Annotated in this window: 55 protein-coding genes and 1 pseudogene (2 of these 56 only partly in view); 26 read left to right on the top strand and 30 right to left on the bottom strand. The window is 62.9% G+C overall.

Translation table 11 applies throughout. The annotated features are described in order from the left end of the window. Positions 1 to 1,093, bottom strand: the 5' portion of a protein-coding gene (locus NKJ57_RS11440; protein ID WP_352510688.1) for a GtrA family protein. It extends 707 nt beyond the left edge of the window; the window shows 1,093 of its 1,800 coding nt (coding positions 1-1,093); the start codon lies at positions 1,091 to 1,093; its stop codon lies off the left edge, out of view. 124 nt (positions 1,094 to 1,217) lie between these two features. Between NKJ57_RS11440 and NKJ57_RS11445 the strand changes: the two genes are divergently transcribed. From NKJ57_RS11445 to gshB, 3 genes are all read left to right on the top strand, one after another. Next, entirely contained in the window at positions 1,218 to 2,222 is a 1,005-nt protein-coding gene (locus NKJ57_RS11445) for a glycosyltransferase (protein ID WP_352510689.1), read from the top strand. Positions 2,223 to 2,225: 3 nt separating this feature from the next. Beyond that, on the top strand, positions 2,226 to 2,600 hold the full coding sequence (locus NKJ57_RS11450; RefSeq protein ID WP_352510690.1) for a GtrA family protein: 375 nt from the start codon (positions 2,226 to 2,228) through the stop codon (positions 2,598 to 2,600). A gap of 80 nt (positions 2,601 to 2,680) precedes the next feature. Next, positions 2,681 to 3,634, top strand: a complete 954-nt coding sequence (gene gshB / locus NKJ57_RS11455) for a glutathione synthase (RefSeq protein ID WP_352510691.1) — start codon at positions 2,681 to 2,683, stop codon at positions 3,632 to 3,634. 91 nt (positions 3,635 to 3,725) lie between these two features. Here gshB and NKJ57_RS11460 read toward each other — a convergent pair whose 3' ends face one another. Continuing rightward, positions 3,726 to 4,910, bottom strand: a complete 1,185-nt coding sequence (locus NKJ57_RS11460; protein WP_352510692.1) for a glycosyltransferase family 2 protein — start codon at positions 4,908 to 4,910, stop codon at positions 3,726 to 3,728. A gap of 72 nt (positions 4,911 to 4,982) precedes the next feature. On the opposite strand from NKJ57_RS11460, the gene NKJ57_RS11465 reads away from it, so the two are divergent. Continuing rightward, a complete protein-coding gene (locus NKJ57_RS11465) occupies positions 4,983 to 6,047 on the top strand; it encodes a glycosyltransferase (protein ID WP_155924238.1) in 1,065 nt (354 codons plus the stop codon). Between the two features lie 250 nt (positions 6,048 to 6,297). Beyond that, a complete protein-coding gene (locus NKJ57_RS11470; RefSeq protein WP_023825821.1) occupies positions 6,298 to 7,830 on the top strand; it encodes a YifB family Mg chelatase-like AAA ATPase in 1,533 nt (510 codons plus the stop codon). Positions 7,831 to 7,914: 84 nt separating this feature from the next. On the opposite strand, the gene NKJ57_RS11475 is transcribed toward NKJ57_RS11470, so the two are convergent. The 3 genes from NKJ57_RS11475 to NKJ57_RS11485 all read right to left on the bottom strand — a co-directional run bounded on the left by NKJ57_RS11475 (position 7,915) and on the right by NKJ57_RS11485 (position 13,047). Next, on the bottom strand, positions 7,915 to 8,550 hold the full coding sequence (locus NKJ57_RS11475) for an outer membrane protein (RefSeq protein WP_023825822.1): 636 nt from the start codon (positions 8,548 to 8,550) through the stop codon (positions 7,915 to 7,917). A gap of 185 nt (positions 8,551 to 8,735) precedes the next feature. Next, positions 8,736 to 10,904 carry a malate synthase G gene (locus tag NKJ57_RS11480; RefSeq protein WP_352510693.1) on the bottom strand — a complete coding sequence of 723 codons (2,169 nt, stop codon included), beginning with the start codon at positions 10,902 to 10,904 and terminating at the stop codon, positions 8,736 to 8,738. Positions 10,905 to 11,025: 121 nt separating this feature from the next. Then, entirely contained in the window at positions 11,026 to 13,047 is a 2,022-nt protein-coding gene (locus tag NKJ57_RS11485; RefSeq protein WP_352510694.1) for a hydantoinase/oxoprolinase N-terminal domain-containing protein, read from the bottom strand. A gap of 195 nt (positions 13,048 to 13,242) precedes the next feature. Here NKJ57_RS11485 and NKJ57_RS11490 point away from each other — a divergent pair, with 195 nt between their 5' ends. From NKJ57_RS11490 to NKJ57_RS11500, 3 genes and pseudogenes are all read left to right on the top strand, one after another. Then, positions 13,243 to 14,220: a threonine ammonia-lyase gene (locus tag NKJ57_RS11490; protein WP_352510695.1), complete on the top strand. Its 978-nt coding sequence runs from the start codon at positions 13,243 to 13,245 to the stop codon at positions 14,218 to 14,220. A gap of 8 nt (positions 14,221 to 14,228) precedes the next feature. Then, a pseudogene (locus NKJ57_RS11495) lies at positions 14,229 to 14,609 on the top strand (nuclear transport factor 2 family protein). Positions 14,610 to 14,626: 17 nt separating this feature from the next. Beyond that, complete coding sequence (locus NKJ57_RS11500) at positions 14,627 to 15,226, top strand: DNA-3-methyladenine glycosylase (protein WP_023728790.1); 600 nt, start codon at positions 14,627 to 14,629, stop codon at positions 15,224 to 15,226. Positions 15,227 to 15,230: 4 nt separating this feature from the next. On the opposite strand, the gene NKJ57_RS11505 is transcribed toward NKJ57_RS11500, so the two are convergent. The 4 genes from NKJ57_RS11505 to NKJ57_RS11520 are packed head-to-tail and all read right to left on the bottom strand — an operon-like array spanning position 15,231 to position 18,935. Further along, a complete protein-coding gene (locus tag NKJ57_RS11505) occupies positions 15,231 to 16,367 on the bottom strand; it encodes an ABC transporter permease (RefSeq protein WP_352510696.1) in 1,137 nt (378 codons plus the stop codon). Then, positions 16,364 to 17,284, bottom strand: a complete 921-nt coding sequence (locus NKJ57_RS11510; protein ID WP_352510697.1) for an ABC transporter ATP-binding protein — start codon at positions 17,282 to 17,284, stop codon at positions 16,364 to 16,366. The genes NKJ57_RS11505 and NKJ57_RS11510 overlap by 4 nt, the downstream gene beginning before the upstream one ends. Then, positions 17,281 to 18,234 (bottom strand): HlyD family secretion protein, encoded by a 954-nt coding sequence (locus NKJ57_RS11515; protein ID WP_352510698.1) that lies wholly within the window; start codon positions 18,232 to 18,234, stop codon positions 17,281 to 17,283. Before NKJ57_RS11515 ends, NKJ57_RS11510 begins: the two co-directional genes overlap by 4 nt. Next, positions 18,231 to 18,935: a CerR family C-terminal domain-containing protein gene (locus NKJ57_RS11520; protein WP_352510699.1), complete on the bottom strand. Its 705-nt coding sequence runs from the start codon at positions 18,933 to 18,935 to the stop codon at positions 18,231 to 18,233. Before NKJ57_RS11520 ends, NKJ57_RS11515 begins: the two co-directional genes overlap by 4 nt. A 92-nt stretch (positions 18,936 to 19,027) precedes the next feature. On the opposite strand from NKJ57_RS11520, the gene NKJ57_RS11525 reads away from it, so the two are divergent. The 3 genes from NKJ57_RS11525 to NKJ57_RS11535 all read left to right on the top strand — a co-directional run bounded on the left by NKJ57_RS11525 (position 19,028) and on the right by NKJ57_RS11535 (position 21,392). Continuing rightward, positions 19,028 to 19,525, top strand: coding sequence for a CYTH domain-containing protein (locus NKJ57_RS11525; RefSeq protein ID WP_023681278.1), 498 nt, complete (start codon positions 19,028 to 19,030; stop codon positions 19,523 to 19,525). A gap of 86 nt (positions 19,526 to 19,611) precedes the next feature. Next, entirely contained in the window at positions 19,612 to 20,550 is a 939-nt protein-coding gene (locus NKJ57_RS11530; RefSeq protein WP_352510700.1) for a CHAD domain-containing protein, read from the top strand. A 41-nt stretch (positions 20,551 to 20,591) separates the two neighbouring features. Next, the gene (locus NKJ57_RS11535) at positions 20,592 to 21,392 is read left to right on the top strand and encodes a C40 family peptidase (protein WP_352510701.1); all 801 of its coding nucleotides are present in this window, start codon (positions 20,592 to 20,594) and stop codon (positions 21,390 to 21,392) included. A gap of 7 nt (positions 21,393 to 21,399) precedes the next feature. On the opposite strand, the gene NKJ57_RS11540 is transcribed toward NKJ57_RS11535, so the two are convergent. Further along, positions 21,400 to 21,990, bottom strand: a complete 591-nt coding sequence (locus tag NKJ57_RS11540; protein ID WP_023673283.1) for a TetR/AcrR family transcriptional regulator — start codon at positions 21,988 to 21,990, stop codon at positions 21,400 to 21,402. Between the two features lie 123 nt (positions 21,991 to 22,113). Between NKJ57_RS11540 and NKJ57_RS11545 the strand changes: the two genes are divergently transcribed. Both NKJ57_RS11545 and NKJ57_RS11550 read left to right on the top strand, forming a co-directional pair. Continuing rightward, on the top strand, positions 22,114 to 22,941 hold the full coding sequence (locus tag NKJ57_RS11545; protein ID WP_352510702.1) for an oxidoreductase: 828 nt from the start codon (positions 22,114 to 22,116) through the stop codon (positions 22,939 to 22,941). Between the two features lie 64 nt (positions 22,942 to 23,005). Then, on the top strand, positions 23,006 to 23,302 hold the full coding sequence (locus tag NKJ57_RS11550; RefSeq protein WP_023703852.1) for a YciI family protein: 297 nt from the start codon (positions 23,006 to 23,008) through the stop codon (positions 23,300 to 23,302). A 142-nt stretch (positions 23,303 to 23,444) separates the two neighbouring features. On the opposite strand, the gene NKJ57_RS11555 is transcribed toward NKJ57_RS11550, so the two are convergent. Both NKJ57_RS11555 and NKJ57_RS11560 read right to left on the bottom strand, forming a co-directional pair. Beyond that, positions 23,445 to 24,821 (bottom strand): adenylate/guanylate cyclase domain-containing protein, encoded by a 1,377-nt coding sequence (locus NKJ57_RS11555; RefSeq protein ID WP_352573702.1) that lies wholly within the window; start codon positions 24,819 to 24,821, stop codon positions 23,445 to 23,447. Positions 24,822 to 24,937: 116 nt separating this feature from the next. Continuing rightward, the gene (locus NKJ57_RS11560; protein ID WP_023739823.1) at positions 24,938 to 25,738 is read right to left on the bottom strand and encodes a helix-turn-helix domain-containing protein; all 801 of its coding nucleotides are present in this window, start codon (positions 25,736 to 25,738) and stop codon (positions 24,938 to 24,940) included. 116 nt (positions 25,739 to 25,854) lie between these two features. On the opposite strand from NKJ57_RS11560, the gene NKJ57_RS11565 reads away from it, so the two are divergent. Continuing rightward, positions 25,855 to 26,712 (top strand): SMP-30/gluconolactonase/LRE family protein, encoded by an 858-nt coding sequence (locus NKJ57_RS11565; protein ID WP_023814552.1) that lies wholly within the window; start codon positions 25,855 to 25,857, stop codon positions 26,710 to 26,712. 18 nt (positions 26,713 to 26,730) lie between these two features. On the opposite strand, the gene NKJ57_RS11570 is transcribed toward NKJ57_RS11565, so the two are convergent. Together NKJ57_RS11570 and NKJ57_RS11575 are read right to left on the bottom strand one after the other, a co-directional pair. Continuing rightward, entirely contained in the window at positions 26,731 to 28,452 is a 1,722-nt protein-coding gene (locus NKJ57_RS11570; protein WP_023805827.1) for a SulP family inorganic anion transporter, read from the bottom strand. A 79-nt stretch (positions 28,453 to 28,531) separates the two neighbouring features. Then, positions 28,532 to 28,801 (bottom strand): helix-turn-helix domain-containing protein, encoded by a 270-nt coding sequence (locus NKJ57_RS11575; RefSeq protein WP_023673276.1) that lies wholly within the window; start codon positions 28,799 to 28,801, stop codon positions 28,532 to 28,534. Positions 28,802 to 28,880: 79 nt separating this feature from the next. Here NKJ57_RS11575 and NKJ57_RS11580 point away from each other — a divergent pair, with 79 nt between their 5' ends. Continuing rightward, positions 28,881 to 29,072, top strand: a complete 192-nt coding sequence (locus NKJ57_RS11580) for a hypothetical protein (RefSeq protein ID WP_155923589.1) — start codon at positions 28,881 to 28,883, stop codon at positions 29,070 to 29,072. A 16-nt stretch (positions 29,073 to 29,088) separates the two neighbouring features. On the opposite strand, the gene NKJ57_RS11585 is transcribed toward NKJ57_RS11580, so the two are convergent. Both NKJ57_RS11585 and NKJ57_RS11590 read right to left on the bottom strand, forming a co-directional pair. Then, on the bottom strand, positions 29,089 to 29,799 hold the full coding sequence (locus NKJ57_RS11585; protein ID WP_023701943.1) for a phosphatase PAP2 family protein: 711 nt from the start codon (positions 29,797 to 29,799) through the stop codon (positions 29,089 to 29,091). A 4-nt stretch (positions 29,800 to 29,803) separates the two neighbouring features. Then, positions 29,804 to 30,145, bottom strand: a complete 342-nt coding sequence (locus tag NKJ57_RS11590) for a hypothetical protein (protein WP_023673273.1) — start codon at positions 30,143 to 30,145, stop codon at positions 29,804 to 29,806. A 240-nt stretch (positions 30,146 to 30,385) separates the two neighbouring features. Between NKJ57_RS11590 and NKJ57_RS11595 the strand changes: the two genes are divergently transcribed. Then, positions 30,386 to 30,610 carry a hypothetical protein gene (locus tag NKJ57_RS11595; RefSeq protein WP_352510703.1) on the top strand — a complete coding sequence of 75 codons (225 nt, stop codon included), beginning with the start codon at positions 30,386 to 30,388 and terminating at the stop codon, positions 30,608 to 30,610. Between the two features lie 118 nt (positions 30,611 to 30,728). On the opposite strand, the gene NKJ57_RS11600 is transcribed toward NKJ57_RS11595, so the two are convergent. From NKJ57_RS11600 to NKJ57_RS11610, 3 genes are all read right to left on the bottom strand, one after another. Beyond that, positions 30,729 to 31,409: a GNAT family N-acetyltransferase gene (locus NKJ57_RS11600; RefSeq protein ID WP_023703859.1), complete on the bottom strand. Its 681-nt coding sequence runs from the start codon at positions 31,407 to 31,409 to the stop codon at positions 30,729 to 30,731. Beyond that, on the bottom strand, positions 31,406 to 31,891 hold the full coding sequence (locus NKJ57_RS11605) for a MarR family winged helix-turn-helix transcriptional regulator (protein ID WP_023703860.1): 486 nt from the start codon (positions 31,889 to 31,891) through the stop codon (positions 31,406 to 31,408). Before NKJ57_RS11605 ends, NKJ57_RS11600 begins: the two co-directional genes overlap by 4 nt. 394 nt (positions 31,892 to 32,285) lie before the next feature. Continuing rightward, positions 32,286 to 33,434 (bottom strand): flavin-containing monooxygenase, encoded by a 1,149-nt coding sequence (locus tag NKJ57_RS11610; protein WP_352510704.1) that lies wholly within the window; start codon positions 33,432 to 33,434, stop codon positions 32,286 to 32,288. Positions 33,435 to 33,619: 185 nt separating this feature from the next. Between NKJ57_RS11610 and NKJ57_RS11615 the strand changes: the two genes are divergently transcribed. Continuing rightward, entirely contained in the window at positions 33,620 to 34,651 is a 1,032-nt protein-coding gene (locus tag NKJ57_RS11615) for a phosphatidylglycerol lysyltransferase domain-containing protein (protein ID WP_023814554.1), read from the top strand. A gap of 193 nt (positions 34,652 to 34,844) precedes the next feature. Here NKJ57_RS11615 and NKJ57_RS11620 read toward each other — a convergent pair whose 3' ends face one another. Further along, positions 34,845 to 35,606, bottom strand: a complete 762-nt coding sequence (locus NKJ57_RS11620; RefSeq protein WP_023681263.1) for an ABC transporter permease — start codon at positions 35,604 to 35,606, stop codon at positions 34,845 to 34,847. Next, positions 35,603 to 36,529, bottom strand: coding sequence for an ABC transporter ATP-binding protein (locus tag NKJ57_RS11625; protein WP_023814556.1), 927 nt, complete (start codon positions 36,527 to 36,529; stop codon positions 35,603 to 35,605). Before NKJ57_RS11625 ends, NKJ57_RS11620 begins: the two co-directional genes overlap by 4 nt. Positions 36,530 to 36,799: 270 nt before the next feature. Here NKJ57_RS11625 and NKJ57_RS11630 point away from each other — a divergent pair, with 270 nt between their 5' ends. After that, on the top strand, positions 36,800 to 38,161 hold the full coding sequence (locus NKJ57_RS11630; protein ID WP_352510705.1) for a cytochrome ubiquinol oxidase subunit I: 1,362 nt from the start codon (positions 36,800 to 36,802) through the stop codon (positions 38,159 to 38,161). 108 nt (positions 38,162 to 38,269) lie between these two features. Continuing rightward, on the top strand, positions 38,270 to 39,274 hold the full coding sequence (locus tag NKJ57_RS11635) for a cytochrome d ubiquinol oxidase subunit II (protein ID WP_352510706.1): 1,005 nt from the start codon (positions 38,270 to 38,272) through the stop codon (positions 39,272 to 39,274). 165 nt (positions 39,275 to 39,439) lie between these two features. Here NKJ57_RS11635 and msrA read toward each other — a convergent pair whose 3' ends face one another. The 3 genes from msrA to NKJ57_RS11650 all read right to left on the bottom strand — a co-directional run bounded on the left by msrA (position 39,440) and on the right by NKJ57_RS11650 (position 41,344). Further along, complete coding sequence (msrA, locus tag NKJ57_RS11640) at positions 39,440 to 40,165, bottom strand: peptide-methionine (S)-S-oxide reductase MsrA (protein WP_352510707.1); 726 nt, start codon at positions 40,163 to 40,165, stop codon at positions 39,440 to 39,442. Positions 40,166 to 40,276: 111 nt separating this feature from the next. Further along, positions 40,277 to 40,561, bottom strand: coding sequence for a hypothetical protein (locus NKJ57_RS11645; protein WP_023824047.1), 285 nt, complete (start codon positions 40,559 to 40,561; stop codon positions 40,277 to 40,279). Positions 40,562 to 40,642: 81 nt separating this feature from the next. Then, on the bottom strand, positions 40,643 to 41,344 hold the full coding sequence (locus tag NKJ57_RS11650; RefSeq protein ID WP_023748236.1) for a DUF1223 domain-containing protein: 702 nt from the start codon (positions 41,342 to 41,344) through the stop codon (positions 40,643 to 40,645). Positions 41,345 to 41,539: 195 nt separating this feature from the next. On the opposite strand from NKJ57_RS11650, the gene NKJ57_RS11655 reads away from it, so the two are divergent. After that, entirely contained in the window at positions 41,540 to 41,911 is a 372-nt protein-coding gene (locus NKJ57_RS11655) for an endonuclease domain-containing protein (protein WP_023681256.1), read from the top strand. Positions 41,912 to 42,052: 141 nt separating this feature from the next. Continuing rightward, positions 42,053 to 43,858, top strand: a complete 1,806-nt coding sequence (gene lepA / locus NKJ57_RS11660; protein WP_023687530.1) for a translation elongation factor 4 — start codon at positions 42,053 to 42,055, stop codon at positions 43,856 to 43,858. Between the two features lie 10 nt (positions 43,859 to 43,868). Here the strand turns inward: lepA and NKJ57_RS11665 are convergent, their stop codons facing one another. After that, positions 43,869 to 46,088 carry an NACHT domain-containing protein gene (locus NKJ57_RS11665; protein WP_352510708.1) on the bottom strand — a complete coding sequence of 740 codons (2,220 nt, stop codon included), beginning with the start codon at positions 46,086 to 46,088 and terminating at the stop codon, positions 43,869 to 43,871. A 420-nt stretch (positions 46,089 to 46,508) separates the two neighbouring features. Here NKJ57_RS11665 and NKJ57_RS11670 point away from each other — a divergent pair, with 420 nt between their 5' ends. From NKJ57_RS11670 to NKJ57_RS11680, 3 genes are all read left to right on the top strand, one after another. Beyond that, positions 46,509 to 46,658 carry a hypothetical protein gene (locus tag NKJ57_RS11670; RefSeq protein ID WP_245260497.1) on the top strand — a complete coding sequence of 50 codons (150 nt, stop codon included), beginning with the start codon at positions 46,509 to 46,511 and terminating at the stop codon, positions 46,656 to 46,658. 294 nt (positions 46,659 to 46,952) lie between these two features. Next, on the top strand, positions 46,953 to 47,300 hold the full coding sequence (locus NKJ57_RS11675; RefSeq protein WP_352510709.1) for a hypothetical protein: 348 nt from the start codon (positions 46,953 to 46,955) through the stop codon (positions 47,298 to 47,300). A gap of 317 nt (positions 47,301 to 47,617) precedes the next feature. Further along, positions 47,618 to 47,989, top strand: coding sequence for a hypothetical protein (locus NKJ57_RS11680; protein ID WP_023692962.1), 372 nt, complete (start codon positions 47,618 to 47,620; stop codon positions 47,987 to 47,989). Positions 47,990 to 48,183: 194 nt separating this feature from the next. On the opposite strand, the gene NKJ57_RS11685 is transcribed toward NKJ57_RS11680, so the two are convergent. Further along, positions 48,184 to 48,504: a hypothetical protein gene (locus tag NKJ57_RS11685; protein WP_023692961.1), complete on the bottom strand. Its 321-nt coding sequence runs from the start codon at positions 48,502 to 48,504 to the stop codon at positions 48,184 to 48,186. A 164-nt stretch (positions 48,505 to 48,668) separates the two neighbouring features. Between NKJ57_RS11685 and mbfA the strand changes: the two genes are divergently transcribed. Continuing rightward, positions 48,669 to 49,652: an iron exporter MbfA gene (gene mbfA / locus NKJ57_RS11690; protein WP_023681248.1), complete on the top strand. Its 984-nt coding sequence runs from the start codon at positions 48,669 to 48,671 to the stop codon at positions 49,650 to 49,652. A 160-nt stretch (positions 49,653 to 49,812) separates the two neighbouring features. Here the strand turns inward: mbfA and NKJ57_RS11695 are convergent, their stop codons facing one another. Both NKJ57_RS11695 and NKJ57_RS11700 read right to left on the bottom strand, forming a co-directional pair. After that, positions 49,813 to 50,157, bottom strand: a complete 345-nt coding sequence (locus tag NKJ57_RS11695) for an antibiotic biosynthesis monooxygenase family protein (protein ID WP_352510710.1) — start codon at positions 50,155 to 50,157, stop codon at positions 49,813 to 49,815. Then, complete coding sequence (locus NKJ57_RS11700) at positions 50,154 to 50,510, bottom strand: NIPSNAP family protein (protein ID WP_023692959.1); 357 nt, start codon at positions 50,508 to 50,510, stop codon at positions 50,154 to 50,156. Before NKJ57_RS11700 ends, NKJ57_RS11695 begins: the two co-directional genes overlap by 4 nt. 357 nt (positions 50,511 to 50,867) lie before the next feature. Between NKJ57_RS11700 and NKJ57_RS11710 the strand changes: the two genes are divergently transcribed. After that, positions 50,868 to 51,587 carry an ArsR/SmtB family transcription factor gene (locus NKJ57_RS11710; protein WP_352510711.1) on the top strand — a complete coding sequence of 240 codons (720 nt, stop codon included), beginning with the start codon at positions 50,868 to 50,870 and terminating at the stop codon, positions 51,585 to 51,587. 109 nt (positions 51,588 to 51,696) lie between these two features. On the opposite strand, the gene ligD is transcribed toward NKJ57_RS11710, so the two are convergent. Together ligD and ku are read right to left on the bottom strand one after the other, a co-directional pair. Next, positions 51,697 to 54,207, bottom strand: a complete 2,511-nt coding sequence (gene ligD, locus NKJ57_RS11715; protein ID WP_352510712.1) for a DNA ligase D — start codon at positions 54,205 to 54,207, stop codon at positions 51,697 to 51,699. Between the two features lie 11 nt (positions 54,208 to 54,218). Further along, positions 54,219 to 54,765 carry the 3' portion of a non-homologous end joining protein Ku gene (ku, locus tag NKJ57_RS11720; protein ID WP_023824060.1) on the bottom strand. It continues 320 nt past the right edge of the window, so only the last 547 of its 867 coding nucleotides appear in the window; the start codon falls outside the window, past its right edge; it ends in the stop codon at positions 54,219 to 54,221.

Consider the following 54,765-nt stretch of genomic DNA (forward strand, 5'->3'; position numbering starts at 1 on the left):
TCGCCACCAGCGGCGTGACATAGCGCGCCGCCAGCGACGCCGGCTCATTGACGGCAATACTGAACAGCGACTGCGCCTCGTCGATGTGATCGAGCCACAATTCCTTGAGGCGCGGATCGAGGTTTGCGTAGGGAGCCGCAAGGCATTGCGGAAACAGCGCCGCGACAACGGCGCCCAGCACAAGCGCGAGCAGGCCGAGCGAAATCAGGCGGCGTCCGGCCGTGCCATTGGACACCGTGAGCGACGTCACGGCGGCAAGCCCCAGTCCGGCGATTGCCGCCACCACGAACTGCACAGCCGAGAAGGCATCGCACTGCGGCTGGCCCATGGCCGATGGCGGGATGGTGGTGACGAAGACGAGGGCTGAAACCCCGGCAAAGCCGAGACCGAAATCCCTGGCGATCCGGCGTTCGCCGCCGGGATCGACGACGAACAGCAAAGCGATGCAGGCGCCGATGGTGGCGACATAGGGCGCGGTTTCCATGCCGACGGCCAGCGTCAGGGCCGCACACAGCCCGGAAATCAGCGCCGCCCAGCGACGCGCCGGCGCCTCGAGCAGCAGGCTGAGGCTGGCCATGGTCAGCGTCAGCTGGACATTGTGATGATCGAGCGCACCCGGCAAGAAAATGCCGATGAAATGCAGCGCCGCCGCGCCGATGACGATAGCGGGCAGCACGGCGCCGACGCCGGCGAAGCTGCGTGCCGCACGGGCTGTAAAAAACACCGCCAGGCAGAACAGCAGCGACGGCCACAGCACCTGTGCGATCGCTTCGGCCATGGCCATGCTGCCGGTCAGCGCCGAGGCGGCGAGGATGATGACGGCGAGCGGTGCGTCGACCAGCCGCGACCAGTGCATGACGAAACCGCCTTCCGGCCCCATCCTGTACTGATGCAGGTCGAACCAGCCCTGGCCGGCCAGCATGTCGCGAACCTCGACCAGCCGCAGCAGGCTGTCATTGTCGCCGCCGGCATTGCTCAATTCGCGAAAGCCCGTGGCGGCATTGACGGCCAGCACCACCAGCATGGCAAGCAGCGCCAGCGTCATATCGGACTTCCAGGAGGAAGCACCCGCCTTGGCTGCGTTCATCATCATGACCTTCGTCGGAAAGACTGCGGCCTTAAACCTAGCCTTAACAGCTTCAATAAATAGTAAAGTCGCCTGAGCGAGGCCGCATATGAGCGCGGCCGGAGGCTCCGCCGGGCGTCGGGAGACGGAAATGCCGCACGAAGTCCGCCATGAGCCGGCCATTGCCGTGCTCCTGCCTTGCTACAATGAGGAACTGACCATCGCCGAGGTGGTGCGGCGCTTTCGCGAGACGCTGCCATCGGCCGAGATCTATGTCTATGACAACAATTCCAGGGATTTGACCGCGCTCAAGGCGCGCGCAGCGGGCGCCATCGTCGTCCGCGAGCCGCGCCAGGGCAAGGGCAATGTCGTGCGGCGCATGTTCGCCGACATCGATGCGGACATCTATCTGATGGCCGATGGCGACGGCACCTATGCGCCGGAAGATGCCTCGCTGCTGATCAACATCCTGCAGACCGAGCGCTGCGACATGGTGGTTGGCACCAGGCGCGGCGTCACCGACGATGCCGGCCGTTCCGGCCATGCCTTCGGCAACCGCATCTTCAATAGCCTCTACAAGCGGCTGTTCGGCGCCGACTTCACCGACATCTTCTCCGGCTACCGCGTCTTCTCGAGGCGCTTCGTCAAGAGCTTTCCCGCCGTTTCCGGCGGCTTCGAGATCGAGACCGAAATGTCGGTGCATGCCTCGCAGCTGAAACTGCCGGTGAGCGAGATCGCGCTCGATTATGGCCGCCGGCCTGAGGGATCGTCGTCGAAGCTGTCGACCTATCGCGACGGCGCCAGGATCCTGTGGATGTTCGCCATGCTGATGAAGGAGACGCAGCCGCTGCGCTTCTTCGGCGCCTTCGCCATTTTCTTCCTGGCATCGAGCCTTACCCTGATGACGCCGGTGCTGATCGAATTCGCCCAGACCGGCCTCGTGCCGCGCATGCCGACCTGGGTGCTGTCGGTCGGCCTGCTGCTGCTCTCGATGCTTGCGATGGTGACCGGATTGATCCTCGATTCGGTATCGCGCGGACGCGCCGAGCAGAAGCGCATTTTTTATCTCTCGGTGCCGTCAGGCCGGGTCGAACGGCGCGAACGCACTGGTGAAATCCCGAAGGCCGAACCGGGCAAGACGCCCCGGGCCGCCTGAGCCGTGAGCCGGCTCGCCCGCTTCGTCCTGGCAGGCGGCGTTGGTTTCGTCGCCGATGCCGCGGCGCTCTGGCTGCTCTTGGCGGTGACGCCGCTCGGTCCCTTCGTCGCCCGTGTCCTGTCGATCGGCTTTGCGCTGTGCGTCACCTGGCAGATCAACCGGCACCTGACCTTTTCGCCGTCGAGCCGCGGCGTCGCGCAGGAGGGCGCGCGCTATGGCGGCGTCGGCATCGCCACCAGCATCGTCAACTATCTCGTCTACTGCGCCATCCTGTTTGCGCTGCCGGCGCTGCCGCCGCTGGCGGCACTTGCCGTCGCCTCGCTGGTCGCCATGGCGCTGTCCTTCCTCGGTTACTCCCGGCTGGTCTTCGACCGTTAAAGGTCTGGGCCAAGCAAGCGCGATTGGCAGAAGCCGCCAAGTTCCGTATATCGGCGACAGAGCCTGCTGGAGACCGGAAGATGCCCCTGAAAATCGCCGTCCAGATGGACCATGTCTCCACCGTCTCGATCGCCGGCGACACGTCGTTTGCGCTGTCGCTGGAGGCGCAGCGGCGCGGGCACCAATTGTTCCACTATACGCCGGACCGGCTGTCGATGCTGGGCGGCAAGGTGTTTGCCCGCATCGAGGAGATGAAGCTCCGCGACGAAAAGGGCAATCATTTTTCGCTGGGCGACAAGGTGCGCACCGACCTGTCGGAGATGGATGTGATCCTGCTGCGCCAGGATCCGCCCTTCGACATGAACTACATCACCACGACGCATATTCTGGAGCGCATCCACCCGAAGACACTGGTCGTCAACGACCCGGCCTGGGTGCGCAACAGTCCGGAAAAGATCTTCGTCACCGAATTCCCCGATCTGATGCCCGAAACGCTGATCACCAAGGATCCCCAGGAGGTCGCCGCCTTCCGCAAGGAGTTCGGCGACATCATCGTCAAGCCGCTCTATGGCAATGGCGGCGCCGGCATCTTCCATCTCAAGGAAGACGATCGCAACCTCGCCTCACTGCTCGAAATGTTCGCCCAGCTGTCACGCGAGCCGTATATCGTCCAGCGCTATCTGAAGGATGTGCGCAAGGGCGACAAGCGCATCATCCTGATCGACGGCGAGGCGGTCGGCGCCATCAACCGCGTGCCGGCCGACCACGATTCTCGCTCCAACATGCATGTCGGCGGCCGCGCCGAAAAGACCGAGCTGACGGAGCGCGAACGCGAGATTTGCGCCCGCATCGGCCCGTCGCTGAAAGAGCGCGGCTTCATCCTGGTCGGCATCGACGTGATCGGCGACTACATGACCGAGATCAACGTGACCTCGCCAACCGGCGTGCGCGAAGTGCAACGCTTTGGTGGCGCGGATATCGCCAGCCTGTTCTGGGACGCGGTGGAGGAAATGCGGCGCAATTCGGCCGCGTAGTGTGCGTTGCTACGGAGGACTTTGGTGGGTCCAGAGAGCATCGAAGGATGCTCTTTATCGGGTAAGACTGCCGAGCAAGCGGCTCATCAAATCAAACTATGTCCCGGAAGCGCCGAGGCCTCAGTTTCGGAGGAAGGAGACCGATAAGTCTGGTCTGCAATTTTCGCTGTGGTGTTGCCCAGTCTTTCAGCAGAAAACCCGCATCGGCGTTCTTTTCCAGCAATGCAAAAGCCGCAGACAGTCCGATCAGGTCGACCAAGGTCCTGCGCATTGAGTGGCGGGAGATTAAATGCTCCAGTCCCGGCGCCACTTCGCACCAACGATTGGCCAGTGCCCGCCGTATCGCTATTTCAGTATCAGGCGACATCCTGCCGAGGCCAACTCCGGTACCCAGGATGCGCCCGTCCGCCCAGCCATTGCCGCCGTGAAGCCGATAACTGCCAAGAGCCCGCCCAATCCTCACGGTTCCGCCGATCATATGGGCGGCACGAGCCATATAACCATCGGCACATATCTTTATTTCGTCCGGATCGGATGGACGCATGATTTCAAGCGGAGCTCGACGAAACATCATCCCCGATGTGGTTGACCAAAACCAACCCACGGTACCCCGATCAATAAATAATAATGTCGGGTCAGCTTCGGTGTCGACATGCAGGTAGCCGCTCATTTTCGGCATCGATCGCGGGTCATTCAGGTGGAATACGGGATGACCGCCCGCAAGCAGGTTGCCGGCCGTATCTATCACCACCTCATCGGAGCTCGACATTGCCGCGATACGGGTTTGGCTGAGATGCGCTCTCACATGGCATTCTATGAAGTCAGGATGCCAAGCATCGTCACCGTCAAGAAAGGAGATCAGGGGCCCGGCTGTCGCGTCAAGCCCGGTCATCATTGCTGTCAACTGCCCGCCATTTTGCAGTCGGGGCAGAAAGCGGAAACGACTGTCGCCAAGCTGGGACAGACACTCTTCAATCCTTCGGCGGGAACCGTCGGTCGAAAAATCATCGACCACCACGCATTCGAACGCAGTGTATGTCTGCGCCGCTACGGATCGGATCGCAGTGTCGATGAATGCCTCTTGATTGAAACAGCCTACGCAAACGGATACGGTTGGTAGCGCGATGTGAGAACCAGCTCCGCTTGGGACGATGTTTTCTTTCAAGAGGCGCTTCTCCGTACACCAGATTTGATCGCCTGAGATATTCCGTCGATCAAATGGCGGTGTTTCTTTGCCAAATTTCTCTCTATCGAAGCGAGTTTTCTCCGCACTCAAGATCGCAATTGCCGCATGTTGACCCTACAGCACGGGTATCGCCCTCCTACCAAATTCGAGATTGTCAGAGCCATGCTGCGTCATGGCCACAAAGTCAGAAAGGGGCACCCTTCCGCGAAGTCGCAACCTGCTCTTCAGGCCAGTTTGCTGTCTGACGATCCGTTCATATCCTATTCGGGAATGTCCGGTACGCCGCTCGGATTAGCAAGTCATATGCCTTTCCTTCCACGCGGCCACCGCGCCTGGTTTCTCATCTCGCCAACCTGGTCCATCGAAAACAGTGCTAGCGTCAAAACCATCCGGACCTATGCCGTTCTGCATAGACTCAAGAACCCCCGTCACTCGCTAATCTTCCTATCCAACACTCAGGCCGAGGCTGATCTGTTGAATCAGTCCGGCGAGGCCGCCGTCCTGCACAACAAGACGTCGACAACCTCCGAACACATATTCAGGCCTCTCGATGACGTCCCTGTAGAATTTGATGCAATCTACAATGCGCAGCTGGCTCCGTGGAAGCGCCATGACTTGTCGCTTGGCATCCAGCGTTGCGCATTTGTCTTCTATCGAGATTCAAGCGGATCCTCCACGACGGAGTCGGAAAGAGCGCGAATAAATCGGCATAGGGAGCTCGCGCCGCATCACGTCTTTATCAACGAGTTTGACGGCACCGGCAAGCCTGTCCGATTGGCACCGGCTCAGGTGAACACGCATCTAAATCGTGCAGCCGTGGGAATCTGTCTCTCTCACCTGGAAGGACCAATGTTCGCCAGCACGGAATATCTTCTCGCGGGGCTTCCAGTGGTCACGACGCCGAACCATGGCGGCCGAGACCTTTATCTGGATGACGACTATTCGCTCACAGTTCCACCCGATCCTCGATCCATCGCGGAGGCTGTCTTAGCGCTGAAGGAGCGACGAATTCCCCGGGATTACATTCGTTCGCAAACTTTGAAACGAATCGAACGAGACCGCGGGCGGTTCATAGACCTTGTAAACGAGATTTTTCTGGAGAGCGGCTCTTCGCGCCGGATCGCCCTGCCTTGGCCTTTCAGATATCCTGTCATGGAGTGGCTTCCACCGCAGGTCGCGATCGATCGATCGCTTTCAGGTTCGGTCGATGCCTTCATCACCGCTTAGAAGCAACACCCTCAGATCGCCGAAGGGCCTAGTCGCCCTTGTTAAACGCGGTCGAGGAGGCGGAGCAGCCGTTCCATTTTGCTTGGCCATCTTCCTTTTTTGCAACCGGCACAGCGCGCTGCAGCCACCACGAATGCATGTTCCTGTAATGTTCTTGCCTTGGCCTGAAATCTATGGTTGTCTTGTCCTGACGTCGCTCGCGGTCTGAACCACAAGGCCGAGGCGAGCCGATATCCGGGGGCAGAGCAAGATGGTGGCGCGGGTTCGCACGGTTGCTTTCCAGGGCATCGAGGCCGTGCCGGTCGATGTCCAGGTGATGATCGCGCCGGGCAAGGTCGGCATGCAGATTGTCGGCCTGGCCGACAAGGCGGTGGCCGAAAGCCGCGAGCGGGTGCAGGCGGCGCTGCACGCGTCGGGGCTGTCGATGCCGTCGAAGAAGGTGACGGTCAACCTGGCGCCTGCCGATCTGCCCAAGGAAGGCAGCCATTACGACCTGCCGATCGCGCTCGGCCTGATGGCGGCACTCGGCGCCATTCCGGGCGATATGCTGGCGTCTTATGTCGTGCTGGGCGAATTGTCGCTCGACGGCACCATTGCCGCGGTTGCCGGTGCGCTGCCGGCGGCGATCGGCGCCAATGCCGAGGGAAAAGGCCTGATCTGCCCGTTCGGTTGCGGGCCGGAAGCGGCCTGGGCGGGCAAGGATTTCGACATATTGGCGCCACGCAGCCTGATTGCCATCGCCAATCATTTTCGCGGCACGCAGGTGCTGTCGCGGCCCGAGCCCGGCATCCATGTCTCGGCGCGCGACCTGCCCGACCTCTGCGACATCAAGGGCCAGGAAAGCGCCAAGCGGGCGCTGGAAGTGGCGGCGGCCGGCGGCCACAATCTGTTGATGGTCGGGCCTCCCGGCTCGGGAAAATCGATGCTGGCGCAGAGGCTGCCCTCAATTCTGCCGCCACTGGCGCCCAAGGAACTTCTTGAAGTCTCGATGATCGCCTCGGTGGCCGGCGAACTCGGCGAAGGCAAATTGACCGACCGACGGCCGTTCCGCGCCCCGCACCATTCGGCCTCGATGGCGGCGATGGTCGGCGGCGGCATAAGGGCACGGCCGGGCGAAGTATCGCTTGCCCATAACGGCGTGCTGTTCCTCGACGAGTTTCCCGAATTCACGCCGCAGACCTTGGATGCGCTGCGCCAGCCGCTGGAGACCGGCGACTGCATGATCGCGCGCGCCAACCACCGCGTCACCTATCCAGCGCGCATCCAGCTGGTAGCGGCGATGAACCCGTGCCGTTGCGGCATGGCCGGCGAGCCCGGCTATCGCTGCCTGCGCGGCGAACGCTGCCGCACCGACTACCAGGCGCGCATCTCAGGCCCGCTGCTCGACCGCATCGACCTCAGGATCGAGGTACCGGCTGTCTCGGCCGCCGACCTGATCCGGCCCGACCGGGCGGAGAAGAGCGCGGCGGTCGCCCAGCGCGTGGCGCGCGCCCGCACCATCCAGCGCGAGCGGTTCGAGCGGCTGGGCGTCACCAGCGCCACCACCAACGCCCATTGCTCGCCTTCTGTCATCGAGGACATCGCCGCGCCGGACGCAGCCGGCCTGTCGCTGCTGAAAGACGCCAGCGAGAAACTCGGCTTTTCTGCGCGCGCCTATCACCGCGTGCTTAAAGTGGCGCGCACACTGGCCGACCTCGACGCCAGCGAGGCCGTCGGCCGCATCCACCTGGCCGAGGCGATTTCCTACCGCATGATGTCGGAGCGGGTAGCGCAGGCGGCGTGACGAAGCCTAGCCTGCTTTGTCGGGATGGCTAGCTGTCCGCCCGGACCGATATCAAGAACCGATGATGTCTGGCTTTGCTAAAAGTCAGAACTTGTAGGCGAAGGCTGCGCGAACGACGCTGAAATTCGTCTTCACGTTGTAAGGATCGACGGGATCGAACCCGAAATCCTTCTTGCCGAGGTCGACGTATAGATATTCCGCGCGAACGGTCCAATTGTTGTTGAAAGCATATTCCGCACCGCCGCCGACCGCATATCCGGTCTGAAGCTTGGTTTCGGTTTCGTTGAAGACATGTTCGTCGATCTTGACATTGCCTACGGCAAGGCCAGCGGTGACATAGGGCAGAAACTGATCGAATGCGTAGCCGACGCGACCCCGGATCGTCCCGTAGGCATCCAGACTTGCACGCGCAAAAAGACCGCCGTCGTCGAATTCCTGCTTGAAGCCCAGATAATTTATGTCGCCTTCGATACCGAAAACCCACGGGCCGGATTGATAGTTGGCACCGACCAGGACACCGCCGGTGAAGTCGCTGATGTCGGCCGATCCAGTGATGCCTATGAAGTTGCCGTCGATATTGCCAAAGGCGCCACCCGCATTCGCGCCGATGTAAAAGCCGGTCCATGAATAGGTGGAGGCTACCGGTTCAACGAAATCCGCTGCATTGGCCCCGGTCACAGTCATGCCCGCAACCAGCAAAATTCCTGCAAAAAGCCGCATGGATGTCCCCGACCCGACCATCAATTGATCAATGTCTTAGCAATACACCCAAATCCTTGCGAAACCTGTGTCAAAACAGTCACGCTGCAGGCTAAATTAGTGATTGCAGGCAATGGAGGCAGCGTCTTCCCACGAGTGCGGTCGCGAAGCTGCGCAGCCTCAGCCGACGCCTTTCCGCCGCAGGATCAGGCCCGCTCTTTCGCCTTCAGCTCCAGCCGCCGTGCGTGCAGCACCGGTTCCGTATAGCCATTCGGCTGTTCGCGGCCTCTAAACACCAGGTCGCAGGCGGCGTGGAAGGCGATGGAATTGTCGAAATCGGTGGCCATCGGGCGGTAGAGCGGGTCGCCGGCGTTCTGCAGGTCGACGATCGCCGCCATGCGCCGCAGCGAATCCATCACCTGGATCTGCGAGCACACCTTGTGGTGCAGCCAGTTGGCGATGTGCTGCGAGGAGATCCGCAGCGTGGCGCGGTCTTCCATCAGGCCGACATCGTTGATGTCGGGCACTTTCGAGCAGCCGACGCCCTGGTCGATCCAGCGCACGACATAGCCAAGAATACCTTGCGCATTATTGTCGAGTTCGCGCTGGATCTCGTCGGGGGTCCAGTTCGGCCGCACCGCCACCGGCACCGACAATATATCATCGAGCTTCGCCTTCGGCCGGCTCTTGAGCGCCGCCTGGACGGCATGGACATCGACCTTGTGATAGTGCGTGGCGTGCAACGTCGCCGCCGTCGGCGACGGCACCCAGGCGGTGCTGGCGCCGGCCTTGGGATGCGCGATCTTCTGTTCCAGCATCGCCGCCATCAGATCGGGCATCGCCCACATGCCCTTGCCGATCTGGGCATGGCCGGCCAGCCCGCATTCGAGCCCGGCGTCGACATTCCACGCCTCATAGGCGGAAATCCAGGCGGCCTGCTTCATGTCGCCCTTGCGGATCATCGGGCCGGCTTCCATCGAGGTGTGGATCTCGTCGCCGGTGCGGTCGAGGAAGCCGGTGTTGATGAACACGACGCGTTCCCTGGCGGCGCGGATCGCCTCCTTGAGGTTGACGGTGGTGCGCCGCTCCTCGTCCATGATGCCCATCTTGATGGTGTTTTTGGCCATACCGAGCAGCGCTTCGACGCGGTCGAAAATCTCGACTGCGAAGGCGACTTCCTCCGGCCCATGCATCTTCGGCTTCACCACGTACATCGAGCCCGCGCGGGAGTTCATCCGCCGCCCTTTGGCGCCGACATCGTGCAGCGCGATCAGCGCCGTCAGCGCCGCATCCATGATGCCTTCCGGCACCTCGTTGCCATCGCGGTCGAGGATGGCCGGATTGGTCATCAGGTGGCCGACGTTTCTCACCAGCATCAGCGAGCGGCCGGGCAAGCTCAGCGCGCCACCACTGGGCGCGGTCCAGGCGCGGTCCGGATTGAGCTTGCGCGTGAAGGTTTTGCCGCCCTTGCTGATTTCCTCCGCCAGATCGCCCTTCATCAGGCCGAGCCAGTTGCGGTAGACGATGACCTTGTCCTCGGCATCCACCGCCGCGACCGAATCCTCGCAGTCCTGGATGGTGGTCAGCGCCGATTCCAGGATCACGTCGGCAATGCCGGCCGGGTCGGTGCGGCCGATCTGGTTGGTGCGGTCGATGAGGATCTCGATGTGCAGGCCGTTCTGGACCAGCAGGATGGCTTCCGGGTTGGCGCCGTCACCGCGATAGCCGGCAAATTGTTTCGGGTTGGCCAGCGTCGTGCCGCTGGCGCCGGCGCCGAGCCGCAAGGTGCCACCCGAAACCGTCAGCCCGTTCACGCCGGCCCATTTGCCCGAGGTGAGCGGCACGGACTCGTCCAGAAAACTCTTCGCCCAGGCAACCACCTTGGCGCCGCGCACGGGGTTGAAGCTTTTGCCCTTCTCGGCGCCACCGGTCTCGGCAATAGCGTCGGTGCCGTAGAGCGCATCGTAGAGCGAGCCCCAGCGGGCATTGGCGGCGTTGATCGCATAACGCGCATTCATCACCGGCACCACCAGCTGCGGCCCGGCAACGGTGGCGATCTCGGGGTCGACATTGTCGGTCGACACGGAAAAGGCCGGCCCTTCGGGCACGAGATAGCCGATCTCACGCAAGAAGCTTTTGTAGGCCTCCATATCGATGGGCGCGCCATTGGCGCGGTGCCAGGCGTCGATCTGTTCCTGCATGGCGTCGCGTTTGGCCAACAACGCCCGGTTCTTCGGCGCGAGATCATGGACGATGGCCGAAAAGCCGTTCCAGAAGACGTCGGCGGCAATGCCGGTACCCGGCAGCGCTTCGCCGACAAAGTCATGCAGTTCGCGGGCAATCCGCAATCCGGCGATCTCGACGCGATCGGTCATCAGGGCTTCTCCAGATGAAAGGCTTTGCGGCCTTTGGCATGTCGGGGGTGAGGGGTCAATTCAGCTTAGGGTGAAGGCGGGGAATTTGAAGCTGCTGATCTCCCCCCTCGTGGGGGAGATCCTAAACCGCAATCCTCGGCCGACCCGATGCAACCGCCACCACATGCGCTTCGATAAACATCCGTTGGGCCTCAACCGTAGACACCTTGAACTCGGTCGAAACTTCTATCTCAGCGTTGTCGGTGCCGGCATCCTTCGCCCGCTCGGCCACAATCGCCCGCACATCAGCCTCCGCTGCCGCGATCGCCTCGGCCTCGTCCGTGAAGTCGCGCACCGTTTGCCCCGACGCCAAACGAAACAAACCTTCCCTGGGCTGGCTGACGCGGGCTTCGGCGGAGACGCGGACCTGGCCGACGACGGCGCCGAGCGCGTTGGCGACATCGGTATCCTCCGGCACCACGCACTCATTACCGACCAGCTCGGCCAAGCCGGCATAGTGCAGCGGCGCCGAGGCGCCGAGGCCAATGACCGGACGATCGAGCGCGACGCTGAGCCTTGCGATGCCGGGATGGGAATCGACGGCGCGCTGCACCAGCGCATGCGCGACGGTGGCGGCGCCATCCAGCCCATCCTCGGCAAAGGCTGTCTCCAGAATGTATTCTGCCGACCAGCGCGTGAGCGTCAGCAGCACGCGTTCGGAAATCACCTCCGGAGACGGCGCGATGTACTGGCCTCGCCCATCACGCTTGCGGGCAAACAGTTCGGCGGCGAGCCGGGCCGCAAGCGGGTCCCAGTTGGCCTGCTTGCCGAGCACATGGGCGGCGTCCGAGGGGGTGAAGCCCGAGATATGCACAAGACCGCGCGAGACCAGCCGGTTCAGCGTGGCGTTCTGGGCGTTCGAGGTGAGCAGCCTGTCGATGGCGAGCGGCACGGCACCAATCAGTTCATACAGTTTCGCCTCGGGCGCGGTCAGGCCGGCGGCGAGCCTGTCCGGCACGCCGGTGAGCAACGCGAAACGGCCATCCATGCGGCCGGGATTGGGCGCGCGCAGTTGGCGTTCGAGCTCGGATGTCACTGAAGCACCATGCATCATGCCGGCCAGCGCCAGTGGCACCAGGCGGCGCGGCCCGAGCAGGATTTTCGGGTTGAGCGCGCCATCTTCCAGCGCCACTTCGGAATCGCCGCCGAGGCCGAAGGTGCGCATGGCGACCGCCTCGACCATGGTGCGGAAGCCGCCGACGGTGGCGCCTTCGGGGTCGAGCCGGGGCCGGCCACCATCGAGCACGGCGACATCGGTGGTGGTGCCGCCAATGTCGGACACCATGGCGTTGTCCAGGCCCGTCATGTGGCGGGCGCCGACCAGGCTGGCGGCCGGGCCGGAGAGGATGGTCTCGATCGGCCGCTGGCGGGCAAACGCCGCCGAAACCAGCGCGCCATCGCCGCGCACCACCATCAGGGGCGCTGCGATGTTGCGGGCTTCCAAAAATCCTTCGGTTGCCGCCACCAGCCGGTCGATCATCGAGATCAGCCTGGCGTTGAGCAGGGTGGTGAGCGCGCGACGCGGACCGCCGAGCTTGGCCGACAATTCATGGCTGGCGGTCACCGGCAGGCCGGTCTTTTCGCGGATGAGGTCGCGCGCGGCGAGTTCATGCGCCGGGTTGCGGGTGGCGAAATAGGCGCACACGGCAAAGCCCGACACCGAGGCGCCGAGTTCAGGGAGTGCTGCTTCCAGCCCCGACAGATCGAGCTTGGCCGCATTGCCGTGCACGTCATGGCCGCCCGGACAAAACACCACCGGATCGGTGCCGAGCGCCGTCTTCAGCCCGTCGCGCGCAAGGTCGGCCCCGGTAAAGCCGATCATGATGAGCGCCACACGCCCACCCTGGCCCTCGACCAGCGCATTGGTGGCGAGCGTCGTCGACATCGACACGAGTTTGATCGCGGCCGGATCGGTGGCCGATTTTCCCAGCACCGCATCGACCGCGCCGGAAATGCCGACGGCAAGATCGTGCCGCGTGGTCAGCGCCTTGGCCTTGGCCAGCACCTTGCCTTTTGGCCCGCCTTGTTCCGACCACAGCACGGCATCGGTATAGGTGCCACCGGTGTCGATACCGAGAAACAGGGGTTTTGGCTTGGCGGTCATGTCTGGCGGTCCGGGATTCTGCTCCCCCGCCCTTAGCCGATACGGCCCGGCGGATAAAGGCGGGAGGGGTGGGCCAGTTTGACCCTCGTCGCCGCTCATGCCCGCCAAACTTTGTAACGGTCACATTTTTTCATTGGTGCGTGGCCTGCCTTTGCGTGCACCATGCGCCGATCTCGTCGCTTTCAGGACTTCGCCATGACCACGCTTCCCGGCATCGCCGACATCCATGCCGCCGCCGCGCGGCTCTCCGGCCTGATCGCCGAAACGACCTTGATCGAATCGCTGGACCTCAACAAGCGTTTCGGCGGCCGCATCCTGTTCAAGCCGGAGACGCTGCAGCGCACCGGCTCGTTCAAGTTCCGCGGCGCCTACAACAAACTGTCTTCGCTGAGCGAAGAAGAGCGCAGCCGCGGCGTCGTCGCCTTCTCCTCAGGCAACCATGCTCAGGGCGTCGCCGCGGCGGCTGCCATGTTCGGCGTCAAGGCGGTCATTGCCATGCCGGCCGACGCGCCGGCGATGAAGATCGCCAATGTCCGCAAGATGGGCGCCGAAGTGGTGCCGTTCGACCGCTTTCGCGACGACCGCATGACGGTGGTGCGACCCTACATGGACAAGGGCATGGTGCTGGTGCCTCCTTTCGACGATCCGGCCATCATCGCCGGCCAGGGCACGATCGGTCTCGAGCTGATGCGCCAGGCAAAAGGGCTCGGCGTCAGCCTCGATGCGGTCGTCATTCCCTGTGGAGGCGGCGGCCTGACGAGCGGCATTTCGATCGCCGTCAAGGATGCCTCGCCGGCCACAGCAGTCTGGGCCGTTGAGCCCGAGCATTTCGACGACACCCGCCGCTCGCTGATCGAGGGAAAAAGGGTTTCCAACGAGCCCGGCCACAGTTCGATCTGCGATGCCATCCTCACCGCAGAGCCCGGTGCCATCACCTTCGAGATCAACCGCAAGAACCTCGCCGGCGCCATCGCCGTCTCCGACAAGGCGGCCGCACAGGCGGTGCGCGACGCCATGGCCCATCTCAAGCTGGTGGTCGAACCCGGCGGCTGCGTGGCGCTGGCGGCGCTCTCGTCAGGCGAGATCGAACTGTCGGGCAAATGCGTCGCCGTCGTGCTGTCAGGCGGCAATGTCGATTTCACCACCTATGCCGAGATCATGGCCGCGGCCTGAGAACCGATATGGCAGACGCTGAGATAAGGGCGGCTCTCGATCGCCATTGGGCTGCCTCCGATGCCAATGATCTGGAGACGGAGCATCAGATCTATCGCGAGGACGCGGTGCTCGATTATCCGCAATCAGGCGAGCGCATCAGCGGACGGCACAACATCCAGTCGTCGCGCGCCACGCAGCCCAACCGGAAGCGCTTTGCCGTGCGGCGGATCACCGGGTCAGGCGACCTCTGGATCACCGAATATGTCCTGACCTATGACGGGATTCCGTCCTATACGGTGAGCATCATGGAGTTCGTCGATGGCTAGGTGGTTCGCGAGACCCAGTATTTCGGCGATCCGTTCGAGCCGGGGCAGTCGCGCGCGCAATGGGTCGAACGGATACCTTGAAACACGGCGGCGGTAGCATGACCGGCCACCATCCGCTCGATCGTGCCGAACTGCCTGATGATACGGCCGATCTCGCCCGCTATCTCATCGGCAAGCTCGTGGTGCGGGAGCTGCCGGAAGGCATCGTCAGCGGCCGTATCGTCGAGACCGAAGCCTATGTCACCGGCGACGCCGCCGGGCACGGCTATCGCGGCATGACGCCGCGCAACCGTTCGCTGTTCCTCGGGCCCGGACACGCCTACGTCTATCTCGCCTATGGGGTCTCCTGGATGCTCAATGTCTCGAGCGAGGGGCCGGGCACCGGCACCGGCGTGCTGATCCGGGCGCTGGAGCCGCTCGAAGGCATCGCCATCATGCGGCTGAACCGGGGCGTGGAGCGCCTGCGCGACCTGGCGCGCGGGCCGGGGCGGCTCGCCCAGGCATTGCGGATCGACCGTTCGCTGGACGGCCTCGATCTGTGCCGCCAAGGCCCGCTATGGCTGGCAGCCGACGAGCACGAGCCCGGCGACATCGGCCAAGGCATCCGCATCGGCATCACGAAGGATGCGGACCGCCCGCTGCGGTTCTATGTGAGGGGCAGTCCGTTCGTCAGCGGTCCACGATCGCTCAATTCCTGAACGCTCAGTCGAGCGTGCGCCTGAACCGCACCAATGCGACGCCGGCAAACAGGGCCACGAACCCGACCAGCCAGGCGATCTCGCCCGCAACCGCCGGCAGTTCAGCGCCCTTCAGCATCACCGCGCGGGTGATGCGCAGAAAATGCGTCAGCGGAAAAATCTCGCCGAAGGTCTGCGCCCAGCCCGGCATGCCGCGATAGGGGAACATGAAGCCGGACAGCAGGATCGACGGCAGGAAGAAGAAGAAGGTCAGCTGCAGCGCCTGCATCTGCGTGCGGGCGATGGTCGAGATGGTGTAGCCAAGCAGCACCAGCGCCAGCACGAACACCAGCACGGCGGTAAGCAGCAGCGACATCGAGCCGGTGAAAGGAATGGCGAACAGAAGCTTGGACGCCGCCAGCACCACCACCACCTGGACGCCACCGACCACCAGATAGGGCAGCACCTTGCCCAGCATGATCTCGAACGGGCTGGAGGGCATGGCGAGCAGGTTTTCCATCGTGCCGCGCTCGGTCTCGCGGGTCAGCGCGATCGAGGTCATCATCACCAGGGTCATCTGCAGGATGACGCCGAGCAGGCCGGGCACGATGTTGTATTGCGAGATGCCTTCCGGATTGTAGCGCTGGTGCACCACCACATCGAGCTGGCCCCTGGAGGCCTCACTCGCCGCCTCCTGCATGCCTTGCGCCCGAAGCAGCGCCTGGCTGGCCACTTTGCTTAGCGTCGAGATGGCGCCGCTGGCAGCGGCCGGGTCGGTTGCGTCGGCCTCGATCAGGATCTGCGGATTGTCGCCGCGCTCCACCCGGCGGCCGAAATCGGCCGGGATGGTGACGACGAAGGCGACATCGCCGCGCGCCATCAGGAATTCGGCAGCCTCGGCACTTTGCGCGACATGGCCGAAGCGGTAGTAGCCGGTCGTCTGCAGGGCCGCGACGATGGCGCGGGTGTAGGGGTCGTTGCTGGTCGCCACCAGTGCGGCAGGCAGGCTTTTGGGATCGTTGTTGATGGCGTAGCCGAACAGCACCAGCTGCAAAAGCGGCACGCCCAGCATCATGGCAAAGGTGATGCGGTCGCGCCGCATCTGGATGAATTCCTTGATCAGCAGCGCACCGAGCCTGGCGAAGGAGAAGACGCTGTTCATGCCATATTGTCCTTCGAGCCGGACATGAACTGGATGAAGACGTCCTCGAGGCTGGTCTCGCCGGGTTTTACGCTGACGCCCTTGTGCTCCTTCTCGACATCGGCGAGCGCCTTTTCGAGCTTTGCCTTGTCGGAGCCGACGACATGCAGCGTCGCGCCGAACGGCGCCACCTGGTCGACGCCGGGCCGGTCCCTGAGTGCGTCGGCGACCTGGTCGAGGCGCGGTCCCTGCAGCACGAAGGTGGTCAGACCGGCATTCGTCACCACCTCGTCCACCGTGCCGGTGGCCAGCATCTTGCCGTAGGAGATGTAACTGATTCGGTGGCAGCGCTCGGCTTCGTCCATGTAGTGGGTGGACACCAGCACGGTCAGACCGCCGCTCGCCAGCCGGTGGATCTCGTCCCAGAATTCGCGCCGCGCCTTCGGATCGACGCCGGCGGTCGGCTCGTCGAGCAGCAGCAGCTTCGGCTTGTGCATGATGCAGGCGGCCAGTGCCAGCCGCTGCTTCCAGCCGCCCGACAGCGTGCCGGCGAGCTGGTTGCGGCGGCTCGTCAGGCCAAGCTCTTCCAGCGTTTTCGACACATGCTCCTCGACCGGCTTCAGCCCGTAGAGCCGCGCCACGAATTCGAGATTCTCGCCGATCGTCAAATCCTCGTAGAACGAGAATTTCTGCGTCATGTATCCGACTTCGCGCTTGATGCGGAGCGACTCGGTGCGGATGTTGAAACCCAGCACCGTACCTTCGCCCTCGTCGGGCGTCAGCAGGCCGCACATGATGCGGATGGTCGTCGTCTTGCCGGACCCGTTGGGCCCGAGAAAGCCGACGATCTCGCCCTCGGCCACCGTCATCGTCACATGGTCGACGACAGTCTTGTCGCCGAAACGCTTGACCAGGCCATGAACGTCGATGGCGTTCATTTTGCGGAGGCCGCCAGCTCGACATCGACGATCTGTCCCGGCTGCAGCGCTTGCGCCTTGCCCTCAGGCCGCGCCTCGACGAGGTAGACCAGCTTCTGCCGGTTCTCGAGCGAGTAGATCACCGGCGGGGTGAATTCCGGGTCGGGCGAGACATAGCTGACGCGCGCCTTCACCTCCGGCCCGCAGCCGTCGCAATGGACGACAAGCAGCGTGCCGACCTTGATCGACGAGAACGCACTTTCCGGGACATAGACGCTGAGCTTTACCGCACCGTCCGGCAACATCGAAATGACAGGCGCGGTCGGACCGGCGGTGTCGCCGGGATTGCGGATGACGTCATTGATGCGGCCGGGCGAGGGTGCCGCCAGCACGCGCTTCGATAGCCGCCACTCAGCCTGTTCCAACGCCGACTGCGCCTGTTTGACCTGATTGTCTGCCGCCTTGATCGTTTCGGGACGCGCAGGCAGACCGCCGACGGCGAGGTTGGCCTGCGCCTGGCCGACCTGCGCATTGGCGGTCTCCAGCGTCGCGGCGGCGGTGTCGTAGTCGGCCTGCGTGCCGGCACCGCGCTTGAACAGGTCGGCGGCGCGGTCGTATTTGCGCCTGGCATCCGTGGCCTGGGCCTTGGCCATGTCGACCTCGGCCTTCAGCACCGCGATCTCCTCCGGCCGCTTGCCGATCTGCAGGTCGGCAAGCTGCGCCTGCGCCTGGGCGAGCGCGGCCTCTGCCTGGGCGACGGCGATTTTTGCGTCGGCGCTTTCGAGAGTCACCACCGGCGTGCCTGATACAACACGGTCGCCGCGCTTGACCGCGACGGTCTCGACCTGCGCCACTTCGATCGGCGCCAGCAAGACATAGTCGCCCTCGACGTAGCCGACGGCAAGCGGCGCTGCCGGCGCGCAGGCGCCGAACAGCTGGGCCGCGAGCGGCAGGGAACAGAGAAAACTCATCGCTTGCCCTCCTTGCGGGCGACCGGATTTCGGGCCGCCAGTATGGCGCCAAGATTGCTTGTGACCGCCGCCACCACCTTGGCGGCTTCGGTGTTGCCGATCTCGCGCCAGCCCATACGACGCATCACTGCTTCGCGGCCGATGCGGAAATAGATGACCTGGCCGATCAGCGTGAAGACCACGAGCTTGGTGGCCTCGCTTTCGGCCGGCTCGCCCGTCGCCTGTTCCCAGATCTGGCAGAGGCGGCGATGCGTCGGTTCGAACACCCCGTCATAGATGTGGTCGAGGGCGGCCGTCGGATGCGACAACTCTCTAAGTACGAATTGTACGATATCGCCCGCCTCCGGCCGGGCGACGATAAATCCTACCATCCGCTCCAATGCGGTCGAGAGCTGCGCCCGCGCCGTCTCTGAACTGGCTTGACCTTGCAGCTGCATGCCGCCGAGCGCCTGGCCGGCAACCGCCTGGATGGTCTCGACGATGTGGTCGGCGGCGGCCCCGCGGAGCCCTTCCTTGCCGCCGAAATGATAGGCGATGGAGCCGATGTTGGCCTTCGCCTCCGCCGCGATCTCGCGCGTCGAGGTGCCGTCGAAGCCCTGCCGCCCGAACAGTTTGAGCGCGGCCAGCACCAGTGCGGCGCGCGTCTGCTCGGCGGGCGATGTCTCCTGGCGGGGCATTTTGTCGGGCGCGGATTTGATCATGTCGGCGTGTTTAATCAATCGATTGATTAAAGTCAAATTGATTATCTACGGCCGCTTGCCATGTCGAGCCGCAGACGCTTTAGTGCGCGGCCATGGGCAAGGAAGTCGAACGCAAGTTCCTGGTCTCCAGCGCCGAATGGCTAGAAATGGCCGAGGCGAATATACGCATTCGCCAGTTCTATCTTGCCGCAGCACCTGGCCGCACCGTGCGCGTGCGCATCAGCGACGGCAGTTCGGCGAAGCTGACGCTTAAATTCGGCAGCAAGATCCGCGAGCGCGACGAATACGAATATGAAATTCCTCTGACTGATGCCGAGGAGATGCTGGCCTTCGCCATCGGACATGTCATCGAGAAGACACGCCACCATGTTAGGCATCGCGGCTATCTCTACGAAGTCGATGTTTTCGGCGGGATCCTAGCCGGCCTTGTGGTGGCCGAACTGGAGACGCCGGAGGATGTACCTGACGAAATGCTGCCTGATTGGCTCGGCCGCGAAGTGACCGGCGAGCAGAGATTTTACAACGCGTCGCTCGCCCTAGAGCCGGATGATTTTAGGTCGGGTCGACCTAAAATCGGAATCCGGCTCTAAATCAAAAGAGATGGACCATGATGTCGGCCGAAAACCGCTTCACACTTTTCGGCATCATGCTCTAGGGGGATTCCGGAGATCGCCGCATGAGCTTTCGCATCGATCCGCGCCTGCCGCTGACCGGCGAGGTCAGGCGTATCCTTGGCGAGGAGATCGGCAAGGCGCTTGCCCATCTGGCCGTCGCGCGCGACCAGCCGGAGCAGGCATTGCACAAATGCCGCAAGCGGCTGAAGAGCGCGCGCGCCTTGCTGCGGCTGGTCCGTTCCGGAAATGAAACATTCTGTCGGACTGAGAACCAATGCTACCGTCAGGTGGCGGCGCTGCTTGCCGGGCCGCGCGAGGCGACCGCGCTGGTCGAGACCGTCGACCGGCTGGCAGCCGCCTTTCCCGAACAGGATGCCGGCGGCGGCCTCGACAGCGTGCGCGACCGGCTGATTGCCCGCCAGCATGAAATGCATGCCGGCGCCGGCCTCGACGCCGCCATAGGCGCGGCCACCGCCGCCTGCGAGGAAGGCCTCATCAGGATAGAGCGGCTGCTGCTCCCCGATCTGCCTGAGCATGCAGCCGATGTGGTTGCTGAAGGCGCTCGCAAGACCTTGCGCCGTGCCAGGAAGGCGCTGGACCGGGCGGGATCGCGCGGCGAAGCAGAGGATTTCCACGATCTGCGCAAGGCTGCCAAGACCCACTCGATGCATTTGTCGCTGCTCGGCCGGCTGTGGCCGGCGCCGATCAAGGTGCGGCGCAAGGCAGTTGATGAACTTGGCGAAAAACTCGGCGAACTGCACGACGTCTTCGTCATGCGCGTGTTGCTCGAGGCCGACGGTGAGCCGCTCGGCGATGCGCAGGACACAAGGCTTCTTGGCAAGCTTTTGAAGCGCTCGGAAAAAAGCCTGAAGAAGAGCTGCCTCGCCGGAGCGGCCGAGCTGTTCGGCGACAGCCCCAAGCGCTCGACGAAGAAACTCGCGCGCAATGCGCGCGACGACCTCGCCGGCCCGGCATTGTCGAAAGAGGTCCCGGTCGGTTGATCATGGCCGAGGACGTCACCTCGTGCTAGTCACACTTTGCCATGACCGCGCCGCGCGACACGCTTCTCGACCGACTTGGCCGCTGGCTTGCCGGCCGGCTGCAGGACGAATCCTCGGGCTATGAGCCCTACACGCCGTCCGACGCCGAGACGTTGCGGCGCACGCTCGAGCCCGGCGACATCCTGCTCATCGAAGGCAACCAGAAGATCTCGGCGGCGATCAAATACCTGACCCAGTCGACCTGGTCGCATGCGGCCTTCTATATCGGCGATGCCTTGTCCGGGCCGGAGGACGGATCGGAACGGCGTCGGCTGATCGAAGTCACGCTCGGCGAAGGCTGTGTCGCCGTGCCGCTGTCGCGCTACCGCACCTACAACACCCGTATCTGCCGGGCGAGCGGGCTGACCCCGGAAGACCGCGACCATGTCGTTGCCTTCATGATCGGCAAGCTCGGCCTGAAATACGATCTCAAGAACATCTTCGACATGCTGCGCTTTTTCCTGCCGACGCCGCCGGTGCCGGTGCGCTGGCGCCGCCGCATGCTGGCTTTCGGCTCCGGCGACCCGACGCGCGCCATCTGCTCGACGCTGATCGCCGAAGCCTATGGCGAGATCCGCTATCCGATCCTGCCCGAGATCACCCGCGCGCCCGGGCGCGCCTCGGCGCAGTCGAACTATTCGCGCCGCGAAATCCTGCACATCCGCCACTACTCGCTCTACACGCCGCGCGACTTCGACCTGTCGCCATTCTTCCGCATCGTCAAACCGACGCTGGAATATGGTTTCGACTACCGGGCGGTGACCTGGGAAGATAGGGCCGCTGAGGCGAAGGCCGCCGAATAGCAACCATTCAAACCGGCGCCGATGGCGAGTGGCGCCCTATGAGATCATTCGAGACAGTGTCGATGATCTCAGCGGAAAGCGTCGGATCGGGCACGACGCGGGAGAGGATCACCGATCCGACCATTTCCGCTAGGAATGCGATCGCGGCACTCCGCTTCGCGGCCGGGTCGCTTCCCGGCAGGAGTGAAATGATCAACGCGACATAATTGCTGACGATGCTTCCGAAGAACGATCGAAGCGCTGGATCGTCGTGCCGGGCGGCATCGGCCGCCAGTGCGGTGAGGCTGCATCCGTGCCCCGGATTGTCGCGATGATGGTCCGAGATGTAGTGGCGCACGAGCGTCTCAAACGGAGTATCGGTCGAAGCGAGCCGGGCGGATAGATCGGCGCTCATGTCACTGAAGGCCCGCTGCATGGCCTGAACGATGAGGTCGTCCTTCGACTTGAATTGTCGGTAGAAGCCTCCGTGGGTAAGCCCGGCCGCGCTCATCAGATCGGCAATGCCGATCCCGTCGATCCCTTGTTCGCGGAAGAGCTTTGCGGCGGTATCGATGACCCGCTCTCGATTTAACTCGACCATCTCCTTGCTCACCTTCACGACCGCATCCTCTCCTATTGATGATGATCGACATATAAGACGTGGCGGAGGCGCTTGACAATGATTATGGCGGTCATTATCACCCAATGATTACGATCATAATCATTACGCAGGAAAGTTGAGATGACACAAGTTCAGTCGCGCGCCGAGAAGATCGCGCTGATCACCGGCGCTTCGGGTGGCATCGGGCATGCGGCCGGACTTGCGCTCATCCGGGCGGGGTATCGCGTGTTCGGCACCAGCCGCCGAGCTGCGCCCAACGAAGTGCGTCAGGGCATTCACATGGTCCCTTGCGACGTCACCGATGATGGGTCCGTCAGAGACGCCATCAAGCAAGTTGTCGCCCTCGCCGGCCGGATCGACGTACTGGTAAACAATGCTGGCCGCAGCCTGATCGGCGGCGCCGAGGAATCATCGGTCGCTCAAGCCCAAAGCCTGTTCGACATAAATGTCTTCGGCATCGTTCGCATGACCAATGAAGTGCTGCCCATCATGCGCAGACAGGGCGAGGGCCGGATCATCAACATCAGTTCGGTGTCCGGTTTCCTGCCGGGGCCATTCACCGCCCTCTACACCGCCACCAAAAACGCAGTCGAAGGATATTCCGAGTCGCTCGATCACGAACTTCGAACGTTCGGCATCAGGGTTTCCCTTGTCGAGCCCGCCTTCACCCGCACCGGACTGGAAGAGAACGCCGAACAGCCTGACCGGATTTCCGGCGTCTACGAACAGGGGCGCTCAGCCATGAATTCGACCTGGCGCAACAGAATCGCGAGCGGCGATCCGGTGGAAGCCGTGGCCGACAAAGTGGTACAGGCAGCCACCGAAAAGACGCCGAGCATGCGCTATACGCCTGGCAAAACGGCAGGCCGTCTTCGCTTCATGCGGCGCTTCGTGCCCGAAAACATGTTCGACAAGAGCTTCCGCAAGCAGATGGGCGTGGCCGATTGATCTAAAATCACGGCATCGCCAGGCCAGTCCGGCAGGCGAGCCTCCTTTCGCCGAGGAGCGACGAATGAAGTCCTATTTGTGCAAATATATTCCGCCGCGTTCCGACTTTCTGGCAACGATGACCACCGATGAGGAAGAGTGGATGAAGCAGCACGGAGCATTCCTGGATGACCTGCTTGAAAAGAGGCTTATCGTCGCGCACGGCCCCGTGATGGACCCGGCTGGCGGTTATGGGGTGTCGCTCTATCGGATTGCCGATGATCTGGACATAGAGGCGATCACCTCGGAGGACCCGATCGTGAAGAATGGCGCCGGGCACTACGAACACCATCCGATGCTGCATTTGAAAACGCACGGCTAACCATTTCGACCAAACCGCATCGATGCGGCAGCGAAAGTCGCTCTCGAACGGGCCAGCTTTGCGCACGCTGGCGGGCGCGATCCTGTCGAGGTTTCTGGCGTCCATCCTGCCGAGGTGCAGGCGTCTCACATGGCGGCCTGCATCACGCCGAAACCGCAATAGCGCCCTGGTTTTCGGCTCTGTGTTCGACCCAGACATGGACCGGTTCGTCCCGGCCGCGGATGCTAACCGGTCCATGATCGCGCGCATTCAGCTGTGTCCCGAGCGATTCCGCCTTCGCGGCCTCAATCAGTCGTGACCCAAAGCAAATATTCGCCTGAAGCTCCCGGCAGAGCGCCTGCAAACGGCTGGCGACGTTGACGGTGTCGCCCACCACCGCGAAGGACAGGTTGCGCTCGCTGCCGACCGCGCCGAGGACGACGGCGCCATATTGTGCACCGATCCGAACGTCCAGCGGCGGATATCCCCTGGACACACGCTGGACATTCCAGTCTTCGATAGCGGCGATCATCGCTTCAGCGCACCGGATGGCCCGGGTTGCGTCGTCATGGCTGGCTTGCGGAACCCCGAAGGTCGCCATGATGCAATCGCCGATATAGTTGTCGACGGTGCCATGGTGGTCGAAAACGACCTGCTCCATGCGACGGTGGAACTGACGCAGTAGTTCGAACACTGCTTCGGCCGGATGATCCTCGGAATAGTGTGTGAAGCCGACGATGTCGGCGAACAGCACCGCGATATCCTGCCGGCGGACCGGACCGAAGGGCTCGTCATCCGAGGCGAGCTGGTCGACGACATTGGGCGAAAAATGCCGGGCGAGATTGGCGCGGGCGCGCTCTGCCTTGACATAGTCTTCCGACAGATGCCGGGAACGAGAGACGACCAGCGCCATGATCGCGCCGATAATCAGGACAACCAACACATTGGTCGCCTGCGCGAACGTATCGACGAAGTTGGGGTTGAGATAGAGATTCAGTCGCTCTGTCATCGGCAGCGAACAGAGGTTCGTTGCCGGAATGACGGTTCCCGCATGCAAAACCACCCATCCCACCCCGATCGTCCACGTCAAGGCCGCGAGCGCGCCGAGATAGAGCGCCAATCGCGTCGAAAGGGTCAGCGCGCCAAGGCATACGAAAATCAGCAGGAATTTGAAGCTGCCCTCGCGCAGTTGCATCGCAGCCGGCGCGACCTCGAGGGAAAACGGGTTGGGCGTTACCAGCAGAACGGTCAACAGAATGATGTCCAGCGTACCGACGAGGTAACCGATCCACCATGGCGCGTTGCGACGGCGCGCAAAGCGAAACTGGATCAGGCCGACGAGCTGGAACAGCGCGAGGCCCGCCAGCACGAAGAGCAGCGAGGCATCCCAGCGGCTGATCAATGAAAAGAAGCAGGAGATCACGGCGAGCGATGCCGTGCGCGCCCAGAACTGCAATGCAGCACCCTGGCGTTCTGCGCGCTCCCGCAAATTTTTCAGGCGCGAATAGCGGCGAAGTTCAAGTGTTGGCGCGGTCGGCATAGGATCACTTCGATTTTGCGGTGACGGTCACGCATTCGGCAAACCCGCCCCGTACAGTCTGGCAAATCAGCGCGCGAACTCTATCATGGTTTCGTTTTTGAAACGCGGCTGGCGCGTCAAGCCGGCAACGGGCGGCGTCCCTTTGCCGGAGCGGTGGGCCGGTCGGACGCACCGGCATCCCTGGGGTGCGGGCCGATCGGCATGATCGCCGGAAACGGGGTTGCGCCAAAAGCAAATGTCCATTTGTAGCCGGTCAGCCCGTCTTCCGGCGTCGTGTGCTGGTCGTGATGGGCGAGCAGTTTGGCGCGCTCGGCCAGTTCCTCCGCCTCGCGCTTCACCATCTCCGCCGTCTCCGGCCGCATCCGCCTGGAGAAAGAGACGAAGGTCGCTTCCCGCTCCAGATGGGTGATCGCCCAGCCGATGAAATTCTTGTTTGTCATCTCGAATAGCGGCCTGAGCGGCCCTTCGAAATTCCACTGGATCGGTGTGTCGACCAGCAGCCGTGCCGACAACCCGCTGCCCAGCGCAATGAGGCCGAGCGCTTCGAGATCGCGCAGATAGAGGAACATCGACGCTTCGCTCAAGCCTTGCGAGCGCATGACGCCCTCGGGCGTAAATTTCTCCGACAGCATGACGAAGATGAACAGCAACGCCGGCCGGCCGGCAAGCTTGCGCTCGACCTCCGGCGCGATGCGGTTGACCGGTCCCGGCCCCCGGTTCATCGACCCCAGCACGTTTTCCAGCTCGACGCCGGCGGCAGCGCAGATCCCGACGAGACGGTCGAGCTTGCAGTTGCGCTCGTGGAAGATGCGCTTCACCGTCGGCTCGGAAACGCCCATCCGCCCGGCAAGCTCACGATAGGTGACGCCCTTGGCCTTCAGCGTCCGCTTCAGCGCCTCGAAGATCAGGCCGTTCATGGAATGCACCTCTTTTCTCGCGATTTGGTATCGCGTTTCGATACTAGCGGCAATCGCCCTTCCGGAAAAGTATCGACATCTCTAGCTCTCCGCCATCCACCACAGGAGACCTGGCCGTGAAAACCCTCATCACCTCGATTTGCGTCGCCGCCTTCGGTATCGCGCTCGCACCTGCGGCCGAGGCCGCCGAACTCTGGCGCGCCTCGGGCTTCGAGCAACCCGAATCGGCGCTGTTCGACGCCGCCAACAATCGCATCATCGTCTCCAACATCGTCGGCAATCCCGGGGAGGCCGACGGCAACGGCTATCTCTCGGTGCTGTCGCTGGACGGCAAGATCATTAGCCGGCACTGGACCGACGGCATGGATGCACCAAAAGGCTCGGCGATCTCCGGCGGCAAGCTCTACGTCGCCGATATCACCAAGGTGCGCATCGTCGATCTCGCCAGCGGCAAGCTCGTCTCGACCATCGATGTGCCCGGTGCCGTCTTCCTCAACGACGTCACATCGGACTCATCGGGCAAGGTCTATGTCACCGACATGCTGGCCGATGCGATCTACCGCATCGACGGCGACAAGCCGGACCTGTTCGTGAAGGATGCGAAGCTCGCCGCGCCCAACGGCATCTTTGCCGATGGAGGTCGGCTGATCGTGGCGTCCTGGGGCAAGGGCATCAAGCCGGACTTCAGCACTGCCGCGCCCGGGGGCCTGCTGTCGGTCGATCTCGCGACGAAAGCCGTGACGCCGCTGCCTAGCGCACAAAACTTTGCCGACCTCGATGGCGTCGTCGCCATCGGCGACAGCATCTACGCCACCGCCTTCATGACCGGCACGCTCTATAGGTACAAAGTCGGCGAGGCGCCGGAGGCTGTAGAGCAGTTCAAGCCGGGCAGCGCCGATATCGGCACAGACGGCACGCGGATTTTCGTGCCGCTGATGAACGAGGGCGAGATCGCGGTGCTGAGCCTGGACTGACGGCGCACACTTGCCGGCTCAGCCAGCGGGCGCGGCTTTGAGTTGCGCCCGCGCATCCTTGATCGAGGCGGCAAAGGTCACCAGCGGCCGCTTGACGCCGTGGTTGATCAGCATGCGCCGTGTCTGCGGCGAGGCGCCGGCGATGATGAAACGCACGCCGGCGCGTTTCGCCTTGTGCGCCGCGCCCTCGATGACATTGGCCGCGGTGGAATCGAAGAAGGGCACCGCCGAACAATCGAGGATGAAGTTCTTGCGCTGGTCGGCGATGCGGTCGAGCACCGTGCCGACAGTAGAGGCGGCGCCGAAGAAGAAGGCGCCGGAGATGCGATAGACGACGGTGTCGGCGTCGCTTGCCTCGCTTGCATCGTAGGCGCGGCCCCTGCTGTCGGCGACATCGTCCTGCACCAGCGGCAAATCCGCCTCCACGGCGATCGACTTGGCCATACGGTCGATGAACAGGATCGAGCCTAGCGCGAAGCCGACGACGATGCCTTCGGTGAGGTCGCGGAAGACGACGATCAGGAAGGTTGCCATCAGCACCAGGGCATCGCCGCGCGAAGCGCGCAGCAACGTGGCGAAGGCCTGCTTCTCGAACATGTTCCAGCAGACAACCGCCAGCACCCCGGCAAGGGCGGCAAGCGGGATGTAGCTGGCCAGCGGTGCGGCCACCAGCATGAAGACCAGCAGAAAAAGCGAATGCAGCATGCCGGAAACCGGCCCATGCGCGCCGGCCCGCACATTGGTGGCGGTGCGGGCGATGGTGCCGGTGGTGCAGATGCCGCCGAACAGGGCAGACGCGATGTTGGCAAAGCCTTGCGCCACCAGTTCGCAATTGGAACGGTGACGCCGCCCGGTCATGCCATCGGCGACCACGGCCGAGAGCAGCGATTCGATGGCACCGAGCAGCGCAAAAGCCACCGCATCCGGCAGCACCGCAATCGCCTTGTCGAGGTTGAGTCCCGGCAGTGCCGGCAACGGCAGGCTGCGCGGAATGCCGCCATAGCGCGTGCCGATCGTTTCCGCCGGCAGCGAAAGCAGCGCCACGACAAGGGAGGCCAGTCCGACGGCGATCAGCATGCCCGGCCAGCCGGGCCGCCAGCGCTTCACCCCGACGATGGTGGCGATGGTCAGCGCCGCCACCAGCGTTGCCGAGATATTGAGCGTGCCGGCCGCGTGGCCGATCGCCATCAGCTTCGGCAGCAGCGGCCCGGGCTCCGGCCCGGCAAGCCTCAGCCCGAACAGTTCGACGATCTGGCCGGAGAAGATGATGACTGCGATGCCGGCGGTGAAGCCGACCGTCACCGGGTAAGGGATGAATTTGATATAGGTTCCGAGCCGGAGATAGCCGATGGCGAGCAGGAAGATGCCGGCCATCATCGTCGCCAGCAGCAGTCCGTCGACGCCTTCGCGCTGCACCGTCGCCGCCACCAGCACGATGAAGGCGCCGGCCGGGCCGCCGATCTGGAAGCGGCTGCCGCCGAGCGCCGAGACGATGAAGCCGCCGACAATGGCCGTGAACAGGCCGCGCTCCGGCGTCACGCCCGAAGCAATCGCAATCGCCATCGACAGCGGCAACGCGACAATAGCGACGGTCAGCCCGGCCATGAAGTCGGCCTTGAACTGCGGCAGGCGGTAACCTTCGCGCCAGACCGTCACCAGCTTGGGCGTGAACAGCTCTGAAAATGTCGGCTTTGCCGACTTCTGGGCCGGTTGATGCACTGCCCGCCGGATCTGATCCATGGACTGCCTTCCGCTTGCGTGAAGGCGGCGGGATCGTCGGCAGGACTGTCGGCGGTCGCCGTCGCGACTATATGCCGGCTCAGCCTTGCGGGTTCGGCGGCGCGACCGGCTTGAGGCGCACGCCCCGGCCGCCGCGCTCGCTGGTCTGGTTCTCGCCGATGAGCTCCACCCCGGCCTCGTCGAGAGCCTGGATAACCTTCATCAGCGTATCGACCACACCCCTGACCACGCCGTCACTCGCTTCCATGCGCTGGATTGTCGGAAGCGAAACGCCGGCACGCTCGGCGAGCGTCTTCTGATCGATGCCGGCCAGCGCCCTCGCGGCGCGCATCTGCGCGGCAGTGATCATCGGTCGAAACCCCCGTCTGAGTCTGCGGAGACGACGTGTAATACAATCATAGTGATGTTTCAACCATCATAAAGCATACATGAAACATGATCTCTCCACAAAGCCGGATGGCGGGATACGGGATGAGCATGCTACGCTACCGCCTTGGCTCTTACTGGCGGGGAAATATCAGTTGAAGATTTTCAGGACCTTGACGACTTCGGCAGCCTTGCTGTCGGCGGTTTTTCTGCTGGCAGGCTGCGGACACGGGCTGATCAACCGGCTGATTTGAATGTCGCTCCGGATCGTCAGTCTTCGGGCTCGTTGCCATCGGCCACCGCCTTGTTCCGCTGCAGCATTCGCGCCGCCAGCCAGCACAGCGTCGCCCAGGTGAAGCCGGCGCACCATCCCGCCAGCACGTCGGAAGGCCAGTGGACGCCGAGATAGACGCGGCTGACGCCGACCAGCAGCGTTACCAGCACCGCCAGGCTGAGGACATAGATTTTCGTCGTTCGTCCCGGCAGGAAGCGCGCTGCCAGCGAGCCCAGCGTGAGATAGGTCACCGCCGACAGCATGGCGTGGCCGCTGGGAAACGACAGCGACGTCTCGTTGGCCAGGTGCGAGACAAGATCGGGGCGCGGCCGGTCGATGCCGGCCTTGAGCAAGGTCGACAGCAGCTGCCCGCCGGCCACCGCGACAAAGATCAGCAGCGCCGTCCTCGGCCTACGGATCAGCAGGAGGTAGACGATCACCGCCGTTACGATCAGCGCCAGCACGCTGGAGCTGCCGAGGCTGGTGATGTCGCGCATCGCGCCTTCCAGCCATGCCGGGCCGACGGGAACATCCGGCTGACCCACTTTTCGGAAAGCCAGCAGGATCTCAGTATCGAAAGCGTGCGGCGTGGTGGCCCGCGCCACCTCCATCAGTTCCTCGAAGCCCCACAGCCCGGCGGCTATCACCAGCCCGGCCAGCAGCACCGGAAATTCAAGCCAGTTGGTGAACGCACGCGGGGTCTTCATCGGATTACAGTCGCCCCTGCAGGTAAGGCCCGAGCGAGATCAGCACCACCGCCGCGATGGCCAGCACGATGCCGGTCGCTTGCAAGGCATTGACGCGTTCGCCGAAGAACACCAGCGCCACCACATTGACCGCCACCAGCTGGATCACCGCCGACAGGCTGAACGACACCGACATGCCGAACTCACGAACCAGCCGCAGCATCATCAGATTGCCCGCCGTATACAGCGCCAGTGTCAGCACGATCTTGCCAAGGCTTGGCGCCAGCCCCCATTGCTTGGCCGCGATTGCCGCCAGCAGGAAAATCACCGTCGAAACGACGAGCTGCGCCAGTCCCCAGAAACTCACTTTTGTGCCTCGCTGTCGTTTGTGGCAGCCCTTGTTTCGCAAGCGCGCCGACACGTCAAGCAGACTGCGGCGAGACAGGCCCGACGATGACGAGAGGTGGCTGAATGAATGGCAGCACGATCGCGGTCTGATTGCAACGCTCGGGCCGGATTAACGCAAACCCAGGCAGCTGCCCACCCAAGCCCCGGATAAGAATGGACATTTAAACATGGCGCCCTACGTCTTCTGGAGGAGAGTGCCATGCCAAAGTCCGTCTATGACCGTGGCCTGCTGAAACCCGACGACATCGCCAGGCTGCAACGCGTGTTCGACGAAGCCTGCCGCAGGCGCGACGTGCATCCCGGTTCGGCGGAGGCGCGGGAGATCGCGCTGAACCTGCTTGCGCTCCACAATGCCGGCATGATCGAGGAAGATATGCTTATGGAAACCGTGGGTTTCCGCAGGTTGGAGCCGAAATCAGCCTGAGGCCCGCAAGGCGGCCTGGAGCAATTCCAGGAAAAGTGTGAAGCGGTTTTCCGTCCGGAATTGCGTAAAAATAAAGGCCTAGGAGCGGTTCGCCGTTTCCGTGAAACGGTGAAACGCTCTAGCCGGCGCGCTGCACGACGGCCACATTCATCTCTGCCCGCAGCCTGAAGCCGATGGATTCGTACAACCCAACCGCGCCGGCATTGCTGGCATAGGCATGCAGGTAGGGAACTTCGCCGCGCGCAAAAATTCGGTTGGCCACGAACACCGACAGCAGCCGGCCGAGGCCGCTGCCGCGAAATTCGGGATGCGAGCAGACGCCGCTGAGTTCGCTGTAGCCGGGCTGCTTCATGCGCTCGCCGGCCATCGCCGCCAGCCGGCCGTCGATCTTCACGCCCCAGAACTCGCCGAGGCTCAGCGCCTTGAGCGTGAACGGGCCGGGCTTGGTCAGTGACGCCAAAGCAAGCATCTCGGCCGCGTCGTCCTGCGTCAGCTGCTGTACACGCTCGTCCGACACGGAAGGCAATGGCGCCTCGGCAACCATCTGAACGCCGAAGGCGGTCACGGTCGCGGTCAGTTCCGGCGGCAAGGCAATGGGGTCCGCCTGGAGCATGAACACGCTCTCACCTGCAGGAATGAGGCTTGCGAGCGCCTGCAGGCTCTCAGCGTCGTCTGCCCCGGAAGCCGCGAAGGGGACGATCGAGGAGGGATAGCGCCTGGCGAGCCTGTCGCCATACGCAAAGATCCGATGCCGCGTGTCGAGCGCGCTCCAGACCGGACGATCGAGGACATGGCTCATGGCGCGACATCCTGTTTCACACGACGGTCGAGCGGGGCCGCCGCCAGGCCGTCCTCTATTGCCGAGAGTTGTTCGAGAAGCGGCCCTGCAAGGTCTTTGCACAAGTCGGCAACGGCGTTCTCGATGCGCGGCCAAACGTCCCGCTTCGCCTTATCGACCAGGCGCTGGCCGTTCGCGGTCAGCGAGATCATCCTGCGGCGCTGGTCGTCGTTCGATGGCGCGGCCTCGACCAGCCCCAACTCGGCCAGCAGCGCCACGCTGCGCGTCACCCCCGGCTGGGTGATCCCCAGTGACTGCGCCAGTTCGCCGACAGGCAGCGGCCCAAGCCGGTCGAGCGCGGCCAGCAGAGGATACTGGCTGGACTGCACCGGCACCTCCAGCCCATCGAGCATGCGCTGCGTATCGGCCTGCAACTGCTCGCCGATGCGCTTCAGCCTGCTGCCGAGGGTGAGGTAGCCAAGGGATCGAATGATGTCTTCCATGGGTGGTCCGTCTCCTGGATAAGTATAACATGTTATATAATGATGCAATGAACGAGTTCAAGCGCCTGCTTTGGAGGTTGGCCGCAAGCATCTCAACTTCGTCGTCCTTGGGCGAAGCAGGAGCGAAGCTCCGTCGCGGAGACCCAGGGATCATGCCTTGGCCGTGGAAGCAGCGGAGCAGAACCTGCAACGCAGCGTAGTTCAGAAGTCACGGCATGGATCCTCGGGTCTGCGCCGTCGCTACGCTCCTTGCTTCGCCCGTGGATGACGACGGGATCGGCGTTTCAGCCAATCGCCAGGATATTCGATCCGTCTTGCAGATGCGTTGAACCACTAGTCCGCGCCATAGCAGCAGCCCGAAGTGCGCGGTGGTTCTCCGTCCAGAAGCGCTCGTCTACAACCCCTTGGCGATCTGACGGGCAATCGCTTCGGCCTGCAGGCCGGCGCTGTGAAAATAGCTGGTCAGGCTTGGCCGCATGCCGATGAACCACAGGCCGGGCTGGCCGCTCGGGGTGCCGCCATTGGCCTTCGGCACGCCCTTGGCGTCGAGCACGCCGAGATCGCCCAGCATGGCCTCCAGGCCGGTGCGATAGCCGGTTGCCGCGATCACCACATCCGGCTCGAGCACCGTGCCGTCGTTCAGCCGCACGCCGGCGCCTTCGAAAGCCGCCACCGGCGCCACCACCGAAATCCGTCCGGCCTTCAGCGCTGCGACGGCGCCGTCGTCGACGGCGATAGCGATCTGCTCGACGCCGAGCCGGCTGGCGCCGCCTTTCGGCGCCGGCGGCAGGCCGAAGCGGGCGAGGTCGCCGAACACCAGCCGCTGCGTCGCGGCAATCGCGGCATCGGCAATCCACGTCGGCAGCATCGCCATGAAACCGCCGAAGCGCGCCACGGCGACCTTGCCGATCCGTTTCGGCATCAGCGACGGACCCTGCCTGGCTGACAAGCAGATGGCCTTGGTGCCGGCGCGGGCGAGGTGGTTGAGCACGTCGAAGCCGGAATTTCCGGCTCCGACCACCAGCACGCTTTTGCCCACATAGTCCTGTGCTGTGCCGAAATCGGCGGCGTGGACAAGTTTGCCGGTGAAAGTCGCCTTGCCTTGCCAGTCCGGCGTCCATGGCAAGCGGTCGCGGCCGGTGGCGACGATGACATTGCGGGCGCTCAGCGTTTCCCGGCCCGTATGGACGAGCCAGCCATTGCCTCTGCGTTCGATCCGCTCGACGGCGGTGCCGAATTCGACCCTTATGCCGCGCGCGCGGGCAAAATCCTCGAGATAACCGACGATGGCATCCTTGTTCGGAAAGGCGGCGGTGCGTGGCGGATAGGCAAGGCCGGGCAGGGCCGATAGCGCGCGATGCGTGTTGAGGGTCAGCTTCTCGTGCCGCCGTCGCCACGGTTCGGCGATCCGCGGCTCCTTTTCAAGCACGACGACCCGCACGCCGCGCCGGCCAAGCGCGTCGGCGGCCGCCAGCCCCGCCGCTCCGGCGCCGATGACGATAACCGTGTCGTCGAGTCCTTTCGGCCCCAGGACGATAGGCATCGTTTCGCTTGTCGTAGCCGCCATTCGGTCGAGATTCCCTTTCAGGTGCGCCATGGGGACCCGTCCTATATGGCACGTCCCATATGGCACAGGGGCGATATGATCGATAATGAGGTCGCGTCAATGCGACTGATTCGAGGCCTTGGGGGCAAGCCTGTTTATCATCGGCACGCGGAAGCTCGACCATGCCCTCCTTGCGTATCTTTCTTGACAGACTGCTGGAGGGCGCCGCAGCCAAGGTGCCGCGCCAGGATTTTTCGCATGTCGAGCGGCTGGCGCTTGTCCGCCGGCACGGCGACTTCTCGCTGGCCTATTCGACCGCCGTGCAGCAAAAACTGTCCTATTTCGGCGACGCCGACGGCTACATCGCCTTCGGCACCAAGATGAAGCACCATTTCGCGCTCGGTGACCCGGTGGCCCATCCGGCCGATCGGCCCGACTATATCAGGCGCTTTGTCGAAGCCGCCGACAGCCCGTGGTTCGTGCAGATCGGCGAACCGACGGCGCGCGTTCTGGCCGGGCTCGGCTACCAGGTCAACCGTCTCGGCGTCGACACGCGGCTGGAACTGCCGGCTCACGATTTTTCCGGCAAGCGCAACGAAACCGTGCGGTATTCCGAACGCTGGCTGTTGAAGAAGGGGTTTTCTTTTGGCGAAGGAGCGGTCTATCTCGACGAGGTCCAGCGCCTGTCACAGAACTGGCGGGCCGACCGCATCGTCAAGCGCTGGGAGATGGCGTTCCTCAACCGCCCCTTTGCCGATCATCTCGGCATCGATATGCGCCGTTTCGTGCTCTACAGCCCGGAAGGCGAGCTCGTCGCTCTGCTCGATTTCGATCCGATGTTCCGGGATGGCAAGGTGATCGGCTACACCACCTCGTTCAAGCGCAAGCACATCGATGCCTCGCCGCATGCCGAAATCGGGCTGACCAAATTCGCCGTCGACCGGTTTCGCAATGAGGGCATTTCGGTCGTCACGCTCGGCCTGTCGCCGATGCTCGATGTCGGAGCCAACAGCTTTGCCGAATCGAGCTTCTGGCGCAACGCCTTCGAGCGGGCCTATGAGTCGCCCTGGGTCAACCGCAGCAAGTTCAACCTCAAGGGCCAGGCGGCGTTCAAGCGCCGCTTCCACGGCATCGAGGAACCGACCTACATCGCCTTCCGCCAAGGCAGGCTGATCGAGATGCTGGGGTTGCTGCGCCTCATCAAGGCGATCTAGCAAGAACCGTGGCGGCCAACGTGGCCAATTTGCCCTCAGCAAAACTGTTGATTTGACCGGCGCACGGGCGATCCCCTATTTGCATGTCGCTCAAAAGTGGTCCCGGTTTTGAGCAAACGACATGCATAAGAACAAAGACCTAATGCGCGTCGCCTGAGTCCGTTGAAACGCGACGCGCTTAAGAGCGGCAGGGTCAGTTGCGCAACCGGTAGCCGGTGCGGAAGATCCAGGCGACGATGGCGATGCAGATGGCGAGGAACACCATCGTCATGCCCAGGCTGACGGCGACCGAGACATCGGACTTGCCGTAAAAGCTCCAGCGGAAACCGCTGATCAGGTAGACGACCGGGTTGAACAGCGTCACCGTGCGCCAGGTCTCGGGCAGCATGTTGATCGAATAGAAGCTGCCGCCGAGGAAGGTCAGCGGCGTGATGATCAATAGCGGCACCAGCTGCAATTGCTCGAAGCTTTTCGCCCAGATGCCGATGATGAAGCCGAACAGGCTGAAGGTCACCGCCGTCAAGACAAGGAAGGCCAGCATCCAGAACGGATGCTGGATGGTGAGCGGCACGAACAGCGAGGCCGTCGCCAGGATGATCAAGCCGAGGATGATCGACTTGGTCGCGGCGCCGCCGACATAGGCGATGACGATCTCCAGATACGACACCGGCGCCGACAAGAGCTCGTAGATGGAGCCGACGAATTTCGGGAAATAGATGGCAAAGGAAGCGTTGGAGATCGACTGCGTCAACAGCGACAGCATGATCAGCCCCGGCACGATGAAGGCGCCGTAGCTGATGCCGTCGATCTCGGTGATGCGCGAGCCGATGGCCGAGCCGAAGACGACGAAATAAAGCGATGTCGAGATCACCGGCGAGACGATGCTCTGCAGCACGGTGCGGAACGCACGCGCCATCTCGACCCGGTAGATCGCCCATACTGCTCGCCAATTCATGGCTCTTGCCTCAACAGATTGACGAAGATCTCCTCGAGCGAGCTGTTTTGCGTGTCCATGTCGCGGAACTGGATGCCGGCCGTCTCGAGTTCGCGCAGCAGCGATGCGACGCCGGGGCGTTCGCTCTGGTTGTCATAGGTGTAGGTCAGCTGTGTGCCATCGCCCGACAGCTCCAACGCATAGTGCGAAAATGCATCGGGAATGGCGGCGAGCGGGTTGCGCAATTCCACGATCAGGCGCTTGCGGCCGAGCTTGCGCATCAGTTCGGCCTTTCCCTCGACCAGGATGATCTCGCCGCGGTTGATGACGCCGACACGGTCGGCCATCGCCTCGGCCTCTTCGATATAGTGCGTGGTGAGGATGATGGTGACGCCGTCGTCGCGCAGCCGCCGCACCATCGCCCACATGTCCTGGCGCAGTTCGACGTCGACGCCGGCCGTGGGTTCGTCGAGGAACAGGATGCGCGGCTCATGCGACAGCGCCTTGGCAATCATCAGCCGCCGCTTCATGCCGCCCGACAGCGTGATCGCCTTGGCGTCCTTCTTGTCCCACAACGACAGGTCGCGCAGCACCTTTTCGACGAAGCCCGGATTGGGCGGCCTGCCAAACAGGCCGCGGCTGTAGGTTACGGTTGCCCAGACGCTCTCGAACGCGTCGATGGTCAGCTCCTGCGGCACCAGCCCGATCAGGCTGCGCGCGGCGCGGTAGTCTCGGTTGATGTCGTGGCCGTCGACGGTCACCGTTCCCGACGAACGGTTGACGATGCCGCAGACGATCGAGATGAGCGTCGTCTTGCCGGCGCCGTTCGGCCCCAGCAGCGCGAAAATCTCGCCGCGTTCGATGTCGAGGTTGATTTCCTTCAGCGCCTTGAAGCCGGTGGCGTAGGTCTTGGTGACCCCGGAAATCGAAATGATGGAAGGCAAATTAGTGGAAGACATGAGGCCGAAAACGACTGTTTGAAAGAGGCGGGGATTATTATTGCGCTGAATGTCGGTGCGTACGGCGCGAAGTCAATGCCGCTGCTGACAATTGTGGACAAACGTTCCCCTTTTGCCGTTTCGTCATGGGGGTATCGGGGCGCTGACGGTTTGATCCCATCTGCTGCGACAACGCGCCCCGCGTGACGCCAAGCCGCTTTGACCGGACCGCATCCGCCGCCTATTCTGCGCCAACAAACAGCAGCCGGAGCCCGCATGGACCCGCTCATCCTGTCGCGAATGCAGTTCGGGGCGAATATCTCGTTCCACATCCTGTTTCCGACCATCACGATTGCGCTTGGCTGGGTGCTGCTGTTCTTCAAGCTCCGCTACAACGCCACCAATGATTCCGCCTGGATGCACGCTTATTTCACCTGGGTGAAAGTGTTCGCGCTGTCCTTCGCCATGGGCGTGGTCTCCGGCGTCACCATGAGCTTCCAGTTCGGCACCAACTGGCCGGGCTATATGGAAAAGGTCGGCAACATCGCCGGGCCGCTGCTTGCCTACGAGATCCTCACCGCCTTCTTCCTCGAAGCGGCCTTCCTCGGCATCATGCTGTTCGGGTTCCGCCGCGTCTCCAACCGCGTCCACACGCTGGCGACGGTATTGGTCGCCGGCGGCACCACGCTGTCAGCCTTCTGGATCATTGCGCTGAACTCCTGGATGCAGACGCCGGCCGGCTTCGAGATGATCGACGGCAAGGCGCATCCCGTCGACTGGTGGGCGATCGTCTTCAACCCGTCCATGCCCTACCGTCTGACGCATATGCTGCTTGCCTCCGGCCTGACGGTGTCGTTCCTGATCGCCGGCCTGTCGGCGCTGCGCTACCTCACCGGCGACCGGTCGGAATCGATGTGGAAGGCGCTGCGCACCGGCGTCTTCACCGCCGCCATCCTGATCCCGATCCAGATCTTCGCCGGCGACCAGCACGGGCTGAATACGCTGGAGCACCAGCCGCAGAAGATCGCCGCCATGGAGGCGAACTGGAACACCGGCCCCAACGTGCCGCTGGTGCTGTTTGCGCTGCCCGACGAGGCGGCGAAGGAAAACAAATTCGAGATCGCCATTCCCGACGGCGCCAGCCTGGTGCTGCGCCACGCCACCAGCGGTATCGTGCCGGGGCTCAACGACTATCCCGGCCTGCACCCGCCGGTGTTCCCGGTGTTCTGGGGCTTCCGCATCATGGTCGGCACCGGCATTTTGATGCTCATCGTCTCGTGGTCGGCGACCTTCTTCCTCAAGCGCCGCCACAGCCTGCCGAGGCAGCTGGCCATGCTGATGGTGCCGATGGCGCTGTCGGGCTGGCTGGCGACGCTGGCCGGCTGGTACACCACCGAAATCGGCCGCCAGCCCTGGCTGGTCACCGGCGTGCTGAAAACCGCCGACGCTATCGGCCCGGTCGCCGGCAGCCATGTCGCGCTGACGCTCGCCATCTATCTCCTCCTCTATGTGCTGCTGCTGATCGCCTATCTTGGCGTGCTGGTGCACCTGGCGCTGAAGGCCGCCAAGGACGGCGATACCTCGCCGCTGCCGGGCGTCATGAAGACGGCGATGTCGCAACCGGCCGCAGCGGAGTGAGGAATGGTCCGCGTAGCGGACGAAAAGCCAACGATTTGGCTTTTCGAATGACGAACGCCCGGAGCAATAGCGAAGGGCAGAACCGTTGATGAGAGGGATGACAGACCGATGAGCTTCGACTGGCCAACCGCGCTGCCCCTGATCTTCGCCGGCCTGATGGGCCTCGCCATCCTGATCTACGTCATTCTCGACGGTTTCGATCTCGGCATCGGCATCCTGTTCTCGGTCGCCGAAGATGCCGAGCAGGACACCATGATCGCGGCAATAGGCCCGTTCTGGGATGCCAACGAGACCTGGCTGGTGCTGGCCGTCGGCCTGCTCCTGGTCGCCTTTCCGCTGGCGCATGGCGTCATCCTCACCGCGCTCTACATTCCGGTCTTCGTGCTTTTGGTTGGCCTCATCCTGCGCGGCGTCGCCTTCGATTTCCGCGCCAAGGTGCCCGCCGGCAAGAAGCACCGCTGGAACCGCATTTTCTTCCTCGGTTCCGTCATCGCCTCGCTGGCGCAAGGCTATATGCTCGGCGTCTATGTGCTTGGCCTCGATGTCGGCTTTGGCGGCATCGCTTTCGGGGCGCTGGTGGCGCTCTGCCTGTCGGCGGCCTATGCAGCGATGGGCGCGGCCTGGGTCATCTACAAGACCGAGGGCGAATTGCAGAGGAAGGCGGTGGAATGGCTGCGGACAGCCCTGGTGCTGACCGCGCTCGGCATGGCGGCGGTGTCGCTGGCGACCCCATTCGCCAGTCCGCGCATCTTCGCCAAATGGTTCGTCTGGCCCGAAATGCTCTATCTGTCGCCGCTGCCGATCTTGTCGGCGCTGCTGTTCCTGTGGCTGTGGCGGCAGACCTTCCACCTGCCCAAGCCCGACGATCGCCACGCGTTGCGGCCGTTCCTGACGCTCGCCGCCATCTTCGCGCTCGGCTTTGCCGGGCTTGCCTGGTCGTTCTATCCTTTCGTGGTGCCCGACAGGCTGACCATCTGGCAGGCGGCGTCGGCGACGGAAAGCCTGGCCATCATCCTCGCCGGCACGGTCGTCGTGTTGCCGGTGATCATCTTCTATTCGTTCTATGCGTATCGGGTGTTCGGCGGGAAGGCGACGGATCTGACGTATGATTGAGGGGAGCTGATCTCCCCCCTTGAGGGGGAGATGGCCGGCAGGCCAGAGGGGGTCGCCGCGCGTGGAGCGCTAACCTTCTTCTGCCGCAGGAGGTCGCGTCCGGTCGGACCGACCCCCTCTGTCGCCTCCGGCGACATCTCCCCCTCGAGGGGGGAGATTAGGTGCTCAGCTCTTCCCCGCCAGCACCAGCACCGGCTTCTCGCTATACAACCCCGGGAACAGCGCCTTCAAATTCGCCACCTTGGGCAGATCGTTGTAGACGATGTAGGGGTAGGTCGGGTTCAGCGTCAGAAAGTCCTGGTGATATTCCTCGGCCGGATAGAAGGTTTTGCCCGTCTCCAGCGTGGTGACGATGGGTTTTGAAAACACCTTGGCCTGGTCGAGCTGGGCGATGTAGCTCTGGGCGATCTTCTGCTGCTCGCCATTCTCGGCAAAGATGGTCGAGCGGTACTGGGTGCCCGAGTCCGGGCCCTGGAAGTTCAACTGCGTCGGGTTGTGGGCGACCGAGAAATAGACCTGCAGCAGCTGGCCGTAGGTCACCTTGGACGGATCGTAGGTGATCTCGACCGATTCGGCGTGGCCGGTGCGGCCGCTGCCCACCGTTTCGTAGACGGCGTCATCCTTGGCGCCGCCGGTGTAGCCGGAGACGGCCTTGGTCACGCCCTTGACGTGCTGGAACACGCCCTGCACGCCCCAGAAGCAGCCTCCGGCGAAGATAGCCTTCTCGCTGCCGCTGGCGGCCTTCTCGTCCATTGCCGGTGGCGGGATCACCACCGCGTCCTCTGCCGAGCGCGCCGGGCTCTGCCAGAGGGCAGCCGCCGCGGCGGCGACGATGAGCGCGGCAAGCGCGCTCTTGAAGATCGGCGTTCTAGTCCTTGCAATGCCGGTCATGTCTGATCTCCTTGATGGTGGCGAAGACTATACGACAGAACGTCCCGCCAGGTTTCTCAAATTGCTGTGCGCCGGCCCGGCCACTGTGCGGCCGGGCCATGGGATCAAGTCTTATTGCGCGGGCGCCATGGCGTCCGCCGGCTTCATCGCATCCGTTGCGGGTTTCATGGCATCGGCCGGCTTCATGGCGTCGGTGGCGGGTTTCATCGCATTCGTCGCCATTGGGTCGGCTGGCTTCATGGCATCGGTCGCCGGCGCCATGGCATCGGTAGCGGGCTTCATCGCCTCGGTTGCCATCGCCGGCTTCATGGCGCTGGTCGCGTCTTCGGCGCGGGCGCCGGCGGCGAAGGCGGTCATCGAAAGCGCAAAGGCGAGTGCGGTCAGGATCTTGGTCATGATGGTATTTCCTCCTTGAAGAGGGCGCGCGGATGCGGGCCCGGTTATGCCGCGCTAGCGGCGTTGCGTAGAAAAGGAAAATCAGTCGGCGGCTGCAGCCAGGATCGGCCCACCACCCGGCGACTGCACCAGCACCGCGGTGCTCAGCCCGCCGCTTGCCGCCGGCAGCGGCAGTGTGGTGGCGTCGCCGCTCCAGCTGCCGAGTTTCTCCAGCGAGTGCACGACATTGGCATGCGGCAGCGTGCGCCCGGTATTCTCGCCGCGCGCCACCGGCACTTCGACGACGCCCTTGTTGTAGCGGACCAGCCAGACATCGGCGCGGCCGGCCGGCGCGGAACCGGCGCCGATGCTGATCTTGCCGCCGTCGAGCGACAGCGTCGGCCCGTTCGTGTGACCGCTCGCGGAAATCAGCTGCTCGATCTCGCCGGGCGCTGCACCCACCGCATCGGCACCGCCATTGACCACGACCTGCGGCGTGAACGGGCCGGAGCGGCCGAGCGACGGCTCATAGCGCACCTGGCGCTGGGTGAACTCCTCGCGGCCGAAAATGTCCTTCCAGCCGAGATAGTCCCAGTAGGTAACGTTGAACGACAGCGCCAGAACGCCCGGCTCGTCCTTGACCTTGATCAGATTGGCATTGGCCGGCGGGCAGGACGAACAGCCCTGGCTGGTGAACAATTCGACCACGGTGAGCGGCTGGGCGAAGGCGGTGCCGCCAAGCATCATCAGCGCCGCACCTGCGGCAGCCAGCATGCCGGCGCGTTTTGGGTTAAGTCCAGTCATCGGGGGTCTCCGTTGCGGCGGGTTCATGCCACACTTCGCCGCTGCCCGAGGCTTCGTTACATGGTTCACCGCTTCGTGATTGGGGGCGGAAGGCGTCGTTGCCTTCTCCCCTTGTGGGAGAAGGTGGATCGGCGCGAAGCGCCGAGACGGATGAGGGGTGTTCCAGCGGAGTGAGACGTTGGTTAATCTAACGTCATGCCACATCAGCCCGTCGCTCCTGCCAAACGAAACTTTGCCCGTTCGCTCCGACGTGAAATGACGGAGGCGGAAGACAAACTGTGGCACGAACTACGTGACCGCAGGCTCGATCGGATCAAATTTCGGCGCCAAGTTCCTGTTGGAAAATACGTCGCCGATTTCGCTTGTCTTGAATCACTCCTCATCATCGAGATCGATGGGAGTCAGCATGCGGACTCAGAGTCAGACCAGGCCCGTAGAACGGAACTGGAGGCGAGAGGCTTTCGTGTGTTGCGCTTTTGGAACGACGATGTCCTGAAAGACATGGACAGCGTCTGCACCACGATAATCGCTTATGTAAGGGATGTCAGTTTGCAGCCATGGCGGTGAAAGAACGCCGGCGTCAAGCTGGAACACCCCTCATCCGTCTCGGCGCTGCGCGCCGATCCACCTTCTCCCACAAGGGGAGAAGGCAAGGGCACCGCCACCCCGCTTGCCCCTGCAACCCGCCCCTGCTAAAGCCGCCCCATCATGAGCACGCCTCTCGACCACATCCGCAATTTCTCCATCGTCGCCCATATCGACCATGGCAAATCCACGCTTGCCGACCGGCTGATCCAGTCCACCGGCGGGCTGGAGCTGCGCGACATGAAGGAGCAGGTGCTGGACTCGATGGACATCGAGCGCGAGCGCGGCATCACCATCAAGGCGCAGACGGTGCGGCTGAAATACCGCGCCAACAATGGCGAGGACTATATCCTCAACCTGATCGACACGCCCGGCCATGTCGACTTCGCCTATGAAGTGTCGCGGTCGCTGGCCGCCTGCGAGGGTTCGCTGCTGGTCGTCGACGCCTCTCAGGGCGTCGAGGCGCAGACGCTGGCCAATGTCTACCAGGCCATCGACAACAATCACGAGATCGTCGTGGTGCTGAACAAGGTCGACCTGCCGGCCGCCGAGCCCGAGCGCATCCGCGAGCAGGTCGAGGAAGTCATCGGCATCGACGCCTCCAACGCCGTGCTGATCTCGGCCAAGACCGGCCTCGGCATTCCCGATGTGCTGGAGGCAATCGTCCACCAATTGCCGCCGCCGCGCGAAGGCGACGCGTCAGCACCGCTGAAAGCCATGCTGGTCGACAGCTGGTACGACGCTTATCTCGGCGTCATCGTGCTGGTGCGCATCATCGACGGCGTGCTGAAAAAGGGCGCGACCATCCGCATGATGGGCACCGGCGCAAAACATCTGGTCGAGCGCACCGGCGTGTTCACGCCGGCCCGCATCAATGTCGACGAGCTCGGCCCCGGCGAGTTCGGCTTCTTCACCGGCTCGATCAAGGAAGTGGCCGACACCCGCGTCGGCGACACCATCACCGAGGACAAGCGCCAGACCGCGCATGCGCTACCCGGCTTCAAGCCGGCGCAGCCGGTGGTGTTCTGCGGCCTGTTCCCGGTCGACGCCGCTGATTTCGAGGATCTGCGCGCCGCTGTCGGCAAACTGCGCCTCAACGACGCCTCCTTCTCCTATGAAATGGAAACCAGTGCGGCGCTCGGCTTCGGCTATCGCTGCGGCTTCCTTGGCCTCTTACATCTCGAAATCATCCAGGAGCGGCTGGAGCGCGAGTTCAACCTCGACCTCATCGCCACGGCACCGAGCGTCGTCTACCGGCTGCTGCTGACCGACGGCTCGATGAAGGAGCTGCACAACCCCGCCGACATGCCCGATGTGGTCAAAATCTCGGCCATCGAGGAGCCGTGGATCCGCGCCACCATCCTGACCCCCGACGACTATCTCGGCGGCATTTTGAAGCTCTGCCAGGACCGGCGCGGCATCCAGGCCGACCTGTCCTATGTCGGCAAGCGCGCCATGCTGATCTACGATTTGCCGCTCAACGAAGTGGTTTTCGACTTCTATGATCGCCTAAAATCGATTTCCAAGGGCTACGCCTCGTTCGACTATCACCTGACCGACTACAAGGAAGGCGACCTGGTAAAAATGTCGATCTTGGTCAATGAGGAGCCGGTCGACGCGCTGTCCATGCTGGTTCACCGCACGGCGGCGGAAAAGCGCGGCCGCCAGATGTGCGAGAAGCTGAAGGAGCTGATCCCGAACCACCTGTTCAAGATCCCGATCCAGGCCGCGATCGGCGGCAAGGTCATCGCCCGCGAAACCATCTCGGCGCTGCGCAAGGACGTGACCGCGAAGTGCTACGGCGGCGACGTGTCCCGCAAGCGCAAGCTGCTCGACAAGCAGAAAGAGGGCAAGAAGCGGATGCGCCAGTTCGGCAAGGTGGATATTCCGCAGGAGGCGTTTATCCAGGCCTTGAAGATGGGTGACTAAACTGAAGCCCCTAAAGCGACGATGCGAAAACCCAAACCGAGTCTTTTGAAAGGCTAAGCTCGGCTAACATACGGCCAGCCCGCCCCGACTCGCTCCTGATAGGTATATAGAGATTTCCGCTATCACCTTTTTCTTTTCGAAGCATTTGCTCGCTGATTAATCTAGACAGTATTTTGTCCAGAACGTTTTGCTTAACGAGTTTCCCGAGCCCTCGGAGCAACGCTTCTTCCTTCCTACCTGCCCCCTTTTGGAAAAAGGTTTTCCGCAGGATTGTTATCAATACCTTTTGGGTAGGCAGGAGATTCGCCGCCCGAATTCGCGAAGTGGTGGCTACAGACGAGTACCCTTCTATCGAATTGTTTCTCAGCCAGACAGGAATAGCGGCAGGACTCGAAATTCCTTCAAGGACGCCAATGACATTCTTCTCAAAGCGCACATTGGTCACCGCGGCACTCGCTATGATGCACCGCTCTATCACGCTGTTGTCTACTTGAATGCCGGTCACGCGAGCATGAGAAAAGTCGACAATCGACGCGTAGCCGCCATCGATATAAATGCCGCCGAAGTCGATATCTGAAATACCACTTAATAATATGGAACAAAATACGTCCAAAATCATCGTCTTATTGTTCGACTCATAGTTTGCCTTGCAGTAGGTTAGGGCATCTTCAATTAAATTTAATTCCAGAAGTTTACGGCCGCAAATTAACAGGCCACTTTCTCCTAATGGATTTGTCCAAGAAAATGACGACGCACGGTCATCTTTTCTGTCGACGATAAAAACAACGTCGATGGCCCGGAGGCCGTCTAGCAGGTAGGTGTCCACAAATCGCCTCTCCTCGCTGTCCGCTGCCGTGCGCCCGAGGCCCGGGAGCCGTTGAAGAAGGGCGCTTGCTTGCTCAATAGGGGCATGGCCGACGACCCTTTCGAAGGCCGCCTGAATATCGGCTAGAGATATCGGGCCTACATTGGCGCTTTTGGTCCGAGTGGCAGACGCCACCTCAACAAGAATCCTCTTAATAGTCTCGACATCAAACGATGGGTGAATTTTTGCTTCGCGCTCGCATATGGCATTCAACAAAAGATCCCAAAATCGGATGGGGTCGAGCTCGTCGGTCAAACTGGCGCCCGTGTCCCCCAGGACTCTAAGGAAGAACTCGCAACTCAACGGCTTTCGAGGCAGCCATTCAGGGATATCCTCGGCATATCCATTTAGGCTCATAAACTCAGCAATCTCGTCAAATGTGAATTCGTCTTTCGAGCGTATCAATTGTACGGAAGAAACTCCGAGCCCAAACGCCGAAAAAAGTTCATCATTGCTGTCAAAATAGTGGTCTCGACCGCAGATCAGCACGCCTCCCTTTTGATGAGAAATTAGATCTCGTACACCAGCCAGAGCGTCTGATCGGAGGGATCTTAGAGCGTCTGAGTCATCGCTCCAGAGCTGAACCCCAAGCTCATCAAATCCGTCGAGAAGCAGGACAAGCATCCCGCTGGTGTAGGCCTTGAAGAACGCGTCTATACTAGAGTTCAAGCCAACGTCTTTGACATGCCGTTGAATTATCTCGTATCTGTCCTTCAGGCCCCAGCATTTTCTGAGATCTATCGCCAACGGAAATTTCAAGTTCGACCAAGCTTCCGTGGCTAAGGTCTTATAAACATGCTCGATGCATTTACTCTTTCCGGTACCATACTCACCAGTTAGAACAACAACCTTGCCTGATGCGACAAGTTTACTGACGTTTGAGGCGTCAAGCTCACTTCCATTCTCAGCGACGAGGCTAACTACAACGTACTGTTTCGTATCCTTATTGCCCGTCGCCGGATCAATCGCGCTTCCGAATGGGGCATTTCGTCGGATGGCGTCGTATGCATCAAATGGCAGGAACCTAGTCTGAAAATCATCTATGCTTAGGATGTCGATATTGATCTGCTTTCCGGCTGCGAGCATCGCTGGCGTCGGTGTATAAGACGTCACGCACAAGCAGTCAGTAGTAATAAACCCGCTATTGAAACTGACATTTCTGACGTGGACTAGCTTATTAATATCTTCCTGGATTTTCTTTATATCTTTCTTCTCCGTAACCTCTATTGCGACATGGTGTTTTTCATCGATGTGGGCATAGGCATCAATTTGGCGTCCGTGCACGAGATTTGATCGAAATTCTCTCCCCCAAATTGCAGCAGCGGACCGACGAACACTTCCTTCAAGGTCTTTCCAGGTAGCCACTGCGATTCTCCATTTTCGACATAAGTTCCTATCAATCCAGACATTGTCAAATGACTCTGAAACGTATTTATCGCCAAGACGCGAAGGGGCCAGTTCCTCTCCGGTGTTTCGGTTCACTTCCGTCCGTCTCACTCCGTTCGAAATCTGCAACAGTAGGCCCATCATGACCTTCCAGGTCATCGCCTCATTGTCGGCGCGATCGTTGCCTGCGTGTTTGGCGTTTCGGGTGTTGGCCTGTTTAAGGCCAGCAGCGGGCTCGATACCGGCGTCGAGGTTGATGCCTGACGCTGCTGCTCGCCGGCAATGCGGCAGGCCTTGAGGCCAGCGTGCCCTCCTATGTCGGCGGCATCTCGCTGTGGGCGGCGGCGCTCGTCCTGATCGGCGCGTCGAGCACTTTTGCGCTGTGGATGCGGCCCACCGGTGCGCCATCCTGTTTGTCGTGACGGTGGCCATGGTGCTGTGGGGCGCGCCCTGCTGCCGACCTCCGCACCGCTGCCTGCCGCCGGCTGTCCGTTCCTGGTGCTGCCGTTTGCCGGCTGGATCTGGACGTTGCTGAAGTCGCCGAGGTGATTGACGCGATCCGGCCGCTGGCGCCGCATGTGAAGTGGGGCAGTAGGGGGCGTAGGGTATCACGAGGCCGCCCCCTCATCCGGCCGCTTCGCGGCCACCTTCTCCCCGCTGGGGAGAAGAGGCGAGCACCAGCGCCGAGCGAGCTCCTCTCCCCTCGGGGAGAGGTCGGATTGCCCCGAATTGCCTTTCGCAATTCGGCTGGCAATCCGGGTGAGGGGGACTTGCCTAGCCGTGGCTCTAGGCCCGGCCCTCGCGGCGTGCGACCCTCGCATCTCCGATTCGGGACCGCCCATCATGCTCCGCCTCACCCTTACCGCCCTGCTCGTCGCCGCCCCGGCGCATGCCGCCGATATGGCGTTCTTCGTCAAGAATTTGCGCAAGCAGGCGGTGGCGGTGGAGCTGTTCAGCCGTGACCGCAAGATGTCGTGGCCGGGCGGCGACCAGGTGTTCCTGATCGAGCCGAACTCGCAGAAATCGGTGCCGATCTCGTGCAATTCAGGCGAGAACATCTGCTACGGCGCCTGGGTGAATGGCAATGATGCGATTTCGGCCGGGGTGGGGCCGGATAATGACCAGCCTTGCGATACATGCTGTTTCATCTGCGTGGAGAAGACGACGGAGACGATCGATCTGGTTGAGTGAGGGGCGGGGCGCCGAAGCTGCTGATCTCCCCCCTCGTGGGGGAGATGTCCGGCAGGACAGAGGGGGGCGCGAAGGATCGCCAGCGTATGGATCAGCAAGCCTAAAATTGAAATGACGCGGCTGCAGGAATGAGAGGTCGGCGGGACAGCGCCCCCCTCTGCCTTGCCAGGCATCTCCCCACGAGGGGGGAGATCAGCGGCTCCACCAACCTCTCCCAATCCCCCCAAAATCAGTCACGCCCCGCCCTTCAATCTCCGCCGCCATCGTGCGATGCTGATTCCCTCGGCCGGGGGGCCGATTTGCCTCGGGGAAACACCATGTCTTTCACTTGCCTGCGCCGCGTCGTCGTCGCACTGTCGCTTGCCGCGCTGTTTGCGCCGGCGGCGCACGCCGCCGACATCACCTTTGCCGTCAAGAACAGCCATCCCAACGCCATGCGCCTCGAGCTCTACAGCCAGGACCGCGACTATGTCTGGCCGGGCAATGACAAGGATTTCTATCTCGACGATGGCGAGACCAAGCAGATCCCGGTGTCCTGCGACGAAGGCGAGTCCATCTGCTACGGCGCCTGGGTCGATGGCGACGAGGGAACCTATTGGGGCGTCGGCCCCAACAACAAGGAAAAATGCGACGACTGCTGCTACACCTGCGAAGGCGGCGAGACGGAAGAGATTGAACTGACGCCGTAGGGCGGGCGAAGCTGCTAATCTCCCCCCTCGAGGGGGAGATGTCGCCGAAGGCGACAGAGGGGGTCGCCGCGCGTGAAGCGCTAGCCCTCCATCTGCCGCGCAGGACGTCGAGCCCGGTCGGACCGACCCCCTCTGCCTTGCCAGGCATCTCCCCCTCAAGGGGGGAGATCAGATGTCGCTTCGGCTTTCGCCAATTATCCCATCAACGCCCTCTGCCGCTTCGGCCCGCCCGCCTTGCGCCAGGAATTGAACCGGTGCGTGGCGGCGGCAAACGAGATCTTCATCTGCTGGGCGACCGAATAGCGCGACTTGCCTTCGTCGAACAGGCGGTAGCAGCATTCGACGCCCTCCTCGGTCAGCTTGCCGTCGGGCGCCTTGTTGTGCGGATTGGCGGGGTCGAATTTTTCGACTTGCTGTTCGACCAGGCCTTTCAGCCGCTGCAAATCGGCCTCGATGCTGGCGATCAGATCGAGGACGGGTTTCGGATCGAAGTGGTCATGCGGCTTTGCCGTCATCTCTTGGATACCTTTCGCTTTGCGTGTCGCGACAATATAGGTGAACATTTGCCGATAATGAAGGGCGCGTGGCAATCCGGCGCTTCAACATTTCTTGACTGGTGATTGACCGCGGAGATTGCAGCGCCTAGTTTAGAACTATTCTAAACTGGGGTGAATTTCTCATGCTTTCCCGTGTCTTCGGTTTCGGCCGCCGTCCTTTCGAAACGCTGTCGGAACAGGAGATCCTGGCGCTGGCAATTTCGTCCGAAGAGGATGACGGGCGCATCTACCGCGCCTATGCCGACGGGCTGGCGGACAGTTTTCCGCAATCGGCGAAAGTGTTCGAGGCGATGGCGGAGGAGGAGGACGGCCATCGCGATTCCCTGATCGAGCTTTACCGCAAGCGTTTCGGCGAGCGCATTCCGCTGCTGCGCCGCGAGCACGTGAAAGGCTATTACGAGCGCAAGCCCGACTGGCTGGTGCGGCCGCTCGGCATCGAGCATGTGCGGCGCCAAGCCGAAGAGATGGAGCGGCAGGCCTATCGCTTCTATGTCGAGGCGGCCAAGCGCACCGGCGATGCCTCGACGCGGAAACTGCTCGGCGACCTGGCCGCGGCCGAGCAAAGCCATGAGAATTCGGCGCACCGGCTGGAACAGAAACTTGTACCGGGCGAGGTGAAGGACGAGGAAGCCAGCGCCGAGCAGCGCCAGTTCATCCTGACTTATGTGCAGCCGGGACTGGCCGGGCTGATGGATGGCTCGGTGTCGACACTGGCACCGATCTTTGCCGCCGCGTTTGCCACGCACGACACCTGGCAGACGCTGCTGGTCGGCCTCGCCGCCTCGATCGGCGCCGGCATCTCGATGGGCTTTACCGAAGTCGCTTCCGACGATGGCAAGCTGTCGGGGCGTGGCTCGCCGATCAAGCGCGGACTGACCGTCGGCATCATGACGACGCTGGGTGGGCTGGGCCACGCGCTGCCTTACATCATCCCGCATTTCTGGACGGCGACGGCGGTGGCGGCCGTCGTGGTGTTCTTCGAATTGTGGGCGATCGCCTTCGTGCAGAACCGCTACATGCAAACCCCGTTCCTGCGCGCGGCGTTTCAGGTGGTGCTGGGTGGGGCGCTGGTGTTTGCGGCCGGGGTGCTGATCGGGAATGCGTGAGCGCCAAGCGCCCCCTCACCCAGCCTCCGCTTCGCTCGGCTGACCTCTCCCCGAGGGGAGAGGAGATTTTCGAAGCCTGCGCCAGTCTCTTCTCCCCAGCGGGGAGAAGGTGGCCGCGAAGCGGCCGGATGAGGGGGCCTGGCGCGACGCCGATACCTAGTCACCCATTCACCGCCCTGCTATCCTCTGGCGCCTCGTCCCTCTCCGTCAGCCCGTAATCCCGCACCACATGCGCAATCCGCAACCGATAGCCGGCAAAGATTGCGCCACGGCCGGCCTTTTGCGCCTGCCGGTGTTCTTCCGTGTTGCGCCAGGCTTTCACCGCTTCCTCGTCGCGCCAGAAGGAAAGCGACAGGACGCGGTTCCGGTCGGCCAAGCTCTGGAAGCGCTCGATCGAGATGAAACCGTCTATGCCGTCGAGCAGCGGCCGCAGTTCGGCAGCGATGCCGAGATAGGCATCGCGCTTTCCCTCAGCCGGTTGCACCTCGAAGATGACAGCGATCATATCTCCTCCTTGACCGCGGTCTGGAACAGCTGCCGCGGTCCATGCGGCCCCGACACCAGCTTCAGGAAGATGCGGTCCTCTTTCAAGATGAACTTTTCGCGGCGGGCGAATTCGTAATTGGCCTTGCCCGCCGGATCCGCGGCGAGACGGGCGCGATATGCTTCGTAGGCGGCGAGGCTGTCGATGCTGTAGGCGGCGTAGGCGGTGGTGGCCGAGCCCTCATGCGGGGCGTAGTAGCCGATCAGATCGGCGCCGCAGCGCGGGATCGCCTGGCCCCAGGCCTTGGCATATTGCTCGAAGGCCGGCTTGCCGAACGGGTCGATCTCATAGCGGATGAAGCAAGTGATGGTCATCGTGATCTCCTTGGGTTTCGCATCGATAGTTCGAGCGGCGTCGAAACGTTGTGCCGCAGGGTCTGCTAAGCAAAAGCGCTGGCGGTCAGGCCTGCCAGAAGGATTTTGCGCATTCGCGGCGCACATCCTCACGGTCAGGCCGAGATCGCGCAGCAGATGGTCGTCGACCTCCGCGAGGTCTAGCCGCTGCACATGGCGGTCGTACCAGCGGGCGAGCAGCCGCCGTTGCAGCCAGGTGACGAACGGGAACGGCCGGCGGCTGGCGAGTGGGGCGGAAGCGGTTGGCATCGGCGTTCTCCTTGATCCCGCCCGACAATAATGCTTATCTGACGAGAATGCTTCGATGGAGACCTAACTATGCGTGAAGGACCCGACATCGCCCGCATCGGCAGCCTGGTCGGCGATCCGGCGCGGGCAAACATGCTGAATGCGCTGATGGGCGGCACGGCTTTGACGGCCAGCGAACTGGCGCTGGAGGCCGGCGTCTCGCTGCCGACGGCGTCCTCGCATCTGTCGAAACTGATGGAGGGCGGGCTTTTAACTTTGGCCAGCCAGGGACGGCATCGCTATTACGGCCTCGCAGGGCCGCAGGTTGCCGGCATGATCGAGGCCATCACCGGGGTGGCCGAAGCGGTTGGTCCCAAGCGCGTGCGGCCCGGCCCGCGCGACGGCGCCATGCGCGTCGCCCGCGTCTGCTACGACCACCTCGCCGGCGAACAGGCGGTGGCGATGCTCGACCGGCTCGTCGCGCGCGGCATCCTGTTGCGCGACGACAATGAGATGAGGCCGGGGGAGATCCGGCCGGGGCAGATCCGGCCGGGGGAGATCAGGCTCGGGCCGTCGGCAGCCTCGCATTTTTCGGCCATCGGCATCGATGTCGGCGCCAAGCCGCGCCGGCCGGTCTGCCGCGCCTGTCTCGACTGGAGCGTGCGCCGCTCGCACCTCGCGGGAACGCTCGGCGCGGCTATTCTGGACAAGATCCTGTCGGAGAAATGGGCAAGGCGGGAGAAGGACAGCCGCGCGGTGGTGTTTTCACCGCCGGGGAAGCAGGCGTTCGAGCGGGTGTTTTTGGCGTAGAGGTTCGGCGGTGCTAATTGGGACGCTGGCGGTACAGCACCCCCCTCTGTCCTGCCGGACAGAGGGGGGTGTGACGGAACGCTTGCTTAGCAGGTGAGGCGCGCGACGCTCACCCCCGCTTCAGCACCTTTCCCTGCTTGAAAAAGTCCACCCACGGATCGGCCTCCGCTAGTTCCTTCAGCGTCGTCTTGCCCCCGATCGGGAAGGAATTCGGCGCCAACCCTTTTTCAACCTCCGCCCAGGTCACCGGGATCGACACCGTCGCGCCCTTCTTGGCGCGGGAAGAGTAGGGCGCGACCGTGGTCGAGCCCCTGCCGTTGCGCAGATAGTCGACGAAGATTTTTCCGGTGCGCGCCTTTTTCGACAGCGTCGCCGTGTAGCGGTCGGGCGCGGCCTGCTCCAGCGCCTTGGCGAAATCATGGGAGAAGGTTTTGACTTCCTCCCAATCCGCCGAGGGTTTCAGCGGCACCAGCACGTGATAGCCCTTGCCGCCTGACGGCTTGACGAAGTTCGGCAGCGACAGATCGTCGAGCTTGCCTCTGATGTCGAGTGCGGCCTCGCGCACCGCCTTGACGTCGACGCCTTCATCGGGATCGAGATCGAAGATGATCTGATCCGGCTTTTCCAGCTCCTCGATCTTGCAGCCCCAGATGTGGACCTCGACCACGCCATACTGGACCAGAGCGGCAAGGCCGTCGAAATCGCGGATGAACAGGATTTCCTCGCCATCGGTCGGGTCCTTCATCCGGGCAATCTTGTCGCTCATGCCGGCCGAAGCATGTTTCTGGAAGAAGCGCGGGCCGCCGATGCCATCCGGCGCCCTGACCAGGCTGAGCGGCCGGTTGACGACGAACTGCTCCATGCGCGGCCAGACCAAGGCATAGTGCCCAAGCAGAGCCTGCTTGGATATTTTTTCCTCGGGCCACAGCAGCTTGTCGGGATGGGATAGTTTTACGCTGGTCGTGATCGTCGCGGGCGCCTTAGCCCCGGCGGCCTTGCCGGCGCTGCTTGCCGCCGGCTTTGCCTTGTTCGCCGCCTTCGATGCCTTTTCCTGCACGACTTCCTCCGCCGGCTTGTCCTCGCGCAGTCCCTGGAACGACGCGTGGCGTATTATACGGTCCGACGTCCAGCTGCGGAACTCCACTTCGCCGACAAGTTCGGGCCTGACCCAGACCAGGCCCTTGCCCTTCGGCACGGCGGCGGCAAAGGGCGAGGCGTCTGCCTTCAGCGCATCGAGTTTTTTCTTCAGATCGGTGGCGCTCCTGGCTGTGAAGCCCGTGCCGACGCGGCCGGCATAGTGGAGCTTGCCGCCCTCGTGGTAGCCGACCAGCAGCGAGCGCAGGCCGCGGCCGGTCTTGTCCGAGGGCAGATACCCGCCGATGACGAATTCCTGGCGGGCCGTGCATTTCGATTTCACCCAGCTTGGGCCACGGCCGCTGCGGTAGGGCGCATCGGCGCGCTTGGAGACGATGCCTTCGAGGCCCATGCGGCAGGCGTGCTGCAGCATGATCTTGCCGGGCTCAGCGAAATGGTCGCTGAAGCGGACGGCGGCATTTTCGGCCGTCTCGCCGAGCAACTCCTGCAGCGCCTGCTTGCGCTCGACCAGCGGCTCGCGGCGCAAATCCTTGCCGTCAAGCCGCATCAGGTCGAACACATAGTAGGTGAAGCGGTCGGTTCGATTGGCGGAGAGATCCTGCTGCAGCAGCGAGAAGGACGAAACGCCGCTGTCGGCGAGCACGACGATCTCGCCATCGATGATGGCGTCGCTGCATTTCAGCTGGGCGAGTTCCGCGACGATCTCGGGGCCGAATTTCCCCGTCCAGTCGAGGCCGGTGCGGGTCAGCAGCCGCACCTCCGTGCCGGCGATCTGCGCCTGCATGCGGTACCCGTCGAACTTCACCTCATGCAGCCAGTCCTCGCCGGGCGGCGCCTCGCGCTCCAGCGTCGCCAGCTGCGGCTCGAAGAAGTCGAGGCGCTTGCCGGCTTTCGCCTTGCTGGATGCCGCGGGCTTGTTGGAGTGCCAGACCTTCGGCTTCTTGCCGTCGGCGGTCTTGCCTTCCGCGACCTCTTCGATGGTCAGGCCGGACTTCACCGATTTCGGTGCGTCCTTCAGGATATCCTCGCCGGGGCGGGCGGCGGCGTCGTCGGATTTGATCAGCAGCCAGTTGTCGCGCTTTTCGCCCGGGCGGGGTCTTAATCTGACCAGATGCCACCGCCCATTCAGCTTCTGGCCGTTGAGTTCGAAGTCGATATGGCCCTTCTTCAACGCCTTGGCCGGGTCGATCTCTGGCGTCCATGTGCCTTCGTCCCAGACGATGACGGTGCCGCCGCCATACTCGCCCTTGGGAATGGTGCCCTCGAAGCCGGCATAGTCGATCGGGTGGTCCTCGACATGCACGGCCAGCCGCTTCTCGTGCGGGTCGAGGCTCGGGCCCCGCGTCACCGCCCAGCTCCACAACACGCCCTCATGCTCGAGGCGGAAATCATAGTGCAGCCTGGTCGCGTCGTGCTTCTGGACGACGAAGATGCCGCCGGGCTGCTTGCCGCGTGCGACCTTGCCCGCCGGCTCGGCCGTCTTCTTGAAATCGCGTTTGGACTGATATTGTTCGAGGTTGGCCACGGCGCCGACCCTCAAGCCGACTTGCGCTTGGGCGCAGAAGCTTTCGCCTTGCCGCTTTTTGCCGCCGGCTTGGCCTTCTTCGCCGAGCCTTCCGCCTGGCCGCCATCGGACAGGCTCTTCTTCAGCGCGTCGAACAGATTGACGACATTGGACGGCTTGGGCGCGGCCTGCGCTTTCGGAGCCTTCTTTCCGGCCTTCTTGGCGCGGATCAGTTCGAGCAGCGCGTCCTCATACTTGTCCTCGAATGTCGACGGATCGAACTTCCCCTTCTTCTTGTCGATGATGCGTTCGGCCATATCGGTCATCTCCTGGTCGGTCTTCACCGCCTTGATGTCGCCGAAGATGCTCTCCGGCTCCCGCACCGTGTTGCCGTAGCGCAAGGTGGTCAGCACCATGCCTTTGCCGCGCGGCTCGATGACCACGGGCCGCTCGCGGCTATAGAGCACGACGCGCGCCAGCCCGGCCATCTTCTTGTCCGCCATGGCATCGCGAATGACGGCAAAGGCCTCCTCCGACACCTTGTCGGCGGGCGTGACATAATAGGGCGTGTCGAGATAG

The sequence above is a fragment of the Mesorhizobium sp. M0077 genome (genome assembly GCF_040322955.1).
Lineage (GTDB): Bacteria > Pseudomonadota > Alphaproteobacteria > Rhizobiales > Rhizobiaceae > Mesorhizobium.

Excerpts from the sequence above, each read along its gene's own strand:
- NKJ57_RS11445 (WP_352510689.1), top strand. The coding sequence starts at position 1,218 with ATGCCGCACGAAGTCCGCCATGAGCCGGCCATTGCCGTGCTCCTGCCT.
- gshB (WP_352510691.1), top strand. The coding sequence starts at position 2,681 with ATGCCCCTGAAAATCGCCGTCCAGATGGACCATGTCTCCACCGTCTCG.
- NKJ57_RS11465 (WP_155924238.1), top strand. The coding sequence starts at position 4,983 with ATGCTGCGTCATGGCCACAAAGTCAGAAAGGGGCACCCTTCCGCGAAG.
- NKJ57_RS11470 (WP_023825821.1), top strand. The coding sequence starts at position 6,298 with ATGGTGGCGCGGGTTCGCACGGTTGCTTTCCAGGGCATCGAGGCCGTG.
- NKJ57_RS11475 (WP_023825822.1), bottom strand. The coding sequence starts at position 8,550 with ATGCGGCTTTTTGCAGGAATTTTGCTGGTTGCGGGCATGACTGTGACC.
- NKJ57_RS11480 (WP_352510693.1), bottom strand. The coding sequence starts at position 10,904 with ATGACCGATCGCGTCGAGATCGCCGGATTGCGGATTGCCCGCGAACTG.
- NKJ57_RS11485 (WP_352510694.1), bottom strand. The coding sequence starts at position 13,047 with ATGACCGCCAAGCCAAAACCCCTGTTTCTCGGTATCGACACCGGTGGC.
- NKJ57_RS11490 (WP_352510695.1), top strand. The coding sequence starts at position 13,243 with ATGACCACGCTTCCCGGCATCGCCGACATCCATGCCGCCGCCGCGCGG.
- NKJ57_RS11500 (WP_023728790.1), top strand. The coding sequence starts at position 14,627 with ATGACCGGCCACCATCCGCTCGATCGTGCCGAACTGCCTGATGATACG.
- NKJ57_RS11505 (WP_352510696.1), bottom strand. The coding sequence starts at position 16,367 with ATGAACAGCGTCTTCTCCTTCGCCAGGCTCGGTGCGCTGCTGATCAAG.
- NKJ57_RS11510 (WP_352510697.1), bottom strand. The coding sequence starts at position 17,284 with ATGAACGCCATCGACGTTCATGGCCTGGTCAAGCGTTTCGGCGACAAG.
- NKJ57_RS11515 (WP_352510698.1), bottom strand. The coding sequence starts at position 18,234 with ATGAGTTTTCTCTGTTCCCTGCCGCTCGCGGCCCAGCTGTTCGGCGCC.
- NKJ57_RS11520 (WP_352510699.1), bottom strand. The coding sequence starts at position 18,935 with ATGATCAAATCCGCGCCCGACAAAATGCCCCGCCAGGAGACATCGCCC.
- NKJ57_RS11525 (WP_023681278.1), top strand. The coding sequence starts at position 19,028 with ATGGGCAAGGAAGTCGAACGCAAGTTCCTGGTCTCCAGCGCCGAATGG.
- NKJ57_RS11530 (WP_352510700.1), top strand. The coding sequence starts at position 19,612 with ATGAGCTTTCGCATCGATCCGCGCCTGCCGCTGACCGGCGAGGTCAGG.
- NKJ57_RS11535 (WP_352510701.1), top strand. The coding sequence starts at position 20,592 with ATGACCGCGCCGCGCGACACGCTTCTCGACCGACTTGGCCGCTGGCTT.
- NKJ57_RS11545 (WP_352510702.1), top strand. The coding sequence starts at position 22,114 with ATGACACAAGTTCAGTCGCGCGCCGAGAAGATCGCGCTGATCACCGGC.
- NKJ57_RS11550 (WP_023703852.1), top strand. The coding sequence starts at position 23,006 with ATGAAGTCCTATTTGTGCAAATATATTCCGCCGCGTTCCGACTTTCTG.
- NKJ57_RS11555 (WP_352573702.1), bottom strand. The coding sequence starts at position 24,821 with ATGCCGACCGCGCCAACACTTGAACTTCGCCGCTATTCGCGCCTGAAA.
- NKJ57_RS11560 (WP_023739823.1), bottom strand. The coding sequence starts at position 25,738 with ATGAACGGCCTGATCTTCGAGGCGCTGAAGCGGACGCTGAAGGCCAAG.
- NKJ57_RS11570 (WP_023805827.1), bottom strand. The coding sequence starts at position 28,452 with ATGGATCAGATCCGGCGGGCAGTGCATCAACCGGCCCAGAAGTCGGCA.
- NKJ57_RS11575 (WP_023673276.1), bottom strand. The coding sequence starts at position 28,801 with ATGATCACTGCCGCGCAGATGCGCGCCGCGAGGGCGCTGGCCGGCATC.
- NKJ57_RS11580 (WP_155923589.1), top strand. The coding sequence starts at position 28,881 with ATGAAACATGATCTCTCCACAAAGCCGGATGGCGGGATACGGGATGAG.
- NKJ57_RS11585 (WP_023701943.1), bottom strand. The coding sequence starts at position 29,799 with ATGAAGACCCCGCGTGCGTTCACCAACTGGCTTGAATTTCCGGTGCTG.
- NKJ57_RS11595 (WP_352510703.1), top strand. The coding sequence starts at position 30,386 with ATGCCAAAGTCCGTCTATGACCGTGGCCTGCTGAAACCCGACGACATC.
- NKJ57_RS11600 (WP_023703859.1), bottom strand. The coding sequence starts at position 31,409 with ATGAGCCATGTCCTCGATCGTCCGGTCTGGAGCGCGCTCGACACGCGG.
- NKJ57_RS11605 (WP_023703860.1), bottom strand. The coding sequence starts at position 31,891 with ATGGAAGACATCATTCGATCCCTTGGCTACCTCACCCTCGGCAGCAGG.
- NKJ57_RS11610 (WP_352510704.1), bottom strand. The coding sequence starts at position 33,434 with ATGCCTATCGTCCTGGGGCCGAAAGGACTCGACGACACGGTTATCGTC.
- NKJ57_RS11615 (WP_023814554.1), top strand. The coding sequence starts at position 33,620 with ATGCCCTCCTTGCGTATCTTTCTTGACAGACTGCTGGAGGGCGCCGCA.
- NKJ57_RS11620 (WP_023681263.1), bottom strand. The coding sequence starts at position 35,606 with ATGAATTGGCGAGCAGTATGGGCGATCTACCGGGTCGAGATGGCGCGT.
- NKJ57_RS11630 (WP_352510705.1), top strand. The coding sequence starts at position 36,800 with ATGGACCCGCTCATCCTGTCGCGAATGCAGTTCGGGGCGAATATCTCG.
- NKJ57_RS11635 (WP_352510706.1), top strand. The coding sequence starts at position 38,270 with ATGAGCTTCGACTGGCCAACCGCGCTGCCCCTGATCTTCGCCGGCCTG.
- msrA (WP_352510707.1), bottom strand. The coding sequence starts at position 40,165 with ATGACCGGCATTGCAAGGACTAGAACGCCGATCTTCAAGAGCGCGCTT.
- NKJ57_RS11645 (WP_023824047.1), bottom strand. The coding sequence starts at position 40,561 with ATGACCAAGATCCTGACCGCACTCGCCTTTGCGCTTTCGATGACCGCC.
- NKJ57_RS11650 (WP_023748236.1), bottom strand. The coding sequence starts at position 41,344 with ATGACTGGACTTAACCCAAAACGCGCCGGCATGCTGGCTGCCGCAGGT.
- NKJ57_RS11655 (WP_023681256.1), top strand. The coding sequence starts at position 41,540 with ATGCCACATCAGCCCGTCGCTCCTGCCAAACGAAACTTTGCCCGTTCG.
- lepA (WP_023687530.1), top strand. The coding sequence starts at position 42,053 with ATGAGCACGCCTCTCGACCACATCCGCAATTTCTCCATCGTCGCCCAT.
- NKJ57_RS11675 (WP_352510709.1), top strand. The coding sequence starts at position 46,953 with ATGCTCCGCCTCACCCTTACCGCCCTGCTCGTCGCCGCCCCGGCGCAT.
- NKJ57_RS11680 (WP_023692962.1), top strand. The coding sequence starts at position 47,618 with ATGTCTTTCACTTGCCTGCGCCGCGTCGTCGTCGCACTGTCGCTTGCC.
- NKJ57_RS11685 (WP_023692961.1), bottom strand. The coding sequence starts at position 48,504 with ATGACGGCAAAGCCGCATGACCACTTCGATCCGAAACCCGTCCTCGAT.
- mbfA (WP_023681248.1), top strand. The coding sequence starts at position 48,669 with ATGCTTTCCCGTGTCTTCGGTTTCGGCCGCCGTCCTTTCGAAACGCTG.
- NKJ57_RS11695 (WP_352510710.1), bottom strand. The coding sequence starts at position 50,157 with ATGATCGCTGTCATCTTCGAGGTGCAACCGGCTGAGGGAAAGCGCGAT.
- NKJ57_RS11700 (WP_023692959.1), bottom strand. The coding sequence starts at position 50,510 with ATGACCATCACTTGCTTCATCCGCTATGAGATCGACCCGTTCGGCAAG.
- NKJ57_RS11710 (WP_352510711.1), top strand. The coding sequence starts at position 50,868 with ATGCGTGAAGGACCCGACATCGCCCGCATCGGCAGCCTGGTCGGCGAT.